Origin of the sequence: Bacillus cereus group sp. N31 (assembly GCF_016483245.1) — a bacterium.
GTDB classification, from domain to species: domain Bacteria; phylum Bacillota; class Bacilli; order Bacillales; family Bacillaceae_G; genus Bacillus_A; species Bacillus_A toyonensis.
The window spans coordinates 1-57,671 of the sequence record NZ_JAEHCH010000012.1 but is presented as its reverse complement, the minus strand read 5'-3'; the positions used below and the strand labels follow the sequence as shown (position 1 = coordinate 57,671).

Here is a 57,671-nt window from a genome sequence, read left to right as displayed (position 1 = left end):
CACAATGTTCTAATGCTTCGCCACCGTCCCTGGCTGTACCAACTACGTTAAAATCAGTATGCTGATCCAAAATTTGCTTCAAACTGTGGGTAATGATCACCTGGTCGTTAACGAGCAGCAGGCGGATTGTATCATGTGCAGCCTCTGTCTGCAATGGAATATTACATATGACGAAAGTTCCTTGTTCTGGCTCGAAATGTACGGAAACCGTGCCGTGAAATAGCTTAAGTCGTTCCTTCATCCCATTAAGTTCAAATCCAAATTGGATTTCTTCCATTCCGATGCCGTTATCTTCGATCTGTAACCTGAGCTGCTGACTCTCGAAATACAACTGAACGGATATCAAGCTCGCCGAACCGTGCCGAACCGCATTGTTCAGAGACTCTTGAAGGCAACGATATAGACAAAAGTTTATTTTTTGCATAACGGGAGTCTCGCTGCCGATCACACGGAATTTGACCATTATACCTGTTGACTTCATAAAATCTTCGGTAAATTGCCGTAGAGATTCACTTAACGAATGGTTCAATGGAGTATGAGAGGGCTGATGCAGATGTTTTCGGATATCAACCAGACTGTGTTGGGCGATTCCGACAAGCGAATCGATCCTCTCTATCTGTGAATTTGGTACGGACGATCGTAGCGATTCGACGCCGACGATGAGTGAGGTAAGCGTATGGCCAATCGTGTCATGCAGCTCATGTGACAGCCGGCTGCGCTCCTCCATCAGCGTAAGTTCCTCAATCCGCTCAATATGCTGCTCCAGCAATAGCTTTTGCTCATGAATAATTAGGGTTTGCTTATGGGACTGAATTAATATATTAAACGTGAAGCCGATGGCGAATCCAAAACCGTTGCTAACGATAAATTCATACGGGAGACGACCAGCGATCCAACCGTTCAATGTCGGCAATATGATTCCACAGAGGATACCTGTCCATACATAGGTTCTCCGATTGCTCGCCAAGCCGATATTCATCACAAGTAAAACGAAAGACCAAAGTAACTCCGGTACTGTATAGGCTAAATAAAGATGAAAAACCCCCGCTGCCATGACGTCGACTGCAAGATACCAATCTGCATTTCTACACCAGGCGATTAATGGAACGAGATAAACGACGAAAGCAAAAGAAAATAAGACCCAAAAAGACGCATCGATTAATGACGGTTTGATAAAACTAGCGCTTATGATAATGACCATCCAAAGCGTTCGTATGGCCACAAATATCCAATCATACCAGAACCATTTTTTTATTATAGAGAACACGGATTATGCACACCTACTTGTATTTTTGAAAATTAATTCTGAATAAATCAAATCTATCATGCACCATAAACTTCTGATCCGTCAAGCGAAAGAGAGGGTAAACAGTTAGAATTTACTGTAACAAGCACGTCACATGAGATATTTGACATTTTGTCATATGGTATATGTGACAAGTCCAATTCCGAGTGTCAACAAAAGTTTGGCGGTTTCATCACTATCCGATTTAACAATTTTGGGGATAAGGTGAGGATGTAAAGCAACACAACATTCCAAAATAATAGGAGCGATACGTTATGAAATTACTCAGGATTAAAAAAGGAGCTGTACTTGCATTAACAGCTATATCGGCGAGTACACTGGTATTTTCTGCTTATGGGTCTATAAACCCGTTACAGACTGAAGGTGCGGTACAAGTGAAGACAGAGAAGGAAAAGAAAAGCAAGCATCGGGATGAAGTCAAACGCGTCATTGATGAGGTGGTAACCATCAAAGGAGTCCCAAGTGTCATAGCTGGCGGGTTACAGAACGGGAAGCGTTGGTCTTACGCTACAGGTACAGCCAGTTATGAAGTACCACACCCGGTGGAGTCCAATTTTTCATTCCGTATTGGAAGTATTTCAAAGACTTTCACAGCGTCCGTTGTATTACAGTTGGCCGACGAGAAAAAATTGAATCTGGATGATTCGGTTGAAAAATGGCTGCCAGGTGTCATAAAAGGTGAAGGGTATGATGGCAACAAAATTACGATCCGTCAGTTATTGAATCATACAAGTGGGCTTGCTAGCTATACAGATTTGGATTTCCGAGATATTACTTTGCCTCAAAATCCATACCGTTACTATTCCGTCGATGAGCTTATCGACCTTGGGCTTTCAAAGCCACCTGTATTTGCACCAGGGAAGGGATGGAATTATTCCAATATGAATACTGTACTAGCTGGTCAAATTATTCAAAAGGTAACAGGAGAAACGTATGCGGAACAGATCAGGAAACGGTTTATCATACCGCTTGGAATGAAAGGGACCTTTGTGATGGGAAATAGTCACGAAATTCCGGGTAAGCATGCCACAGGATATAATATGGATAGATCGGGTCATTTGTATGATTTAACAGAAATGAATCAATCATGGGCAAATGCGGCGGGAGATATAGTCTCAACAGTTAATGATTTGACTACCTTCTTCAGTGCGTTGCTGGGCGGGAAGCTTCTAACTCAAGATATGATGGACCAGATGCACACAACAGTAGATGGACCTTTTGGTAAAGTCGGACTAGGGATTTATGAATTTAAAACAGCGGACGGGCAATCTTACTGGGGGCATGCCGGAGGTACTTTCGGATTTGAATCGAGAGCCGTCGGATCTCTAGACGGGAAGCATATTCTCGTAACATGCATCAACTCGGTAGGTCCACAAGTAGCACCAGCTCACGATAAAATAATCAATAAAGAATTTAGCCATTACACAAGTCTAAACAGACAGTGAATTATATATGTTTGACCTGCTTGGAAAGCGAAAACATACCGATCTATACATGGTTACGAGTGCCGGATCATATCTATCACTTCTCATGGGATTTATACACAAAAGGACCGTCAGGATGTTTTCCTAGCGGTTTTTCTTATGAGATGGATGTATATTGTATTCATAGAAGTTAGCATAAAGTCCTATTATCGGTAGCGAAGAAAAAGACGTCCCCTTACTCTCACAATGGATTCTCCTTTTTCTTTTTCTATGACTCTATGCATCTTTTTATACATTCCTATTCTGGAGCGCCTTTTGGCTTCCCTATAGTTCCCAATGTCTCCCTATTGTATGTTTTGTTTCAACTTTCAAACGATAAATGCTAGGAGTTACAATCTGACCACATATCAAAACCTTCATATTTGTTAACTGGAAATTTTGAATGATATCAATTTTTTATTATTAACTTAATAGAGATGTGGTGTTATTCCTATTAAATGATTTTTACAGCAGAACCGGATTTGAAATATATCTTTCTGAAAAATCAGATAAAAAATGATAAATATAAAGAACATTTAATTATAGATATAGTTTTTCAGTGAGTTAAATATAATTTTTTATTGTCAAATATTTACCTAGGAGGTGATTATATGAATTAGCGTCTCTGCGTAAGTTTTATTAAGAAATAAAATAATAGTTATTATCCTATTTGTTATAGAAAGGACGAAGAGAATGTCAATAGTTCAGCGTTATACAACGACCACAAATGGTGCGATGACGTTTACAGGTAATACACTAGGATTTGGTTCAAATAATCCTAGCTATAACGACATTGGAGCATTCATTACGTTGGATCTTACCCAACAAGTTCCAGGTTATCCAATAGGTAGTACATTGAATTGGAATTTGAATGCTTCTCAGGCAGTTCTGAAATTTCCTGTAGCTAGTGAAGTACTGTATGCAGAGTTGATTTGGGGCGGTACCTCAAAATTTAACGCAGTGGATGTTACTGGAGATATTAACGTTCCCATTTCCTTAACTAACCCACAAGGTTCAATACAAACAATATCTCCTGATGCTACAACCGCCCAAGTAGTAGTGCATGAAAATCACACATTTTATATTCGTACAGCTGATGTTACTAAACTAGTAAAGGCGAGTGGTGCAGGTTCTTATACTGTAAGTGGGGTACCTGCCATAATCCAACGACCAAGTAAAAGTAATGCAGCAGGATGGACACTTGCTGTTATATATAAAAATCCTTCTTTACCTTCACGCAATATGAATTTATATGTTGGTTTGGCATCTGTTGAAAGAGGGAATGTAGTGGATCAAAAAATCAAAGGTTTTGGAACACCTGCATCCAAACCATTTCAGGCAAGAGCTTTATTGACTGCTATCGAAGGCGACAGTTTCATTTCTAAAGATCAATTTTTATTTGGTCCATCCCCAAGTCAATTACAAGCCATTTCTGGACCGAATAACTTAGTGGATAACTTTTTCGCTTCACAGATCAATGATGATGGTGGAAATTTAGATACTAGTGGGACAGCGGGAAATAGTAATGTGTCCCCAGGGCAAAAACAGTCTACACAGCGTTATGGTTGGGATATTACAAATGTGGATATTTCAAACGCTATGGAAATCTCACAAACAGAAGCGACTGCTCGGTTCAAAACGGATATGGACGGATTCATCCTTTCTGGATTAGGGATTCAAATTGATGTGAATAGTCCGGAAATCAAGATGGACAAACAAGTGGATAAAGATATAGCAATAGTCGGAGACGAGTTAACTTACACGATTTTAGTAGAAAATAGTGGACTAGTAGAAGCACAGAACTCCATTTTTAAAGATATTCTTCCAGATGAGTTGGAATTTGTGCAGGATAGCCTAACTATCGATGGGCAGGCCAAACCCGGAGAAAACCCAACTAAAGGAGTCGATATCGGATCTGTAAGCATAGAAGGGCCAGCCGAGATCACATTTAAGGTGAAAGTAATCGCAGTCCCTCCAGGTGGAAAGGTGACTAATACGGGTAATTTGGATTACGAGTTCCAAAGTGCAGCGGGTTTGCCTCTCACACCAGGATCTAGTAGCTCAAATGAAGTGAATACTATTATTAAGCATGTACAAGTCGATCTAGTGAAAAGTGAGGATCGCTCGGTTTACGATAAAAAGGGAGATATCATCACCTACACGCTCGATATTACCAATAATGGAGATACTTCAGTAAATGCACTTTCTATTAAGGATGTCATCCCTACAGGAACTGTACTCGTTCCAGGGAGTGTACAAGTAAATGGTGCACCGGTGTTTGATGATTTAACAACAGGAATTCCTCTTAGTACATTAATTCCTGGCCAAACAGCTGTAATTATATTTCAAGTAACAGTGCAAAGTCCGTTGCCAGTGAAAGTAGATAACCGAGCAGAGGCAACTTATCAATTTCAGTTGAAACCGGGTAGCGATGTGCGTGAGGAAATAGTAACAAGTAACCTCATTACGGCCTGGTTGGAGACCGAATGTCAAAAAGCACAAAATCAAATTTTTGAATCAGTAGCACAACAAGAGCTAGGTTTGATGAAAATTCTTCAGGCAGAAAGTGTAAAGGTACAAGAAGCGGTAACCGCGTTTGAAGAAGAGAGAATCTCTGCCCAAGAACTCGCTAGGATTAATCAAAGTGTCGAAAAAGTAGTCCAAAAAGTTGCACAGTTAGAGAAATTATTAAAGGATAAATTAGAAATTGCTAAGCAAATTTGTTGTTAGTAGATTAGTGAGAAAGATGCACAAGAATTTTTAGCTTTATTTAGATTGAAAAGGGGGAATAATATGCCATTTATTCATCGTTTCACCCAAACAACCAATGGTGCGATTACATTTACAGGAAATACATTAGGTTATGCAGATGGAAGTACAGATATCGGCGCTTTTTTGACAACTGATAGCTCTAAACAAGTTTCAGGCTATCCAGCTGGAAGTACATTGAACTGGCAAGAAAATTCCTCTTTGGCGATGCTGAAAATCCCTACAGACAGTGAAGTACTGTATGCCGAGTTAATCTGGGGTGGATCGACTAAAGATCAATATACTGATGTTCGTTCAGCTATCAATAATTCAATTTTTTTTACCACCCCAGCTGCTACTGTATCCATCGCACCAGATGCCTTCACTGCACGTGAAGAGTCTGTCTTTGGCGGTCAAGTTTTCTATGTTCGCTCTGCGAATGTAACTGATTTTGTACAAAAAGGTGGAGCCGGAACTTATATAGTAGGTGGGGTTCCCGGAACGGTAAGAGATTGTACTTTCCTAGCTTCTACTAATACGGTGGGATGGACATTGGCTGTCGCTTATAAACATCCATTACTTAAAATTCGAAATATGAATATTTATGTTGGATCTCAAGTGATTTCTGCGTCTAATCCCCCAGTGGATGAGCTGATTTATAATTTTAAAACCCCAGAAGGTGGGGATATCCAGGGACGTGTCATGCTTACCGCGCTGGAAGGAAACTCTAATCTCTCTGGCGATCGCTTTGAGTTTGGTCCTAATCGTTCGTCGCTTTCGGTGATATCTGGGCCGAATAATCCTGGAAATAATTTTTTTGCATCGCAGATTAACGATAATTTAGGAAATTTAGATACTAGTGGAACTGCTGGAATGCTCAATAAGCCTCTTGGATCAGACAGATTTGGCGTACGATCTGGTTGGGATATCACAAATGTAGATATTTCTCACACGTTGCATCATAGTCAAACCGAGGCAATCGCCCGTATTGCGACAGCGCAAGATACCTATTTGGTGAGTGGATATGGGGTACAGATTGACGCTAATAGCCCAATCGTAAAAATGAATAAGTCGGCGGATAAAAAACAAGCTGTAGTAGGTGAAATAGTAACTTATACCTTGGAAGTAAAAAATGATGGCTATGTAGATGCGACTAATGTGATTTTTCAGGACTACTTAGATCCAGAGCTTGAATATATACCAGATAGTTTACGAATTAGAGGTACGGCATGGCCAGGACGAGATATTGCTAAGGGTGTAAACATTGGTACTTTGGCCGTAGGAGAAACAGTCCTCATCACGTATCAAGCAAAAATCATGAAAGAACCTGAAGATAAAGTGGTGCATAATCAAGCATCGATGACCTTTGATTTTCAGAGTAGACCAGACTTACCTATTTCGACAGCGACGAGTATTAGTAATAAACCTGGGATAGAAGTGATTGAGCCACCTACCTGTGAGGAAGGAAAAAATCAGATCATCCAAACAATTGCTGAGGCGGAACAAAGCATTGCTAGGATTATGCGGGCAGAAGCAGAAAAAATTGAAGTAGCTACTCGTGCGTTTGGGGATAAGAAAATAGAAGCCCTAGATCTCATCGCTGTCAATGAAAGTGTAGCGGATATGTTAGACAGTCTAATCATACTAGAATCGGTGCTTAAAGATAAACTCGCTGTTACCCAAGAAATTTGTGATTTTTGCTCATAACATCCATATATAATTTGATTCGATGATGGAAAGGGTGATGAAATATGTCTCAAAGTCGGGGGTATGTAAATATGAAAACTGAGGCGAATAGATTAATGGAGGATAGTCTGAAGATGGAAATAAATAAAAAAGTAAACAAAAATGAGGCAAAAGTAAAAGATATTTTGACTTATACCGTTCTTGTAACAAATATGGATCCGGTTGACGCACAAAACACTATCTTGAAAGATATCCTTCCAAAAGAGTTGAAGTTTGTTCCAGGTAGTGTCTTTGTGGATGGTGTGCCTCAACCTAGTGTGAATGTAAATAATGGGATTAAGCTAGGAATGGTAGGAACAGGAGAACTGATTGAAGTGACATTTCAAGCGAAAGTAACCAATATTCCTCCAGATGAGCTAGTGAAAAATAAAGCCACCTTAAATTATGAATTTGAAAGTGCTTCTGGATCGCCTATCAAAAAAGGAGAAGCAGCCAGTAATATAACAGAGACAAAAGTGATTGTGCGTCCTCCTACTAACTGTGAGAACAATCAAAGTACCATTGAATTTTCAATTAAACAGGAAGAGAAGGCCATTCAGGAGTTACTGGATGCAGAGGCAGAAAAAATAAAGACGGCAAATCAAGCCTTTAATAGTGGCAGGATTACAAAAAATGAACAGAATTTGATTATTCAGAGTGAAAATAGTGTTTCTCAAACATTATCTACATTGAAACAAGAACTACAGAACAAGAGAAATACGATTCAGGATTTATGTAGTGGTTGTAAGTAGAGAAGAAGAGGATGTCTTACTTTTCCTCAGATGCTCTTGAAAAATAGGGAATCTGATTCATTACTAATAAGGTATGAATTACAGAAAAGAAAGGGAGAGGCACATGTCTAATTTTCCGAAAGTGAGTATAGAAAAGGAAGTAGACAAAATTGATGCGGTGGTAGGAGATATTCTAACATATACGTTTATCATTTCCAATGATAGTCTAATTGATGTTACTAATTGTCATTTTAAGGATTTTCTATCAGAAGAGGTGCAGTTTGTCCCAAATAGTGTGGAAATTGACGGTGAATCAAAACCTGGTGAAGATCCAACGAAAACGATTGTACTTGATAGACTATCCATTGAAGGGCCTATCATCATTACTTTTAAAGTTGAAGTGATTAAACCGCATTCTAGTGGAGTGATTAGGAATAAAGCTTACATGGGATCTCAGTATTCAGGTGGTTATGTAGACGCGGTCAGTAACGAAGTACAAACCAATGTGCCAGCAGGACGAACAACCTGTGAATGGTCACGTGACTTAATCATTCATTCCATCGCACAAGAGGAAAAAGGCCTAGCCACGATTCTTTACATGGAAGGCGAAAAGATTCAAGCAGCAATTAATTCATTCCGAGGTGGCCGGATTAAAGTGACGGATTTGCTAGCAATTAACGAGAGTGCAAAGAAAGCAGTTCAGCAAATTGCTAATCTGGAAAAAGAGTTGAAGAAAAAGTTAGATCAAGTTAAAGACCTATGTTGTGGTTGTAAGTAGGGATAGAAATAGATAAATAGAGAAAGGGTGAGAATCATGGCGTTTATTCAGCGATATTCAACCACGACTAATGGAGCGGTTACTTTTACTGGCAACACACTGGGTCTAAGTAATACCAATATCAGTTATACAGATATTGGTGCATTTATCACATTAGATTTGTCTAAGCAGGTACCAGGATATCCTGCAGGTACCACACTGGATTGGAAAGAAAATGCTTCTGCTGCACAGCTTCGCTTACCAACGGGAAGCATAGTATTATATGCAGAGCTAATTTGGGGTGGATCAACAAAAACGAGTACCGAGGATGTGACGAATGAAATAGATGGGGCCATAACGTTAATTTCGCCAAAAGGGAGCACCCTCATTACGCCAGATCCGACTACGAGTCAGCAAGTAGCTCAGGCGAACCAAATATTTTATGTTCGCTCTGCCAATGTTACTAGTTTTATAGATGCAGGTGGGGCTGGTAAGTATACTGTCAGTGGTGTACCAGCGACAGTACAAAGATATAAAGGGAACAACGTGGGTGGATGGACTTTATCTGTGGTTTATAAAGATCCTACACTGCCTCTTCGAAATATGAACATTCATGTCGGAACTGCATCGATTGAGAAAACGGGATCAGTAAGCCAGAAAATTTCTGGCTTCTCTACGCCTGAACTTGGTGATGTCAAAGCAAGATTGTTGCTAACAGCAATGGAAGGAGATTCAAAGATTCCGGGGGATCAGTTACTTTTTGGAAAAGATGCCTCTTCTTTAAAGCCCATCTCAGGTCCCAACAATCCGATTGACAACTTCTTTGCTTCACAAATTAATGATGATGCAGGGAATCTGGATACGAGTGGCACCTATGGGAATGTAAATGTCAAACCAGGAAGTGCCGAACCAGCCGTTCGTTATAATTGGGATATTACCAATGTGGACGCTTCTACAGCTATGGAGAATTCACAATCGGAGGCATTGGTTCAACTGACTTCCAAATCAGATGGTTATATCGTGACAGGTCTGGGTGTCCAAATTGATGTGAATAGTCCAGAAATCAAAATTAACAAAGAAGTAGATAAAGAAGCAGCTATCGTGGGTGAAATTCTTACTTACACTCTATTGATTGAAAATAGTGGAATGACTGAAGCACAAAAAACTATTTTAAAAGATATTCTTCCACCAGAATTAAAGTTCGTTGAAAACAGCTTACAGGTTGATGGCGTGTCTATACCTGGTGGGGATCCGACAAAAGGAGTTGACATTGGTTCCATATCTATCGAAGGACCGACGGAAGTTATCTTTCAAGCTTTAGTATTAAAAGTGCCACCAGACAATCAAGCCGTGAATAAAGCTACTGTCGTGTATGATTTCCAAAGTGCACCAGGTTTACCGGTCTCGACAGGTACAGCAAATAGTAATGATGCCGTTACGGTCATTCGAAAAGTAGAGGTAGAGGTAGTTAAACAGCAAGACATGTCGGTTTATGTCAAGGCAGGTAACATTATAACTTATACCATTGAAGTTGCTAATGCAGGTGATACACCACTGACCGATGTCGTAATTGAGGATCAAGTTCCAAATGGAACAAAGTTGGTTCCAGGTAGTTTACAGATGGATGGGCGCCCACTCTCAGGCAATATAGAAAGTGGTGTGAATATTGGTACGGTAGGGCCTGGGACGACGACAAGAATCACCTTCCAAGTATTGATTGGTGACCCAGTGCCTAAGAAAGTGACAAACAAAGCAAAAGTTAATTATAAATATAAGCTTATTCCTGATGGACAAATTTATCGTAAAGAAGAAATGACGAATGAAGTCACAGCTATTTACGAAAGTAATTGTAAAGAAGCACAGAAGAAAATCGTGACTGGTATTGGAGAAGCTGAGTTAGTGGCTGCAGGAGTAATCGTAGCAGAAAAATTAAAAATACAAGATGCAATTCGGGCCTTTAATGAAGGGAAGCAGACTGCAGAAGAATTATTCGATGTGAATGAACAGTTGACCCAAAAACTAACAAAAATCATTTTAGACGAAAAACTGCAACAAGACACATTGCAAAAAGCCAAAATACTTTGTTGCTATGGTATTGTAGGAATTGACTACAGCGGTGTCTATATCATCAAAAATAGAGGAAGTCAAAAAGTATTAGATACATCTAGTGCCTCGAAGGATAATGGTGCAAACGTGCAACAATGGGATTATAACGGCGAGGATCACCAAAAATGGGAACTAGAGAAACTGGCAGATGGGTATTATAAAATCAAAGCAGTTCATAGTGGAAAGCTGCTTACTGTGTCTGCAGCTTCAAACAGTGATGGTGCGAATATAGAGCAATGGGAAGACATTGGTGGAGACAATCAAAAATGGAAAATCGAAAAAAATTCGGATGGAACGTTTAGATTGATTGCTAAGCATAGCGGCCAATTACTCGATCTGAAGAGTAGTATGCAAAACAATGGTGCTAATATTCAACAATGGCCAGATAATGGTACAGATGCCCAACGTTGGGAATTGACAAAATTAAAATAATACTTTTTATAAATTAAAGTATGTATTTCACTATAGTGGCACAAAGTAGAAGTATTTACTTTTAATAAAAACGATAGAATTAACTTTAAAAAGAAAAGACATGAGTCATTGAGAAGTATAGACTCATGTCTTTTTGTGGTATGGTATAAAAAATTATTTAGTAGAGCCATAGAGCCAAAACAATCTGTTCAATTGTTACTTTGAAATAACGTTAGGATGCTTGTAAACATTTTGTTCTCTTTTGTGGAAAAGGGACAGCAGGCTGACGGGATTGCTCTCACCCAAAAACAGTGGGAAACGTTTAGGGCATTTTCTAGTTGAAATTACAAGAGAATTTATTGGAATTTATAAGGGTTGGAAATAAAAGTAAGCCTATGACCTATTTTTACACGTATCTCGGCTGTACCCCCATATATATCTAATAAATTGAAATAAGGTGAATTATTATGAAATTTAAAGACTTCAGCTCAGAATTTTGGTTTTGGTTATATGCCCTGTGTTTCATTGGAAACTTTGTCAATTTTTCTCGAATATTAATATTTGAACATGACTTTTCATGGAAGTCAATACTGTTTGGATCTGCTGGACTTGTGGCTTTTCTTGCCGCTCGGAGTGAAATGAAAAAAGCAAAAAACTCATAAAATCTTTTAATAGAAAAGCACTAAAGTTAACCATAAGAATGAAACGATAAAAAACACCTCTCTAAATCGTAAGTATCAGTTATGATTTCAATGGAGGTGTTTTTCGTATAGGAAAAACAACGCAATTCTTTTTGTAAAAATATACAAAAAGATGCGTTTTTGTTTGAACCTATCAATTCAGGTTGAGTTTTATTTTAGAAAATATTGAAGAACCTTTATAAATTTATACACAAACAAATAGGCGATTAGGTGGTTTTAATTATGTAAAAAAAACATAATTACAAAAGATAATATTGAAGACATGTAATACAAATTTATCAAAGCGTTAAAATTAGAATTCATCTTCCATAATTAAATTTCCAGCATCATTATCTTTCGTTAATCGTTGTTTCAAATAATTTTCTTTTGTAGTTCTATCATTTTTATGGCCTACTGCAGCTGCTATTATATGGGGTGCCAGTCCCTTGTAATCATATAAATACTGTACATAAAAATGTCTAAAGAAATGGGGAGTAATTCGTATGTTCTTCGTAAAGGGTAATTTGGTATCCCTTATAATCTTAGAAATATATTGTGATAAGTAATTTTCTCTATAAGTATTATGGGTTTTCGTTTGGAAAATTGCCCCGCCATTTTTATTACCTATATCTATAGGTAATCTCCTACGGATTCGAAACGCAACAATACGACTAAAAATCTCCTTATTAATAGAAACAATACGTTCATTATCTCCCTTTGTATCAACCGTTAAATAATACCGACCTCTTATAGCGTCATACTCAAAATCTTCCCACTTTGCATGGGCCACTTCTGCAACACGCAAACCAGTAGTAGCAAGGACCGACAATAATGCATAATTAATTTCATTATCCTTGTAGTAATTTAGCAGCTGCTTCACTTCTTCATAGGATAACTCACGCTTAGGTTTATGTTGTTTGTTCACCGTCGTACTTAAGATTTCTACATGAAGTGGCTCCTGGATAAATTGAATTTCATATAGCCATTTCAAATAGGAACGGATCACACCAAGTTTTCTACTAATTGTAGATGCTTTGTATTTTTCTTTTGATTGATAAGAGATTGCCTCCTGGGATAGCCATTTTTGATAATTACGGATATGCCGTTTTCTTAAATTCCTCCAGACTTGTCCAACTTCAAAATCTGTTACATCTTTCTGCAAAAAATCTGTACTTTGTTTGACAAAGAAGTAAAACTGACTTAGATCACGTGCATATAGAGTTCTAGAAGCATCTTTGATACGTTTCTCTTGATCAAAATGCGTTTGCCGGTTCAAGTAGTAATATAATATCTCTTCATCAGAAAATCCCTCATATGTGTATGTATCTTTTCTTTCATTATTTTCTTTTTTAAATTCAGCTTCATTTATATAATCACGATTCCATAATGCAATTATGTTTGTAAATTTTTGTTTTTGTTTTTCTATGTTTTCTAAAGAAGTTTCATTATGAATTGTATTCAATTCAATTAACATTATCCTTCAACTCCTTATTAATTCTTTTTATATTTATTATTATAACTTAAATTAATTCAAAATTAGTTACATAGTAAAATTAAATTTTATAAAAATGAAAAGTTATAACAACCATAGAAAAACTCACATTTTCTATGGTTATATTAATCTAACTTATATAACTGTTTTTGTTATTATTTTTAAATAAATATAAAAATTAATTTAATTAGTAAATATAAATCGTTTTTATTAAATTATGTAAAAAGATTAAACTTTAAATATGTTATAATGAATTAAAGTTATATATTCTTTAAAATTAAAATTAGACTTAAATATTTTTTAAAATACATATAAATGAAATATAAGAGGAGAGGAAATATGAATGAGAATCAGCAAATGATTATGAATACAAACGAAGTGAGGGAATATTTAGAAGTTAGTAATTTCGTTGTTAATAATTTAATCAAACAGGAAGAATTAGTACCAATCAATAAGGATACATGGCGTTTAGATGGAAGTTTCCTTTTCAAAAGAGAAGATGTGGAAACAATTAAAAAGGGAAGAGAAACCGAAGGTATTACCCTTTACCAAGCTAGTAAAAAATATGGTATAAGCACATATCAATTAGAAAAATGGTTAGGGGATGGGGAATTAGCCGCTACTACACGGGAACATCGTAACCGCGAAACTAAATTCATTAGAGAAGAAGAGTTACTTCAAGTTATAAAACAATTTGATCAAGAAAACACGCTATATACATACTCACAAAAGTATAATACAGTCCTTTTCCATAAATATATTCAAAGTAATACGATAGCAAGGGTCATCTCTATTCCTAAGCGTGGTGATATTATGTTGATTGATGAATTTGGAAGTGAGTTCACCTTAAATGAAGCTATTAAATCGGGATTCGTACCAGCATACGATCTACCTGATAAACCACGTAGTCATCATCAAAGGTTTGTTAAATTCCGTTTACCTAAGTCCGATCAATTACGCAGCAACTCTTTCCAATTGATTGACTTAATCCTTCAGTACGTATCACCAAGAAACCTAAAGGTTTCAGAAGAGGAGGATTTTTGGTATTTCGATATACGCCAATCTCTTATTGAATTACCTATGGGTATGCAAATGGAATGGATAGAATACTTAACACCATATATAATAGAAGGAAAATTAATAAAGCGTGTAAATAATAGTATATATTTAGATAGTAGTAGCGTGACAAAACCAGTTACACTTTCTAGCAAAGAATATCAAGCAATTAATAAAATAGTAGAAGAGACCAACACTACCATTGAAGAATTCATTGCATCTGCTATTAACCAAAAAATAAAAGACTATCAGACTTCACAAAACTAAATCATAAAATAATTTAGTTTTAGTTAAAAAAGACATAAATTATCTATCTACGTTAATTTATGTCTTTTTTGTTTTTACTATCATTTATACAACTAAGAGGGGTATCGCCACACATCCATCAAGCTAGGAAAAGCAAATATACTGGCTATGTCTTAGAAACAACCATGTAATCGATATTAATGTGTATAGTTGAATGTATCTGAAACTAAAAGATATTCATAATGACGAAAGGGAAGTGAATGATGCATTTATAAAGAGGCAAAAACAAACACTTCAAAACTTCGCACGAAATACCGTTTTTACGAACAATAATAAGATTAAATACAACTCTAATACAGTATTTAGAGGGTTTTAGCTCAATTGCATTAATCTTAGCGTATTGATATGTATCTATATAATTCATACTTTATATAGAAATTATTAAATACTGAGTTACTCGTTAATAATGTTTATAGTATATTACATTTTAATTTATAAAATCTTTTCTTATGTTGATCTAATAAACTCCTCATAATCATGATTAAAATAATCAATTCATATTTGATAACGACTTTTAAACAGTTTCCACATATTGATTTTTGTATGAAGAATCCTTTATTTTATCTACATTCACATGTGATTTTCCTACTAATTTTATAATGTAATTTTAACTTATCATTTAGTTATCTATCATTTTCAATAGAATGATTACACAATCCTTATTCAATTTCGGGTATATTCTAGTAACCATAATTTAATTATGTAAATAAGTATGTGTAAAAATTGAATTTAATGCGAACTTGTGTTCGTGTTTATTTTCTGTTATAGTGTATATGAGGTGATTTTTATGGAATACAGCAAGCAACGTCAAAAATCCGTACATCGTAAGAAATTATACGAGAATTTAAATGAAATGCCCTTTTACATAGAAGAATTTGTGGAGTACAAAGAATTGCATGATGCCTCTCCCTCCACCCTACTGAATTATGTATATGATTTTAAAGTCTTCTTTAACTGGCTATTATCTGAACAAATTATTGAATTAAAGCCGATTAAAGACATATCCTTCTTTGATTTGGAGAATTTAAAGAAAAAAGATGTTGAGAACTTTATGAGGTTTCTAAAACTACAACAAAATATGCAAAATTCCTCTGTTAACAGAAAAATTTCGGCCTTAAAATCTTTATTTAAGTACCTTACCTCCCTATCAGAGAATGAAGATGGAGAATGTTATTTTTACAGAAATGTAATGGCTAAAATAGAAATACATAAAGATAAAGAAACATTAAATGCTCGTGCAAAACGTATGAGATCTAAAATATTCCATAATGATGACGATCAAGAATTTTTGAATTACGTTAAATATGAACATGAAAAATCTTTAACAAAACATCAGTTGTTCTATTTCCTAAGAGATAAAGATCGTGATGTAGCTATCCTCTCCCTCTTTCTTGGTAGTGGTATTCGAGTAAGCGAATTAGCCGATCTTCGTATAGAAGATATAAACTTAAAAGAAAGACTAATTGATGTAATCCGAAAAGGAAACAAAGAAGATTCTGTATGGATTACCCCAATTGCATTGAATGATCTTGAAAAGTATATGGAAATCAGAGATAACAAATATGCTCCAGGAAAAGAATTAAAAAATGTGTTTTTATCAAAGTATAAACATACTGCACAGCCACTTTCCGTTAGGGCTATCCAAGATATAGTAGAAAAATATACTAAGGCCTATGGCAAAAAAATGTCTCCTCATAAATTAAGACACACATTGGCAAATAAATTATATATGGAAGAAAAAGACTCGTTACAAGTAATGCAGCAACTCGGGCATACGAGCCAAGATACAGCTTTGCTATATACACAACTTGGGGAAACAACTATTAAAGATAGTTTAGGCAGAATAGGGAAAAGTAAATAATAAAAAGTTCAGCGATTTTACATTGCTGAACTTTTTATTATTTTAATAGCTATACTTACTAATTAGTAACTTAAATTTTGTAATAACGATGTATATAAACACTTCTTATTTCATTATAACATTTAATTTTATTATGTAAAAAATACACATATAGAATTCCCCTTTGAATTGTATATGTATTATGAAATTATAATGTGCTTTAAAAATAAACCACTCTTGGGATAATTACAAGTATTAATGCTTTTAATTATTTAATGGATTTAAAATAGATAGATAATCATAATTAGTTATATGGCCATTTAATCTCATAACAGTCAATGCTTTAGTTTCAATTGAAGGTGCAAAAATAGCTTTCATGTCTATCTCTACTTCGTTTTTTAAATTATTATCTTTTTTTAATTCACTAAATACTGATAAACATATATCTTTTACAATACACCATAAATTAGATTCGTTTATCTTATAATGTCTAGATAAATGCAATGTTAGCTCACCAATGTGGCTTTGAAATGCTGTATGAATTACTTTCTTTTGTACCTCTATAGGACTTTCAACAATTGTCACGGAATTTTTATAATAATCCCCTGTAAATCCCTGCTTTTCTAATCTATTTTTATCAATACGCACTCCGCCTAAGTCTCGCATAATAACCTTGATAGGCTCATCCCTATTAAATACAATAATAGAATTTTGTAAGTGTGCTTCTAACCCTATCCCGTAACGAGTCATTAGAGGTAAAACTCCATTTAAAAGTACTGTTACATACTTTGTAAAAAACTTTATAATACCTTCTTTAGAATTATTAAATTTGTGCGTAGAAATATAATTTTCAATAATTTCACATACTAGCGGTTTTTCAGAAATAGGTGACTGATTATATAAAGCTGCAGCAATTATAGCAACCTCATTTTCTTTTAATAACTTGTTTGGATTTTCTCTAATTAATACAGATAAATTTTTATTTTTCTCGAAATTATCTGTATCAGGTTTATTTAAAACACCATATCTAATACCTATAATCTCTTTTGCAACTTCAAATTTATCATTAAAATTCTGCTCTATTCCTAGTATTTTCTTTAAAATTCTAGATATTTCGGGACCGTTTTTAATAGAGTTTGGTGAAATAGTTCTTATAGCGCTGGTCATTTGAACATTTACAGGTAACTTTAAGTGGTAATGATTTTGTATTAATACAGGTGATACAGTACGGAATGAAAGCGTTGGTCTTGTATCAAGTATAAAATCATCAATATGAATAATAAAACCATTGCTGAACTCTTCTGAGTACATTTCTGGTATAGTATGTTCTTTTTGCCATGGATGAACAGGTATTAAAACAAATTCTTCTATTTTCACTTTATTCTTTTGACAACTATTATAAAAAGCTGTTTGTAACCCTGGATACTCATTAAACCAGATTTCATTAACATCTCGCATCTCGATGCTTGAGTTAATTAAGGTAACTTCCTTATGTAATGCCACAAAGCTAATTTCTACTTTATTTTTAAATTCAGGTGAATAGCGCAGTACTTCTTCAATGCTTAATTCTCCTTTTGACTTTGTACATGGGTGTTGTTGATGTCCTGTTACACACATTTCCTCAAAAAACACTGATTTATCAAACAAGGAATTTTCCCGAGCTAGCTCCTTGAGTAAAGTAATCGTATCACAACCATTTTTTAAGTTTGACAATTTTTTAAATCGTTGTTGACTTATCTTTTGATATGTCAATGCTAATGCCATATTAGCCACACTGCTTCCAATTTCTTTTCTAAAGATATCTTTATTCGAATAACTAATCCCTTGCTTTTCAGCCATATTAATTAATATATCTAATAGCTCTATTGGATGTATTAGATCAAACTTATTTCCTTCATTATCGTAATAAATTACATTATCTGCTAATTCATAACGATTAAAACTATATTTCTGGTTAATCATGATTAATATTCTTTGATTAAAACAACAAAAACTAATAGTATTTGAGTCTATAAAATTGATATCACAATCTATTTTGTTTAAAAGTTCTTCTCTTAATAATGCATTAACTAGTCTTTCCATGATAGAAAAACGAGCATGCCTAATTACATTCAAATACTCACTTGCTAACTTAGGATGTTTTCGAGTTAAAAACTCATGTATTTTCAACTCATCTTGCTCTAGTTCTAATTGTAATGGTGCTAACAAATTCTATTTCCCCCCTAATATATCAAACCTTACAAGGCAAGTATCTTTAAATTATATAAATATAAATCCTAAAATTTTAAACTAATTTTTTAAAATTCGTAAGCTATTTCATCAACTTTAATCATAATAAACAGAAAATCATACCACTTTTTAACAAACATTATGAAAAATAATTATCATCAATTTACCTATTTTCTTTCATAAATATGAAAGTAGTATTCATAAGGATTTTTTTCATCGGTTACACCTTTATGAACTGAAGTTTCATTCCACAAAGAATAATCAACTTCTGGAAAATATGTATCACCTTTAAAAGCGTAATGTATTTTTGTTATATACATTTTAGTAATGTATGGCATAAACAATTTATAAATTTGTTCCCCGCCAAAAATAAAAATCTCTTCATTTTTTTCACATAAATCAAATACTTCCTTGATTGAATGTGCAATTTCACAACCATTAATTGAATATTCTTTATTATTAGTTAAAATGATATTTCTTCTTCCTGGTAACGCTCTCCCTATAGATTCGTAGTTTTTCCTTCCCATAATAATAGTCTTACCCATTGTAGTTTCTTTAACATATTTCCACTCACTTGGTAATCTCCAAGGAATATCATTGTTCTGACCAATTACTCTATGCTTATCCATAGCTACAATTAAAGAAATCTTCAAAATCTGCACCTCCATCAATACTTTCTAATTTAAACATCTAAAAATCCAAATTGGTTACTTATAAATAAATTTAACTAATTACTTTTTTAAAAATTAATAAATGCAGTAACAAATTCATTTTTTATTTATTGGAAATTGTGTTCTGCTCTTTTTTTTACTTTTTTCTCCGGTAATTCGTTAATTAATTCTAATATATGAAACTTTTCGTTAGAAATTACTAATGTTTCCTCGATTTCAGATAATGGAACTAATACAAAGGAACGCTCAAACATTCTAGGGTGTGGGATTGTCAATCGGTCTGTTTCAAACTTTTCGTAATTATATGTTAATATATCTATATCTAAGGTTCTAGGCCCCCATCTTATTTCTCTTTTTCTCTTAAGCTCTATTTCAATTTTTTGAGTAAGATTCAAAAGATCTAAAGGGGATAACATTGTTTCAATTTTAATAACCATATTTAAAAATGTACTTTGGTTGATATAACCAATTGGTTCTGTTTCATATATAGAAGATTCAGTTAAAATACGAATATTTGGGTTCTTCCCTAGCTTTTCTATCCCTTTTTTTAAATAAAACTCTCGATCTCCAATATTAGAACCAAGTGAAATAAATGCGCTACTTCTCATCATCAATTCCTACTTCCACTTGATTTTTTGCGTTTTTCATTTTGTTTATCTTACTTTTTCCTCTATAAATATTGTAAATCCTTATTTTTAGCCACTATACATTTCATTATTAGAAGTAATTTCATTACATTATTATTCATAATAAATTTTTCAAATTTATATTAGATTAAAACAAGAGCTATTCACATTCTAATTTTCCAATAATTTTTTAAATATTAGTACTAATGTTTTTGTATCGATTTAAAAAATTAGACAATATTCGTTTCCCATTATGTGTCATTATTGATTCTGGGTGAAATTGTACACCTTCAATTGGAAATTCCTTATGACGGATTGCCATAATTTCATTATCACTCGTCCATGCAGTTACTTCCAAACAAGATGGTAAGTTTTCATTTTTTACTATAAGTGAATGATATCTTGTTGCAACAAATGGAATTGGCATATCTTTAAAAATCCCCCTACCATCATGAAAAATTTCGGATGTTTTTCCATGCATTAACTGTTTCGAACGGACGATCTTACCGCCAAATACTTGGGCAATTGATTGATGCCCTAAACAAACACCAAAAATAGGGATTTTTCCTGCAAAATAACTAATTACCTCCATACTAATTCCTGCTTCATTTGGGGTACACGGACCGGGTGAAATCATTATATAAGAAGGCATCATCTTTTCTATATCTTCCACAGTTAATTCATCGTTTCTTTTTACAATAATTTCTTCACCCAGCTCGCCTATATACTGTACTAGGTTATATGTAAAAGAATCATAGTTGTTTAACATTAAAATCACTTTATTTCACTCCTTTCAACGATTATATTTCTCACTAGTTTCTTTGGCCTGCCATACAGCAGCTGATTTTTTCAATGATTCCTTATATTCATTTTCAGCCTTTGAATCAATTACTACCCCAGCACCAGCTTGCACATAACCATAACCATTTTTTACAAATAACGTTCGAATAACAATATTGAATTCTAAATCTTCATTAAATCCAATCCATCCAATCGATCCTGTATATATCCCTCTTTTAGTTGGTTCAAGTTCTTCAATAATTTCCATTGTACGAATTTTGGGCGCACCAGTAATTGTTCCTCCGGGAAACACCCCTTCAAAAATGTCACTAAAGCCCTTATCATTTTTCAATATTCCTGTTACATTTGAAACAATATGCATTACATGTGAATATTTTTCTATAACCATAAATTCATCTACTTCAACTGTTCCATATTCACAAACTCTACCTAAATCATTTCTTTCCAAATCAACAAGCATGACGTGCTCAGCACGCTCTTTTTTATTATTAATTAATTCATATGCAAGCTTTATATCCTCTTTTTCGTTTTTTCCTCTTGATCTAGTTCCAGCGATTGGTCGTGTACTTAATTGCTTTTCTTTTTTCTTAATAAGTAATTCTGGAGAACCACTTACAATTTGAAATTCTGGAGTATGAATATACGCCATATATGGAGAAGGGTTTATCTCTCTTAATGCCATATAAATATTAAATGGATGAGTCTCAACTGGTTTTGCATGCCGCACTGACAAATTTACTTGAAAGACATCACCTGCAGAGATATAACTTTTCACTTTTTGTACTGCTTTTTCAAATGATTCTTTTCCAAAAACAATTGGTTCTTCTTCACAAGTTTTTTGTTCATAATTATAAACTGGATTAATCTCCTCTTGTATTAGCCAGCTATTTTTCCATTCCTCGAGACGTCTTTCTCCTTCTAATTTTTCCATTTCATTAGTATAATGAGTGATTAGCCATAGTAATTTTTTTTCATGATCATAAACGGCAACATCATTAAAAATAAGAAAATATAAATCTGGAACGTTTAAATCATCTGTTGCTTCAGAAGGTATATCTTCAAAATAATGAATACTATCATAACTTATAAAACCGATAGCACCTCCTTGAAAGTCTGGGAGTTCTAAATTAACTTTAGATTTCCATTGTTTCATCCATTTTTCTACAATCAAAAACGGATTTCCGATTTCTTCTGTAACTTGGCCATTTATTTTAATAGTAGTACATCCATTTTTTGCATTTATTTCACCTATTGGATCTATAGCTGCAATACTATAACGTCCACCCCGTCTACTTTCAAGTAGAACATGTTGTGTCTTATCATAGGATAGCTGTTTATATTTATTAAAAAAGCTTAATTCATTATAAGAAATGGAAATAGCTAAAGGTATTCTGTTTTTTTTCATCTCTTGAATCTCCTTTTTAAATAGCAGTTATTTTCTGATTAACTTATTACCCACTACTTGTTTTGGATTTTACTTATAGATTTAATAATATTTGTTCAAATTCCAGCCAATTTTTTACTCTGGGTACATTTATGTTTTTATTGTAAGGATAATCCATTGCAATTGCTAATCTATTGGTTGCTTTAAATGCTTTTAAGTTATGAGGAGCATCATCAAATAACAAATCACCACATATCATCTCTTTCCTATGAGAAAAGATTAAATTCTTTATACCTATAAAAGGGAGATAGGTCTTAATCCACTTTTCCTTTTCAGTATAAGCATATGTTCTGCTACTCGATACAATTAAAATTTCATATTTTTGATGTAAACGTTTTAGAACTTCAACTGCATTTGGGAGTGGCTTTAATGATAAAAATAATCCAGGCTGATCAAGATAATCATATATTTTTTCTCCACACTCAGGTTTTACATATTTTTCAGAACACCAACATTTTAAATTTTCCACACTTAGGCTATCATTATAATCATTGTTATATCGTTTATGCCATTCTGCCATAAGATCACATATTACTGAGTCCATATCAATTAGTAAGGTCTTCATTATTCACTCACCGCTCTATTACTTTATATAAATAAAAAATTCTCTACACATTTCGAATATTAATTATGTTGAAATGTAATACAAGTTATTCACTTAGTTAAAAATCAAAATTTGCGCTTTATATACATCTATTTCAGTCCATGACTTTAATCTCTTATTCTTCGTAGTTTAAGAGTATATACTGTGAATGTTATAAAAATCCACTCAATTAAGCTTATATCTAGAAAAAACAGCTGCAAAAATATTAAAATTTATTTAATAGATTTTAGTTATTAAGTCCTTAATATAATTAGCATTCTTTTTCTCCGCCTCAATAATTGTACTCAATTTTTTTATATTAGCTTCAATATTAAAGTTGCCTTTCATGCTAGATTTCATAATACTATTCCGAAATGAGTAAAACATATTATTAGTTTCTTCTACATTCAAAATAAATTCTTTGTCTAATTTCCCATATAATATGGAGTCATTATCTAGGTTTAAATACAATATAAACTCTAAAAAGTGTTCTCTATTATATATCACTTTTTGTAATAACTCCCACCACAATTCTATATAATTAATACAATCATTATCCATAGCCTTTATATCTTCTAAAAATTTCTCGTATCCAAAAATTCCAGATGAAAAAACTAAGTTTTTCTCACCAATTATTTTTTGATAACAGGATTCAAGTTTATATTTTAGCATTTCCATATTATAGTCAAATTTTGGGGTGGATAATTTAAAACACTGCTGCCCTCCTAACTTAAAAGCTATTTCTAACTCATCGAATGAATACCAATCAGCATAGCCTTTAGGACGCAAATCATATACAAAAACCTCTTTTTTTAAAATATTAATATTAGTTACTGCAATAAAATGAACATGATGTACTTTTTGATAGAAAGGACTCCAAGGGACATTAAAAACATCAATTAATAGGAACAAGGGCATTTTTTTACGTACTATTGTTTCTGTGATTTTTTCTGCTAAATCCACATTTTCATACTCATTCATATTTACTTTATATAAATCCTTTAAATTTTTTTCCACTAATGATTCCAAATATTTTTCATCAATTCTAAAATCCTCATGAGAATAGTAGTAAAACCCTAGATCAGAGAATAGCCAATAATGCGGATATCCATGAGAATTTATAAAAGAACAAATCAAAGAATCAATGCAATTTATAATATACTTTTTTGAAGAATAGATAATTGGTTTTTTCAATACTATTATCTCTTCCATATCCCTCACCTCTTATCCATAAAATATTGCAATTAACAATCCTCAAATAAATATTTTAAGTAAGCACCAAATACATCCCTTGATTGTCCATGATATGGGATATAATGATCAATTAAATCTGGTAAAACGTTTACTTCTAGTATTCCTGCATCTTGTTCATAAATTGGGATTCCAATGTTTTTACATCTAATATCAATTCCAGCTACATCTATACCTAATGTTTTTGCAGCATTTATAGCAAGTTCTTTATTAAAAATACAAATTTCATCCGTACGATCAAAGCTTTTACCCCCAATAAGAACATTACCATTTAAAAACAACCATACTTTCTCATTTTCCCCCAAGATATCGCTAATTTTTTTCCCTTGTTTTTCTAAATTAAACATTAGTAAATCAGATTCAGCATCTATTTTTTTCAATGGTCTCAAATCTTCTTTTTTCTGGCGTCTAAGGGGATCATCATTTAATTGGTTAATTAGTTGTTTTATAGTTGAATTACCATCACCTATGACCATTGGTGGTCGATATTCCTGCACAGCAACTACTTCTCCATCAATAACTAGTACACGGTAGTCAAAACCCTCTACATATTTCTGAATCATTATTTTATCACTATAAAGTTTAGCTACATCAATAGCCTGCTTTAATTCTATTTCAGTTTCAATTCCAATTGTTATACCTAAACTACGATTCGTATCCCAAGGTTTTACAACTACCATTTTATTTTCATTTAAAAATGCAAGAGCTCGATCATCAATTTCTGTTAATACTATATATTTTGGAATAGGTAAACCCGCTCTATCTAATAAAATATTTGATACATCCTTATTCTTAGATATTAAACCTGCCATAAATGGTAATTTATGTGATCTTGTCTTATTAATAATAATTGATTTTCCTTTATAAGATAATTCTAGAAAATCCTCGCATCCTGGACTTAATATATTGCAATCCATCCCCATCTCCTGAGCCCTTTGCATTATTAATTTATTGTGTAAATTCTGGGTAGTCATATAAACCCTCCTATAATTCTAAAAATATGTATTCCTTATGTAGGACTAATTCTGTAATAAATTTTTTCTGACATTTTTTATTTCCAGTTAGATCTTGTAGCCTAGAATTAACTTGTTATTTACATAACGTTATCCCAAAAACATGCATATATGGATTATCCGGGAGCTGAATACTTTCTAATAAGTATGCTGAATTTAAATATATGGTCTGAATCCATATCCCAGATAAATACTCATTTTTTATACCTTTATTTCTATGAAAAGGTATAGTTATTCCAATTGATTCATTAAAAAATAGCTGTCCATATCTAGCTAGCGCTGTCCAACCTGACAAACCAAACTGAATCTTTTCACCCATTTTTTTATCCTTATATTTAACAAGCAAGTTATGAGAATAATTACCTCTCGTTGAAAATCCTAATATATTTAATTCTCTATACTTTTCTTTGCTTTCTATAATAATCATTTGTTCTTCACAAGCTATATGATCATAAGATTTGCTATCCGTTTTTGGAAACTTAAAAGGAATTCCGTTTAATATAACTTTTTGATCATTAGGAAGCAATTCACCTGGAAGACTAAATCCAGTGTGCTCTAACGAGGCATTTATATTGAGAGTTTCCCAAGCAACCCCTTTATTATTGAAATATTCATTTAAATCAACCAATAATGCTTTGTGTTCCATACAGACGTTCCTCCAATAATTATTCTAGAATATAGCTAATAGATAACTTATATAATAATTTTTATAACTAAATCTCCTATGCTATAAAGCCTTTAGAATTTAGGATATAGTTCGTTAAAATCTACCTTTTCAATTGAGTTCAATATTTCTTGATTACTCACTTGATTTAAGGCAACTGAACATAAGTGGTTAGGAGGCAACCTATATGTGAAATAAGCACAATCTGATTTAATTCCAACTCCCCAATCATATGCAACGTTAAAAGATCGGGGAGACATATAAAATCCTAAACCATTAGCTTTCATGAAAGCTTCTTTTCGAGTCCAAATTAAATAAAACGCTATTTTCCGATCAACTAAATGCTCATGTGAATTTATAAACTCTATTTCTTTTGGAAGATATACTTTAGACATTATTTCTAATGGAGCATCTTCCAAAATCTCTACATCAATTCCTGTATAACGATGAGATGAAACTACACATGTAACAATTTTATTAGCATGAGATATATTAAAATACACTGATAGTTCACATGCATTTTCTACGAATAATTTTCCATATTTATCTTCTAATAAAATAACGTCCATTGGAGAAACTTTTAATCTTGTACTTAATATCTTTTTTACTAAAATACGCCCGGTTAAAAATTCAAGCTTCTTATCTATAAATTTATAACTATAGTATTTCTCTAATTCTTTAGAATCTAATAGATACAATTCCTTTTCTATTATCTTCTCGTTTACTAGGTCCGGAATTGTGACCCAATATACTTTGAAGTTTTTCAATATTCCCACCACAAATTTATTAAATTATACTCAAAAAAAATATTATTTATATAATTAATTATAATTTATCAACTAGTTTTTAATAAATTATATATTACATAAACCATTTCTCCCTGTTTCATCTTTGTATAAGTTTGGTGATGCTGAAATTCATTTAGTTCCTTTAATTTTAGTTCATCCATTAAATTATTTTTTAACTCTTCACTTAACGACAATAGAACTTGAGGAGTAATATTCTGTTTTCGATTAATTGAAAAACCAACGTCCCTTAACATTTTTTCACGTTGAAAGATTTCTTGGTTCGAAATAATATCTGCATATAAAAAGATTCCTTCAGCATTCAAGATTCGATACACATTTTTGTAAAATTTTTCTATATTAGGGTAATGTAATGCAGATTCAATATTTAAAACTACGTCTACAGAATCATCTCTGAAAGGAATATCTTCTGCATCTCCTACTACAAACGATATATTTTTTTTATCATATCGTGTCTTACAAAATTTGATGTTATCATAACTTAAATCTAATCCATTTAATTCAGTAGAGTTAAAGTAATTACTTAAAGTATCAAGATTTCCACCTCTGCCACAACCAATTTCTAAAATACTTTTATTATCCAAGTTATTTTCACCAATTACCTCTACTAATAATCGAATATATTTTTTATTTATCAATAATTTTTCGGTTTTTATTCTGGTATTTTGGGTAGCCTCTTCATTTATATAGCCGTAATTTATAAAAACAGAAAATCTATTTTTATAATCATCATGATTATAATCAGATAAATCCCTATACATATCTTTTATTTGTTTTTTATTTGTTACGAAAAAGTTTTTTTTAAATACAGAGTGATCTTCTGTTAATAAAATAGGAATCTCCTCTAAAATTTCATATTCATACATACAGTTTTTACATAAAATTTCCGTATAATTAAAATTTAAATTTCCAAAACAATTCGGACATACTAACTTATTGTGAAAAATATTTTTATTCATTAAATTCATCCTATTTATTAGTTGCTATGAATTAAAATTGAGTTTATTAAAAAGGTTATGCTTTTTTACTAGCTAATAAATACTTTCCTTCCAGTAAAGTATTTATTTTATTTATTGTATCGAAATTTTCTAAATTTAAGTCCTCCTCTGCAATTTCAATATCAAATTCTTCTTCAAGTTTAATAATTAACTGTATAGTCGTTATTGACTTTACCAAAAGTGAAGTCAAATTTTCATTTTCTCCATATTTTTCTATTACATTTATATCTAATCTTAAAGTTTGTGCAAGCACCTTTATAATTTTTTCTTTTAACACTACAACCATCCTTTCTCTTTATAAAATTCTTTTAAATACTTTTTTATCTAAAGTATTTTTAATTCTATTTTCCTCATGTAAAACGGGATAATCGATAAATGAATTTTTATTCGCTTAAAGATATGGTATTGATATACCCTTTAAAACCTTATTGAATATATATCTTTCTTTTTTTACCAAATCATTCGCTCTCTGTAGAGCTAGTGAAAATCTACTACTATTAGATTGATAACTAGCCAATAGTAGTAGATTAGAAACTCTATACCAGTCTTCTTTTAATAAAATTAGGTCTGGTATATACGGTGTTAATAATCCCTTTACTTTTGCATTTATATCTACTAAGTACTCTATCATCTGGCATGAAGCCTTAAACTTTAAATCGTAACTTAAAATTTGAGATTTTTGCTCCCATACGTTTACTTCTGAAATTTCCATTAACTCACTTTGATTTTTAATATATTCCCCAAGAGCCCTATTTCCATAAAATGTATTCGCTTCTTTATCTTGTTGATTAAGATATATAGCTAATCTTTCTGCTATTAATTCTACTATCTTATTACATGAGATATTAGTTTCTAAATTTTTTAATACCCATAGACATTGTAGTCCCCTAAGAATATTACTAAGTGAATATTCACCTATAAAAGTCTCAGTTTTATAGGGATCAATTCTTATATGCGAGTCTAATACATAGCATTTATCCTTTATTTGATCTATCCCATATAAAATGATTGCATGAACATCATTATTACTTTCAGAAAAAATTGGATGATATTGCAAATAGTTTGATTCTACAAAACAAATAAGGGGATTCCCTTTTTTGATGTACTCTTCTATAATTTCTACTATATTTTTTTCATGTCCAGAGATATATTTCAAATGGTCGTTTAATAGAATCAAATTTTCTGGGTCTTCAAAATCATACCCGAAAAAATTTGTATTTTCGCAATATTTAATATTAGAACCATTCAATAGAAGATAAATTTCTGATTCAGTTATTGTCACTGAATTAGTATTATAATAGGTCATTATATCTTTTGCGGCTGCAAAATAACATGTAATCCCATATTTAGAATTTTGATTCATACCATAATTTAAAATAAAATCGTGTATTATAGACCGCATTAGACATCACCTCTCAAGATATTCATATTAGAATTCTTGAATTATATTAGCTAACTCTTTTAAAGTAGCATTATAAAATACATTAAATTCTATCTTATTTTGGAATTTCTTTTCTATTTCAGCTATACACTTAACACTTAATATTGAATTCCCACCTAATTCTAAAAATTTATCTTCTAATTTTATTCCATTTTGGGGTATCTGTAGTATTTCACACCAGAGTTCAGCTATTTTATTCTCCATTATTGTCATTTTTTGTTTTTCATTTATATCTTGATTATTTTTTATTATCTTTTCCAAAATATTTTGATGATCAACTTTGCCGCTTTGAAGCTTAGGAAATTCTTTTACAAAAATAAATTTATTTGGAATCATATACGTTGGTATTTTAGCTTCTAAACGTTTTCTCCAATTAGTGTTTTTTAATTGCTCCGGTAGGTCCGTTTCTATCACTGCAACTAACATAGTCTCACTAAAATTATTTTCAGTTACTTTTACTACAGCATCTTGTACAAAATCATAAGATAATAATATTGCCTCAATCTCTAAAAGACTGACCCTATTACCCGACACCTTTACTATTTGATCATCTCTACCTAAATACTCCAAATTACTTTTTGAATTTATTCTTCCTACATCGCCTGTTTTATACATAATAGCTGTTGAGGAGAGGGATATTGTATCCTTAACAAAACGTTCTGTAGTTAACATAACGTCATTTAAATAACCCGTAGCAAGATAACTACCACCTATATATATATTTCCTACATCACCATTTTTAACTGGTTGCAAATTATCATCTAAAATATATATACATCTATTAATCACTGGCTTACCTGATGTAACATAGGATTCCTGAGAATTTGTATCACAAAAATGCATAGTACATATTCCTGCCTCTGTTTGTCCATAAATATTTATTAATTGAGCATCTAGTATTTCTCTAAATTTGTCTCTTAATGATTTTGGAAGTTTTTCTCCAAGGGAATGTACAAACTTTAAGCATTTACACTTCATAACATCTTCATCGTTTAATAATGTTCTGAGCATAGTAGGAACAATAAAAATCACTGTAATGTTCTCTTCGTAAATTATTTGTATTAATTTTTTTATATTTTTACTATTTTCATCTGGTAATATGATTATTTTTGTACCTGCAAACCATGGATAAAATAATTCTCCTGTAATTCTAGTAGATCCTACTGGACTAGTCATTAAGAAAGTATCATTTGCATCTAATGCAGGCTGTGCAACTTCTGGGTGAGTATCATTTATAATAGCCCCATGTGTAATGATTACTCCCTTTGGTTTACCAGAAGAACCAGATGTGAAGAATATAAATGCAGGATCATGAATATCTATCTCTATATTTAAATTACTCTTTAATTCGCCATAAGGAAAAGCATAATCTAAATTACATATAATTTTATTCCCCTCGAAAAAACTTACCATTGAAATCCAAGGATTATCACTAATAATAGCTTTTAGATCTGCTTCTAAAATGAAGTTTTTCACTCTCTCTTTAGGTAATTCAGAATCTATTAGTACACATGTACAACCTACCTTTAATACAGCTAAGATAGAAATACCTAGTTCAACGGATCTATCTAATAATATTCCAATTTTATCTTCAGGTTTAATACCTTTTTTCTTTATAAAATGTGCTAATTGATTTGCTAGAATATTAATTGTCTCGTAATTATAACTTTTATTCTTAGATTTTATCGCAATGGAATTAGGGTATTTTTCTACAGTTTGCTCAAACACCTTATCAATGGTCATGTCATTTGTAAATTTCATACTATTAGTAGTAAGTATTGAATCCATACGAGTATATCTCCATCCTTAATTAAACTTTTTTAAATTCTCAATAATTAATAATAATATTTATTTATAATGTATCAGTCACTTATAAATAATGAATTTTAAGCTAACCCATTATAACTAATATTATATATTTTATAATCAACACGATTTGATTCTGACTTTCTAAATTTTTCTTCTTCCGCTATACTAATAAAAAATCTTGCAATTCCTTGTGCTAAGGGGATTGCTTTACTTGTTAATTTGATTTCTTTCTCATTTAATTCTATGAGATTTTTCTGCTCCAGAAGTTTGAACTCTATTTCAAATGCTTCAACAGGATGAATACCAAAATGACTAATAAAATTCTCTATATCAATAACTCGATGTAATAATGAAATGATAATTTCTCCCCTCATAAGTTCCTCTTTTTTTGTAATCGGACCCTTGCAGATTCCTAATTTTTTATTATTCACCATTTCAATGTATTGCGGAATATTATTTATATTTTGGATTACACCAGTTCCTTCAATGAATCCAATTCCCCCTACCCCAACAGGCAACCAAATTCCATGCTGAACAGTACACGTTTGATTCCAAAAATTTGGAATTCCCATTTTTTTATCAGTAAAGCTTTTATGAGAATACATATCACAATTTGACCAAATGGAATCTGAAACCATTGAATAACCGTTTTTCATCAAAAGATTATTTATTGCTGTAAAACACTCTAATCTAAAATCCAAGCTTTTTATATTTCCATTAGCTAATATTTCCTTTTCAATAGGAGTCAGCTTATATGGTAAACCAAGAGGATATATCGCTAAACTGTCAGGTGCAAAATCTAATGCTTTTTTTATTGAATCTAAAACTATATCAAATTCATCTTTAGGATGACTATAAATAAAATCTAAATTAAAATATGGGATTCCTATTTCTCTTAATAGATCTACTGCTTTTTTTACAACTTTATAATAATCCATTCCTCTTCTAACTCTTCCCATTGCAACTACCGTTTCCTCATGAAAAGATTCCACACCCATACTTACTCTACTAACATTATGCTTCTTAAGCACTTCTATTTTCTTTCTAGTTACGACTTCTGGACGTGATTCTATAGATATATATGTTTCATTATTAATTACTCTTTGTGAGTACATAGTAGTAAATAATTCATCTAGTTCAGAGCTTGTCATTGTAAGTGGTGTTCCTCCACCCATATACACCCATTCTACAGATTGCCCTTTTAACAATGATGCATACATTCGTATTTCATTAAGAATAGCCTGAAAATATTGTTTCCGTAATGCAACTGATTCCCCATCATTTTTTGTATTACACATACAAAAATCACATTTTTCTATTCCATATGGCAAATAACAAAATGGCCAATGAATATACATTCCAACAGGGGTAATGTGAACCAATTTTTTATCTAGCATATTAATTGGATCATAGTCTAAACTTGAATTACTAAATGGATACATTGTAATATGTCCAACTACACCATATTTTGCTCCATGTAAGTATGCCTCCAAAGACTCATTTGCCTCATATTCATTTTTATATCTGCTTTTAACTATTGAATTCAACACTATTCACTCCATTTTTATTAATATATTTTTCTATAATAAAATGTTCATTTTCAAAAATAATTTCATTGAATATGAAATCTTCCTTATAATCAGGAAAATAGCAATCTCCATCAAAGGATTGCTTAATTGTCGTTAGGTATAACTCACTACAATTAGTTAGAGTTTGTCGATAAATTTCTTCACCACCACATATCCAAACTTCTTTACTTGTATTAATTGAATCTAGTTTATTAATACTATTAATAAACTGTACGTTAGAATCGTGTTCACTATTTTTCTCACTTTTACTTAATACCAAATATTTCGACTCTGGATTTCTAAATGTAATTGATTCAAATGTTTTACGCCCTAAAACTAGCAATTGCTTTGATGTTTTTGTTCGAAACCATTCTTTTTCCTCAGGTATATCCCAAGGCAAAGTATTATTAATACCAATAACTCGATTTTCTCCCATTGCTACAATAGCTTTCCAATTACGCAAAATATTACCTCCTTTTAATATGTGGTTTTTGGGATTTGTTATCTTTTAGTTTTTGAAGAATAGTTGAAACATGTTTAATGTCTTCTTCATTATTTAGCTGTGAAAGAATAATAGTTTTTACTCCTATATCCCAGTACTCTTTCAAGTAATTTGAAACTTCTTTATAACTTCCTACAAGAAGTGGACAGTCGCCATATTCATTTGAAATAGGATAATAAACTTGATCTTTTCCATAAGAATTATACATTTGATATTTTAATATCTCCCTATAACGAAAATTTAAGTCTTTATTCTTTTTGGCATCCAATTTCGCATCTGTACCATCCGGCCTTGTCACAATTCCGAGCCTGATTCCAAACTCATTAGGTATAAATTTTGAACATTTCATCACCTCCCTCCTAAAATCTGTAACTGGTAGTGGATTGGTTAAAAATATATCGCCATATTTAGCTGCTGCTTGTAAGCCTACTTCTGACATGTTATTTTCTGATATAAATATGTGTGGAATAAGGTTTGTCTTTAATTCTGAATAAATGTTAATTTTTCTATAATTATAAAAATCACCTCTAAATGTTATAGGGTCATTCGAAGAAAGAAAGGCTTTTAATAAATAACTATACTCACATATTCTTTTATATCTTTCTTCACGACTTAATTCGTTCCCTGATTTTTCTAAATCTTTATGTAAACCACCAGATATCATATTTATGTTTACTTTTCTATTATGTAATTGAGTAATTGTGTATATCATTTTAGCTGCTGTAATTGGTTCCATAGTATATGGCTGTAATGCAATAATTGGCGTATGTTTATTACTCAAGTGTAATATTTTATCTGCTAATATCCATGGATCCAACGCATCATGTTTGTAATAAACTAATGATCCATTTAACTCAAAAAAATCAATTAGTTTTACCTTATTAATTATATGGTCCAATTTTATTTTTTTATTTATATTAGCTGGCATATCTAAATAAGCTTCAAAGTTGTATGTCATTTCAGACACCCACTTCCATGTTTTTTCTTTATCAGATCTTTGTAAAAAGAATTTTTATCCATTAGTTCTTCATGAGTACCTGATTCTACAATTTTACCTTTATCCATAACAAATATAATGTCTGAGTTTAAAACTGTCGCTAAACGATGGGCAATTATGATAGTTGTTTTGTTTTTCCTTAATTCATCAATGTACTTCTGTACTTTTCTTTCTGTTTCTAAATCAAGGGCAGAAGTTGCCTCATCTAGGATAAGAATTTCTCTATCTAATAATATCGCTCTTGCTAATGCTAATCTTTGCTTTTGACCACCTGAAAGTGTAATTCCTCTATCCCCTATATAAGTTTGATAACCTTTAGGAAGTCTTTCAACAAACTCTTCAACCTCCAGCTCTTTCAAAATATTATGTACTAAATCACCTCTAACTTGTTTTCCTAATGTTAAATTACTAATTACAGTATCAGAAAAAAAGTATGGCTCTTGAAATACTACTCCAATTCTACTCACCCATTCTTCCCTACTAATATGTTCTAATGGAAGGTTATTTACATATATTTTCCCAATACTCGGTTCTCTTATTTTCATTAACAGATTCACCAAAGTGGATTTTCCACTTCCGCTCATCCCCACAAATGCTATTTTCTTACCAATTGGTAGGTCAATGGATATATCTTTTAAAATTAATTTTTCCTGATCCGAATAATCCAAGGAAACATTTGAAAAACACAAACTATCTATATTGTGAGGTATAGATAAACTTCCTTCACATAATTTACTACCTTCGAGTACTTCTCTAATTCGTTCAATATTGGCATAACTTTTATTCAATCCGACAATAAACGTATAGACCCGAATAATAGCATCCATCATATCAGTTGAGAAATGAATTATTACTACAAAAGTCCCTAAAGATAACTCACCTAAAATTACTAAATAAGCTCCATACCCTAATATCACTAAATTAATACTCCATCTTAATGGTTCAGTTATTAAGATTTGTTTATTTTCAAGAAAGTTTCCCTTCATTAATTTAGAAAAGTATGAATTAAAAATATGAGTATATCTGCGCATCTCCCAATCTTGACGATTATAGCTAATTATTTCTCTTGTTAATGAAATGCATTCTTCCACATGAACTAATAAATTCGATTTCATTTCTTGTGTCTCTTTAGCTGTTTTCTTAATTTTCGGACCAAAGTAGTTCCCTATGAATATGTATAGAATACTTACTATAATAATGAATAGTAATATTAATGGGCTAGCACTCCACAAAAAAATCCCAAAGATAATAACTGCTAATATTTCCTGTATACCCTGAGGGATTTCTTTAGAAATTACAACAGCTATCTGTTGCACATCTTCAGTTAGATTTTGCACAAGTTGTCCAGTTCGTTTTTTTTGTAAGAAATCATACGAAATTTTACCCAAACATTCAAAAATTTCAGAAACTAAATTCCGTTGTATTAATAATTCATTCTTTTTCCGGTGATATGCGTTGAATAAAAATAACAAGTTAAATAAAAGTATCAATATTATATATATACCGATATATATGTATAAATTATTATATTTATTATTTGCAAACATATTATCAATTATAAATTTTTGAATCCAGATATACCCTAGTCCAACAACAAGTTCGATTGATATAAGTATTACACTTGCCCAGAAAGTCCACTTGATACTAACTATCCATTTAAATAGCCAATTTTTATTAGTCAAATTTTCTCTCCTTCCCTTGAGCAATTCTATAGAATAAGCCCTGTTGTTGGATTAAACAATCATACGTTCCTGATTCAACGATTTTTCCTTGATCCATTACAAAAATATAATCGAAGTGTTGAATAGTGCTTAAGCGATGTGCTACTGCAATAATTGTTTTATTTGATGTTAAAACATCTAAGGCTTTTTGTACCTTATACTCTGAAATATTGTCTAACGCTGATGTTGCCTCATCTAAAAGAATGATGGATGGATTTTTTAATATCATGCGTGCTAACGATATTCTTTGTTTTTGCCCGGCAGATAACCCGTCCCCTCTTTCACCAATAACCGTGTCATAACCATCTGGTAAAGAAATTATATAATCATGTATATACGCTGCCTTAGCAGCTTCGAATATTTCCTCATCAGTTGCTTGAAGATTCCCGAATCTGATATTTTCTTTTAAAGAACCTCCAAATAACAGATTTTCTTGAAACACAAAACCTATTTCTTGTCTTAATTGCTCTAGAGGTATATTTTTTATTGGAATACCACCTATTGATATCTCTCCTATATCCGGGTCGTAAAAGCGACAAATAAGCTTCAATAAAGTAGACTTTCCGCCACCACTTGTACCTACTATTCCTACCTTCTGACCTGATTTAATATTCAAGTTGAATTTTGAGAGTATTTTCAAATGTTCTGTGTATCCAAAGCTAATATTATGAAAGACAATATCCCCTTTAATTCCCTCCTTTCTAACATTGGTATTCATTTCTATTATTCTAGGGGATTGCATCATAAACTCATAAATATTTTCAGCATGTGAGATTATCACCTTTTGATAAGTTGTCATATTGACTAAGTTCACTATTCCTTTAATGATTATTGTATAAAGAAACAGAAGTCCAACAAAAGAACCCAGGCTAAGTTCTCCCCTTTTTATAAGTATAGAACCATATATAAATAAAACAATTACACCTAAATTACTTGATATTCTTCGAAACACTCCTTTTAAAACAGCATAAAAATACTGCTTTAAAAAAACTTTATGAAAAATACTTTGTCGTTCAACAACACGTTCCATATCCCATTTTTCTGCAGAATTTGATCTAACCTCTATTAAACCTGAAATACTCTCATATATTTTTTTCGAATATTCCATTCTAGATATTCTAGCTTTCTTGCTTAAGACTAAATTTTTTTTATCTAAACTTGGCCCTACTAAATAATATAAGGAGAAACAAGGAATTATTATTAATCCTAAAATTGGATGTATCATTATAATAATTAAGATTGAAATACAAACCATAATAATCTCTTTAATTATGTTTGGAAAATCTGAATATATTTGCCTAACCGCAGAAATTTCAGAATTAAAAAAATTCAAAGTCTCCCCAACGGGATGAGATTCAAAATACGAAACGCCTAGTACCCTAAGCTTACAAAACATATTACTTTGCAAGTCACGAAAAGTTTTTTCTTGAATAATTTTCTGTAATAAATTCCTAATAAGAATGCTAGCAAACATTAAAATGACTAAAATAGTTATCAATATAATTAGCGTTTGTAATTCCTTAACATTCTTATTCACTATAGATGTATCAATTATTTTTTGTATAAAAATTGGAATCGATAATTCTACACCTGCTATAAATATACTGCAAAAAATCAATGTTATTAGCTGTAAGAAATAAGGTTTAACAAATGATAAAAGCCAAATATATATTTTAATAGAATTATTATTCAATATTTTTTTAATCATGATGTATGGATTATGATTCCCTCCTAACGTTTTTTGCGAATAAAATTAATTACAAAAATATTCAGTTTCATAAACTTGACGAAGACTTATAAACAACTTCATTTCCAAAAATCTAACTAATACACGATGAGTTTATAAACCTCAAGTATTGACCAAAAGCCCCTATTCTAACTAAAGTTATTTTTAAGTACAATATACCTCTGATCTGCTAAGTAACAACTTTAAATCTAATTTATTTTATATTAAGCTAAAATAATTTTAAGGCATATTCATTAACTCCCTCTTACAATTTTACTTCCATTTATATCAATGTATGCGTTTTAAATGTCAAAAGAAAAATCTATATTTTTCGTTCCATCGTAATATTTCCCTTTTAGTGAAGTGAAACATAAAATCGAGTATTCTGGGTCATCTATCCCCATTGGATAATACTCTTCAAAACTACTTCTCCATAGCTTAGCCTTTAATTCTCTATCCTTTATAATCTCCATATTCCCTATGAGCATTAATCCTACATATTTTTCACTCTCTAAGAAATACAAGCACGCCTTAGGATTATCTTTATATTGCTGTATCCTTTTGGATGATGTATTTGTGTTAAACCAAAATTTCTTTATTCCTTGTGACTCGAGTTTAAGTACCGCTTTTATATTTGGAAATTTCCCTTCGTCTACACTTCCTAGCATTGTAACTGTAGAGCGGTTAGCCATTTCTAAACTTTCCGAAAATACATAATTTAAATCCATATTTATCACCCTAAATTAACAAATTTTATCGTTTTTGTTTAATAATACACTTAAAATTAGATTCTTACCCGAAAGATTAAAATAATTAAAATACACCCAATTAAAATAAGATTTTAATTAGTCTCAAAATTACATTTTACATTTTATAACTTTTTTTGAGGATTGTAAACATCTTATATTAAGATAAATATAAAAAAAATAATCGAAAAAACAAAATATTAAGAATAAAAATAAAAAACTTGATATGATAACCTCTATGAAAAGGTTTCATAGAAAAGAATTGATATAACAAACATTCATCTATTATATCTGTATATAATAATAACTTTAATAAAATAACAATTGGTATTTATAAGTCCTTTGACTTTCTTCAAAATTTCTTCCCCGAATAAACTCAATTAAAAACCTTTTAATTATATATGGAATTTTATTATCATTGAAATAAAAAATAAAAATATGCATAATTGCATAAACTCTAGAACTTCATCAGGAATTTTGTAGAGCAGTCATATAGGTAATCAAATTATTAGATTGGAAAATGACCGATACATTTTGATTACTATATTGATTCAAACCAATTTGCAAATATCCTTACCTTTATACAGTACGCAACCATGTTTAGATGTATCTAGCCCACAACTTAAACTAAGTGTTGTGATTTTAACAGATCCAGATTCCCCTAAAATTATATAGAAATTTCTTGTTTGAAAATGAAAATTTCATATTATCCAGTATTCTTAATTTTTTCCGCTACTTTCATAAGAATAATTTAAGTTTTTAAATTATAAAATTGTCACCATGTCCAGTCTCTTTATTCATCTTTTAAAAGGATTCTCCTTGGATTTGTGCTGGAATTAATAGTCACCAGTATAGCAATCATCATTCCGATTAACACCATTTTTTATACTTATATCAACCTTATCACTAGGTTCTTCTTGGTAATTTTGAGTTTTACCATTCACGTCAACCATAACTGCATTGTTTTGGGATCCTTGTTTTTCTTCACTGGCTTGGCAATTTCTCTAGAAAGTAAATTATCTCCTATAAACTAAGAGACTCTAGAGCCTGTAGCGGTTAATAATTCCAATGCTAATACTGCAATGCAAACCACCTCTACTACTAAGTCTGCTATGAGTTTCCATTTCTTTTTTCCCATTGATAAAAAGATGCCCATGTCCTTAAGATCCCCTTAATCGATAACATAATGATTAATCCTAGGGTAATAGCGCTCGTAATCAATACAATATAGATAATTATTTGAGACGTAGAAGCAATATTTTTAATTGGACCATTCATTTGTTTATATGACTCGCCCTGTGCATCTAGCTTAAATACTTCGAAATCTAGACCTGATTTATTTTCTTCTTTAAATGCATCCATGAATAATGGGTCTTTTAAAGAATATACAGCTTGAAGTGAATTAACATCGGAATTCCCATTAATTCTGAAAAAGTAATTATAACTTTTAACATACTTTTATTTTGCTAACTTATCGACTATTTGGTCAGAAACGTCAATAATCATAACATTCAAATAATTTTTTGTCCGATTAAATGTGCAGGTCTGTTTTCATGATGTAATTCATGCGCATATAGTAAGTGAAATATAAAAAAACACCTAAAGGTGTCTGTATTTTTAAGCATTACGTATTTAGATTATTAGTTTTAGTTAGTTTTTCACCATTTGTATTATTGGTTAGGGGAACTTTTTTATTAATTATGGTTTTGTGGAAAGGAAAAGTGGTAAATACTGCTCAATCATGGATCTTTGGGGTCCAGCCAACTGAATTTCTTAAATTAGGAACAATACTTGTAACAGCGCGTTTTTTTGCGTTACGACAAGAATAAGCTAAAACTAGCTGGAATGGTAGCGGAAAACTTTTATTTTTTTAGCTACCATTTTTTTCTATCTTTAAACAACCCAATTTAGGATCAGCACTCTTAATATTAGGTATAGATTTATATTTATTGAAACTGAATTATCATCTTCGGGTGAACAGTTAGCTAAGTATTATTTATGAGCATTTGAATTCCCCACGTTGACTATTAGACTTATTAAAGAAAAGAGTCCAATAGTATAGCAATATAAGTAGAAAAGGATTAAACTTTTTATAAAATGATTTAATATAAATCCCCCCAATATATTATCTATGTTGGGGAATTTATATTATTTACATTCATTCTTCGTTATATAGGGACTCACCACATCACTATCAACTAGGGATACATTAAGGAAAACTTCAGAAGAAAAGTAAGCCCACTCCTTATCTATTTGTGTATAAGGAGTAGACTTCCTTTGATTACTGATAATAATAAGGTAGGTTAATTTTACATGTATATGAGATTTATCATTATCATTAATTTTTATTGATGGTATTTATATATATATTTACTCATAAGAATAGAACTAGCTTAGTATTTAGTGGGGGGATTAAGAATGAATAGGGATGAAACCTCATTACATCCTGATACGGGTGTTACGTCTGTTACGTCTGTAATGTTTGTTGACCACATGTTTCCTACCATGAACCATCGACAGTAAATTTATCTGTTGAAAGGATATGCCCACATATGGGAACCCTATTTTTTAAAACTAATTTTTTTGTTTGCATATTATTTAATAATAAGTGCTACGATTCCTAAAATAACAAGCAGAAGCCCACCTAAAAATTGTCCTAATCCAGAAGCCTCTCCAAGAATCAACAAATTGAAAAGGTTCTTTCTTGTTTGGGTTTTTCCTACGAATGCATCATCTTTTTTCATTCTATAAACTCCCCATAAGATTAATACCATTCCAAATACGATACCGAATAATTTTAAGGCCATTATATTTACCTCCATTTATTATACAAATAATAATTTTTTCATAATTATATTTATTATTTGTATTTTGCTATATTGTTTGAATGTTCCTTGGAAATTTATTTGTATGCTACTATTAGTCATCTTCTTCAAATATAAAAACTTCTTCAATTGATAGGTTGAAAACAGCAGATATTCTATATGCTAGTAAAACGGATGGATTATACTTTTGCTTTTCTAACGAAATAATCGTTCTTGAAGATACAAATACTTTATCAGCTAATTCTTGTTGTGTTATTCCATGTTTTAAACGTAGCTCTTTTACTATATTTTTCATAGAAATCTCCTAATTAAAAATAACAACTATAATATTTTTTAGCTAACATTTTAGTAATTAGGCAACATATTATAATGAGAAATAGCCCAGCATTTATTGGAATTATAATCCATTTCGAAAGAAACATCATGAGAATTATCATGATCATTAGAATACTCATGGTAAATTGTGAAGCTTTTCCTTCTATTAAATCATCCCTCTCATCATATTCTTTTGATAGCTCTCTTTCTAATTGTTTGCGATTAGTATTAGACTTAGATTGAGAAATTAAAGCGAAAATTAACAAGATTACTCCTGTAAGTATCTTTAAATTACCTAAATAAAATCCCTCAGCAAAATTCGCTTCAGTGTGATCAAAAATTATTTCAATAAAACCTATTGCAATAATTGCAAACGAACATAAATAAAGCTCTTTATATCTATTTTTCAAACAAATCACTCCTAATATAACCTAATATGAAGTTTACTTCACGTGAAGTAAACTTCATATTATACTACCTTTTAGAGGATGTCTAGCATTAATTTGTTCTAATGCACAAACTTCAAAACATATACAGGTACTTCAGCTAACCAACTTTATAAAGGAATGCAGTACACATCAGCATACAAGCATTCCCTTGTTATTTTTAATGTTATTGCTTTACATTTTATGTCCCCACTGGTCAAAGTGATAATCTTTACCGCCGATTTTAAACCAACCGTCTGAATAAAGTGAACCATCTTCTCTAGCACAATACCAAAGGTATCCGTATGCAAGAGGCCAAGGTCTATATCCACCACCAACTTGGAACCATCCTGTTTTAGCTGCGCCATTTTCATCGAAGTAATAATATTTATTATCGATAGTTTGCCAGCCCGTTTGTGCTACGCCGTTATTGTCAAAGTGGTATAGCTTACCATCTATTTTTTCGAACCCTGCTTTGTTAACTGAGCCGTCTTCATGGAAATAATATCTTTTTCCATCGATGTTTTTATAATTATTGAACGTATCATTGAGACCATTTGTGAAATAGTATCTTTTTCCGTCTATCATTTTCCAACCAGTATAGGAAACGCCATCTTCTAAACTATAATATGCTATTGTATTCGCATTTTTGTTGATTCCTGTTTTCAAAATCGAACCATCTTGATTAAATGCTAATATTTTGTTGTCAAGCTTAACATTAACAGCGTTGTTTATAGCTTCCCCATTTAGATTAGAAACTCTCTCCAGCACACCTTTGTCGGAAAAGTGAAGGATGACATCTTGATCTTCTAAACGTAGTTCTTTTTTATTTGGCACGAAGTTTTGGAAATAATAAATTTTCCCATCTATATCTTTCAAGCCTTCTTTAACAAACGCTCCAGAGGCATCAGAATAGTATAGGTCTCTCCATGCTGATCGTTGCAGAACACCGGAGTCATTGAAGTTATAGTACTTCCCATCAATTAGTGAGTCACTTCCTCCTCCAGTAACCATGTAGCCATAAGGGGATGAGAAATAATAAGTCTTCTCCTTAATTTCTTGCCAGCCTGTCAAAATGACTCCTTCAGCATCTGCAAAGGAATAACCAGTACCTCGATTTATCCAACTGTTCTTTATCACGTTTCCAGAGGAATCTTTTGCACTATATTTAGTAGGGTCCTTTTCATTAGATATAATCTCTATTTTGTCATAATTTTGTTTCTCATTTTCTTTACCCGGATACCACTCTATTAACCAATTGTTAATTTCATTGTTGCTTTTATCAGAGAAACGAATTTCAGATTTGAAACTCCAATCAGTACCAAATTGAGAAGTATATTGATTACCTGCCAGACTTACCCCATTTTTGTTATTCAAACGGAATTGAAATTTACCATCGTTAGAATTTCCTATCTGAACAAGTTCAAACACTTCATCATCGCCAAGCGAATCGGAATATTGAAGTCCGTTTCCTTCTTTTCCTGAAAGATATTTTGAACCTGTCTTTACGATTACTTTATTCGTTCCTTTTTTATAAGGGATAATTTGATAACCTTTACCGTCATTTAGTGTAATGAATGGCAGTGCCATAGATGTCTCTAGGACGTTAGTACGCTCCGCCAATACATCAGATAATCGATCATAAAAATCTGCACGAGCTTTAGGGTCAATATTAACATAGTTGTCAAGGACATCTTTAGATACTGGCTTTGAAGTTAATGTTATCAATCGTTTTTGTTCATCTGATAATTTATTTGCTATCTGATCAAATAGGTAATCTGAATTTCTAGCAATCACCGTCCAATCGCCAAAGGAGTCACCGGAATATTTTTTGTAAAGTGGACCAAGAAATCTTGGGTTTTTACCAGATGCTTTTTCTACAAATGCATGTTGGCCTTGATTTATCACAACTCCGGTCTTTCCTTCGTCTAATTGTGCTTGTGTAATGTAAAGAAGATCGTGTTCTGAAACATTTGCTGCATTAGGGTTTAAATCTATAATTGCACCTGCTTCAGTAATTTTAAGCTGCTGTCCAGATTTTAGTTGATGAATTTCAATTTTTCCATTTGGATAGCGTACTTTAACTTGTTTAAGAAAATTCAAATCACCTTGTGTATGATACATAGAAATATTAAATTCCCCAGATTTAAAACTAGGAGCTTGGTAAGTTTCGTTTTCTGCATATACATCAATGTGAGTACCTGGGTCTCGATCCCCTGGGCTTATTCCAAGTGCTTCATAAGTGTTTGCTACAGCACCTAATACAGTAATACCTATATCTACTACTGCACCTATCCCTGCGCTAGCCTTATTTTCTCCAATAGGAGCTACAGAAAAAAGAATACCTAATGCCGCTGTCGCAGGGATTACCTTTCTTCCAATACCAGTTGTTTTAAATTTTTTTTTCATTTTGTTCTCCTCACTTTGTGAAACTTTTCACTTTAAAATTGATATTTAGAAGTCCATCTTACATTCAATATCTTTCAAAAGTCTTTCATAAATGTTACAAAAGTCTTTCGTTGAGTTTGATTTGTAATAAGGAAGATATTAAATATTAATGTAAGGAGATTAAAATACATGTTAAGAAAATATGTGTCAACAAGTGTTAAAATGGTTATAGCTTGTTGAAAATAGAAGACATGTACATATTGTTTGAATATAGGAGAAGCAAAATATAATGTTGCTTGAGCTGTATTTTTAATCAATTAGAAGAAATCCTTGAATGTTCTTATGAGGACCAATTGCATAGAGTAAGTGATTTGCAACCTCTTATTTCAGTTTTCGTATTATAGAATACAGGGAACTGGTACAAAAAACACGAGAAACAGCCCTAATAATTGCGAATGATATGCAAGCATTAAATAAAAGGAATTGAAACGATTCATGCTCTATATACACAAAGGCGAAGTCTTCAAATAAACTCCGCCTTTTTGATGTATCATGAATTACAGCAATTACTGGTAGATGCATAATATTCCATTATCCATGTACCGCTTTGTTTATCTTCCTGAGAAACTTTGCAAAAGAACCTATATGATTATACTAAATACACTTCATGGTGATAGGGTGTACTTAATAAGATGAGTAAGAGCTTTCATTTTCGAAAGTAGATATAGGAAGATTTATATGAACTGTCGTTTCTTTACCTACTTCACTTTCAATAAGTATCTTTCCTTGGTGTTTTTCAATAATTTTATAACAGATCATTAATCCTAAACCGACACCATCTTCTTTGATACTATAAAATGGTTCCCCTAGATAAGATAAACGTTCTTTTTCAATTCCACACCCGTAATCAGTGAATCGAATGTTTGCCTGGTTTTTATCGGGTATATATTCGATTTGAATCAAAACTTCTCCTCCCATTGGTGATGCTTCAATCGCATTTTTTAAAATATTTATAAACGCTTGCTTTAATTGATTTCCTTCACAAAGGACGAATGAAGTATCAGATGTAAACTCAGTTGTAATTTGTATGTTGTTCATCATCGCTTGAGGCTGAAGTATCATTACAATTTGCTTCATTAATAGATTCAGGTCATTTGTTTTAATTTCTAATGCTTGGGGCTTTGCTAACACCATAAATTCATTCGTAATACTATCTATTCGCTCTATCTCTGATAAAATGATATCAATATAATACTCAGTGCTCTTATTTTCTGTTGATTTTAGTAATTGCATGAATCCTTTCATTGCTGTTAAAGGATTTCTAATTTCATGAGCGATTGCAGTTGATAATTGACCTACTACAGCAAGTTTCTCTGATTTTCGTAATAATTCTTCTGTCTTTAATCGTTCAGTGATATCTCGAGAGATACTTAAGAAAACTTTTTTGCCATTCAGGCTGAAAATACGGATGCTAAATTCTATTGTTTTTGTTTCTCCTGTTGGAAAAGTATATTCATCTTGCAAAGTAAAAAAAGACTGTCCTTCTTTAATTTTTGCTAATATTTTTTTGATCATTGGAGAATCTTGAGAAACAATATTGAGAAATGGTATGGCGAGGAGCTCTTCTCTACTATATCCAAATCTTTTACAGCCAACAGGATTTACTTCAATGAATTGAGTTGGAACTTGATCCTCATTTAGCTCCACTACATATACTGCATCAGTTGCCTGTTCGATGAGTGCACGGTATTTCATCTCACTGTCTTTTAATTGTTGATGTAATTTCTGCAGTTCTCTTTCTGCTCGCTTTCTTTCAGAAATATCTCTACAAATTGCCGATAAAGCAATTACACGTCCCCTTAAATCTAAAATGGGTGAAACTGTCAAGCTAACATCAATTAAAGTTTTATCTTTTCTTTGTCTAACTGTTTCTAACCTATTAATAAAAGGTTCTTTTAAATTGGTATTTTTAATGTTTTTTATACTTTCTAAAGTTTGATTCATTAAAAAACCAGGTACGCAAGGTAATTTTTTCCCAAAAGATTCTTTTTCTGACCAACCAAATATTTTCTCATACGCTCTATTCGCTTGTATCATATGTCCGTCTAAATCAAATATAGTGATAGCATCTACGTTATGATTAATAAATGATTCCAGTCGTTCTTTCGTTACCTTTAGCTCATTTTCCGCATTTTTTCTCTTCGTTATATCAACAGTAGAACCAACCACCTCAATCACTTTTCCCTCTCTTTTAACAGGCCTAAGAGAGACAAGTACAATAGTCTCTTCATTTGGCCATGGTATTTCAAAAGTGACTTCTTCACCACTCCATGCCTGTTGATAGTATTTTAGCAGTCGAGGAACTAAATGAAATGGAATAATGGAAGAATCTATACTAGGTAAACTTTTACCCACCACTTGTTCAGAGTAAAAACCATGTTGATAAAATAATTGTCCATCACACATAGTATGAATAAAATACCCATTTACCTTTTTAAATTTAAAAATACCTCCTTGCAGTTCATGTACGGTATCCTTTAATTCTCGCTTTGATTCTAATAACGTTTCATTCGCTTTAGCTAAATTTTCTGTTAAGCTATATAATTTTTGATAGGATTCCATAAGAAAAATACCAATCAGGAGTCCGCAAGATATAAATAATGTACCTTGGATGTAAAGAAGTATAAGCGGTATAGAAGGAAAAAAGAATCCAAATACCCAATGAATTATAGCTAGATAAACAGCTAGATAAAGAAAAGCGCTTTTAAAGGGATGAATATTTTTTAGATATGTTTTAAATATAGTATATATAGCAGCTATTCCTATAGCAGCTATCAAAGCTGGACCCCAATCACCACCAAGGTAGAAAATACGTATAAATAAAATAAACATTAACGTAATCCAGCCGGCTGTACGACCAAAATAAATAAATGAAATGATAAGAGGAACGACTCGCAGGTCATAAAACAATCCCATGTGCTCAAAATTAAAGAACATCAAAATAGCAGCTATGATACCTGCATATATACCTCCAAATAACGGGATTGATTTAGAATTCATTTTTATTACAAACACTTGGATAAAAATGAATAAACTTACTAGAAAAGCAAAAATAGATAGATTAGTGAAAAATCCTGCAAACATTATACACTCCCCCCTTCTATTGAACATATTCGACAAAAAGGAATGAATTCCTACAAATTACACCACCATTAGACTGATTATTCATAATGGTAAGATATATCGAAGGGAGGATAAGAGAAATAGGTGGAACCTAGATTTACGTTTAATGTAATTTAAAAAAGGAGGCGAGGGATTATTATTAATAAATACAGATATACCAGATAATACGCTCTCATAGGTTCTGTTGCAAAGTTTTCTAAATGAGACTACACTCTAGAAAAAAGAGTAAGGAGAATCACAAATGCGATATTTTAAAGGGAAACAGTTCAAGAAACATATTATTTTAGTAGCCGTCGGCTACTATTGTCGTTTTTCTTTAAGCTATCATGATGTCTCTGAAATTTTAAAAGAACGTGGTATTTCTGTTCATCCTACAACGATTATGCGCTGGATTCATGAGTACGGGACTTTGATCTATCAGATTTGGAAAAAGAAAAATAAGCATGCGCAACGATCTTGGAAATTGGATGAGACCTATATTAAAGTCAAAGGAGAATGGTGTTACCTTTATCGTGCGATTGATAAAGAGGGGTACACTTTGGATATTCAACTTCGTAAAAAGCGAAATCATCAGGCAGCATATGCCTTTATGAAAAGGATAGTAAAAGTGTTTGGAAAACCAACGGTTCTCACTACAGATAAAGCACCGGCGTTACTTTGCGCGTTCAATAAATTGAAAGAACAAGGCTTTTATAAGCATACAATACATTGTACACTCAAACATTTGAATAATCACATCGAACAGGATCATAGACATATAAAGCGACGGCTAGCTAAATCCGCAGGATTTCAAAGTCTTCGCCATGCTTCACGTACCTTGAAAGGAATCGAAACAATGCATGCTATATATAAACGAAAACGAAGTTTGCGACCAAACTTCGTTTTTTCAACGTACAATGAATTACAACGATTACTTGCTATTGTATAAAATTTAATTGTACATAACTTACCTTTTTGTCTGTTAAAAAACTTTGCAACAGAACCTTTTCTTTTATTAGAAGGTTAAACAATTTATATTTCTATCATTCCTCTATTATTTCATATTTATCTGAAATAATATTTTTATTCCGCCCTCTTTGTGATTTAATACCATTTTTTATATTACATTCAATATTTCATCTAGTCACCTCAAAAAAAGACCCTCAGATTCGTATGTATCAGATTTTAAGAAACAAACTAATACAAATACATGTAAAATATCTTAAAGTTCTAATTCAAGTTGTTGAGGCGCTTAAAAGAAATCTACTGTTTTAGCCGGTTTTGTTAAGCAATTTCTATATACTATATGCTAATCTCTCAATTTTTTATCTTGGATCTCTTCTAAGCCCTTTTTGTATCCCTTTTCTTTTGCTACATGATTCATTATAAATAATGTCTCCTACATTCCAAGAACCTGAAACAACTAAACTATCTTTTCTATATAACGTATATTTTGTTATTTTACACGTATTCAGTAGCAATCCGGTGCCATTTGTATAATTCGTTCTTCTGGTGGGCCTACTTTTATAATCTATTCTCCTTGTACAATCTTAGCACCTTCATATAATTTATCCGTATAATTTTTAAGGTCTTGCCAATTATCCTTCGCTGTATCCAGATCTGCTCTTATAATCTCATCAAACAGGTCTAGATTAATATCGTTAACACTGTCAATTAATGATTTATATTTTTTCCCCACTGTCCCCCACTGAGTCTTTATATCCTCAAGAGCAGTAACAGCTGTACCAACTGTTGCAGCCATATGTTCCGTTTTATTTTTGGCATCAGTCAAAATAACTACTTCTGCCTCTGCTCCAGAAATTCTGGACTTTAATTGTTCTATTTCTTGTTGTGCAGATGCGATATTCTTGTCAGTAGTAACAATCAATGGTATACCAATCGGAGGCATAAATACAGATAAAGCTATATAGCCACCACGTTTATCATAGTTTTCTTTAATTGTATTATTATAATTCTCAATTCTTTGTTGTAGAAGCGGAATACCAGCGTTCGTACTTTCTAGAATATTCTCCAATTGATTGAAATCTTCTTTGAAATTTCTTGTATTTTCTGCTATTTCACCTTGAAAATTTTTCAATTTTTCTAACAGTACATCTAATTTTTGACTATTGTACAAAATACTATTGTACAAATTTTCCAGTTCATATTTTAATTTCTCTGTATCTTTTTGCTCTATAGCAGTTAGTAAAAGCTTATAACTTGCTTGAAACGTATCATTATAACTTACAATATTCTGATGCGTGTACATAATACGAGTTTTAAAATACATGAACCAAAAGTCGGCATTCTCTATTGCATCCCGTTGATGCTTAATCATGTTTGCTTGTAAATCACCGTTTATAGAACTTATTTTACTTAAATCTGTCATCTGTTGATTACTGATTGTATTGGCATATGAATCCATTGTAAGGATATTTGCTACCATTTTTCCCATTACTTCTTTAAATTCACCAGGACCAAGGGAATAGTTCTTCAAACTTTCTTGCTGTTGGGACACAGTTTGTTCTGCTGCCAAAGTATGAAGTGGAATTACATTACTCGCTGCCATTCCCGTAATGATTGTTGACAAAATAATTTTCTTATATAAATTCTTATTCATCTTTTTCACCTACTTTTTCACATGTATCACATATTTTATTAAATTCATAAGCTTCTATTCTTTACTTCAAATGAATTACGATTATTTCAAATAAAACAACATATTAAAATAGAGATTCTCGTACTTTCTTATTCTATAATCTTTATTAAGTTTCATAACTATATAGGAAGTCTCCTGCTCATACTTGAACAGGAGACTCACATTATATGTTCTTCAAAAAGGAAACTCAGTATATTATATTTTCATTACTTCGGCAATTTCTTGAAGTAATATTATTTTTTATCTTCTACGAATGAAATCTCACTACTTTGAATTTTTTCAGCATACTTTCTAATATCCGCCCAATGCTCCTTCGCTGTATCCAGATCTGCTGTTATATCCATAGCAAGGAATTCTGAGTCAACAGCTTTAGCACTCTTAATTAATGAGTCATATTTTGTTCCCATTCCATCCCACGCAGTCTTTATATTTTCAAGAGAAACAATAGCTTTATCAATTGTATCTGTTAAATTTTTAATATCACTTTGCACTATCGTTAATCTAGCTGACTGTAGTTTCGCCATTGAAATATCTTGTGTTAGCTTTATAATTTCTTCTTGTGCCTTGATTATCTGTTGCTGCGATGAAACTACTCCGTATATCCCGCCTCCTAATATAGGTGCACCAAAGGGCGCAAAAGGTGAAAGAACTAAATATGCACCAGCAGCAGTTGCAACCGACGATGCAATATAAATTTTGTTATTCTCATCGATTAATGCTTTATTTGTTTCGATTTGTTTCTGAAACAGTGGAATTCCAGCTTCTTGACCAGTTAAAACATTTACGATTTCTTCAGCATTCCCTTTTAAATTTTGTGTATCCTTTTCTAATTTGCCGCGAAAGTTTTTTAAATCCTCCACTAATTTGGTCACTTGATCTTTATTCTGTGAAATTTCAGCATTCAACTTTGTAAGCAAAGCTGTTAGTTTGACTGGATCATTTTTATATTGTAATAAATAACGAGAATAATTTTGGAATTTTGTATCATAACTGATAATATTTTGATTCGTCGTAACTATCCCTGATTTCAAATTATTTAACCAGTATGTTGCATTTTCTCTAGTAAGATTTTGGTTGGCTTTAATGGCTGTTTTTAAATTATCGCCAACTGAAGGTAAACCATCCAAATTAATATCTGCTTGTTTAAGAATAGTTAAAGCATACAGGTCCATTACCAACATATTGGATTTAGTGTCCTTCATCGCATTATCAAGCCCTGTTGGTCCAAGGTAATAACTAGGGTATTTAAAGTCTTGATTTGCATAAATAGGTGCAGGTGCAGGTGCCTCTGCCGAGGCATATGATGGCATAATGCCACCCGCTACGATTGTTGCTATTAATGTAGATAAAGCCATTACTTTATAAGGTTTTTTCATCACATTTTTCTCCCCTTACATTATATTACTAAGAATTATTGTTCTGAATTCTACAAATCTCATCCTGTTACTTTTATTTTTGTAACACTCTCTTGATATTCCGTTGTTTGTTTTTTCAATTCATCCGTAAACTGTTTAAGCTCTTTTAATCGTGCTTGTAATGAATTTGAATCTATTTTTGCATCAGTATTAAGACTTGTCCCCGTTTCAATCATTATGATATTAAAGGTGTCCCAACTACTTACTAGATTGTCAAAACTCTGAGTTTGCTTTTTAACTGTTCTTGTAAAATTATTTAATTGCTGCTCAATAAGTGTCATTTGAGTTGCTTGCACTTCAATATTCGATAAATTTTGTACCAATTGAATTAGTTTCTGTTGCTTTTGAGCAATAGCTTTATTCAGTTCTGTTACTTTATCATTTGTGAGTTGTCCATATTGGTTATAAACCGCTTCCAAATTAGACACGTCTACAGTTTTATCCTTAACTCCGTCTTTCAAAATATTAATAACCGACTTTGTAATATTTAAAGAACCGTCTAGATTTTCTTTTGGTAGAGCTAGAAGTTTTTCAAAATCTTCTTGAATGCCTGCATTAAGTTGTCCCATTTCCGTTCTTAATTTTTCAATGTCTCCGTCGGAACCCTTATAAGATTCAAACGCTTTGCTAACTTTACTAGAAAATTTATTACTATCTTCAACCAATTCGTTTTTAGAATCGTTTAAGTCTTCTGAAGTTATTTTCATATTATACTGAATTTTTTGCACGTCACCTTGAAGTAAGTTAAAAATACGTACAAATAATGCTCTTGCTTCCGAATCTTCATTCATCTTTCCAGATAGTTCAACTAATTTATTGTAGTAATTTGTAAATCTTATTCCGAAACTCTGTATCTCTTGATTTACAACGGATAATTTGTGGTTATTTACATCCAGGCAGTCTCGAACATGGTTTCTTACAGTGCCTTGATCAGTTGTTATTCCATATATAGTACTTACATCAAGATCTGGTTGCTGTAATATGATTAGCCCATATCCTTGAATTAATGGCGTCTGTGATCCTAAGTTCGTAATCGAATTTGATAACCTATCCATAGCAGGTCCAAGTATACTACTTGGCTGTAAATAAGTTGTATTACTTTCTGCAAAAGTATTTACAGGTGAGAAGCAACTTGTAGATACTGCTGTAACTAATAACCCTGCGACTAACGCTTTTTTCATGGTGATCCCTCCCATTTATTGGTGTCTTTTGATAAAATAATTGGACTAAATTTTAATTAATTTGAAACCTAACATTGTAACTATTAATCTGTATAGATTATTTTAAAGATGAGTTTTTAGGAATATAAATATAGATTGTAAACATTTGTACATAATGCCCTACTATAAACTTATTTCCTAAGTCATTACATAAAAGGCATATACGAAGATAATCTTGATTTTATATGTCTTAAAATGTAACTAACATCTTGTGCCCTTATTAAAACATCAAATTTTCATTGCGTATATAGTAAAATTTTGTTGATTTTTGTATAATTTTGTCCTTTTTTGTTTTTTTATCTTAATTATTTAATATGTGTACAAATTAAAATACTATACTTCTAAAATTGCTACGCAACTACACTTCCATAATTAAAATAATTATAATTTAATAATACTGATAAAAAGGTACTTAATTTAATTTAACTAGGTGAATTTTCATTTTTAAAAATTATTTTAGTATAATCTTCCAATACTATTCACTTATTTCTTCCTCTATATGGATATGTAAAATTGCATATCTATATAGAGGAAAGTTAACTATTATGTACTACCGCTACATCAATATTAAGTTTCCATAACTTGTTGAAAACGTTAGAGTAACGGAACTTATCCATTACTTCTATAACAATTATGCGTTGGATTCATCAGTCTTGGACAAAAGAATCCGACATGATCTAAAACAACTAAATGCCCCCTATAGAGTCGATGAAACATATATCAAATTAAAAAACCAATGGATGTACCTGTATTTTGTTGCTGATTCAGAAGAAAATACAATTGATTTTTATCTTAGTAAATCAAGATATAAACAAACACTTTTTCGTACATTTCTAAATCTCACGTGATAACAGTCGATAAGAATCTAGCTTATCCTATAGCAATTGAACAGTTGAAAAAAGAAAAAAGCATACCTGTCAGTATGCAACTTAGATAACAAAAATAAATAAGACTATCGTTTTATTAAGTAACGCGTACGCCTTATAACGGGACTCAAATCACTTAAAGTGAGTTGCTTCTGCTCCCTCTGGTGATATTCCAAGTCCTTCATAACTTGAGTTTCCTTTTAATTTAAATATCTTCCAAAACACTTTCGTAAATGTTACAAAATCCATTCAATACATTTTAATAAGAAACTTTTCATATATTAACGTAAAAGATTTATTTAGCAGTTGTTTTAATGTCGGATTTATCAGAATTTTGTATTTTTTTGTTGTTTTATCTTGTTATTGATGTTAAACTTATACTTACAAAGAAAGAGATTAAATAGGAAACTTCGCTTTATAAATTTTCTGATTTTTCAGTCTTTGAATGTTTTACTCCACTCCGTTAGATTGGCATGTTTGTGTATTCCTTCTCTACTCTTTCTTTGTTGTACCCTTCATAAGAAAACAATTTGTTCCTATCCAAGTTGTTTTCTTTTTTTTATAGTTCGTTTATTATTTTTATTAATATAGAAAATATTTCGGACTAATCACCACTTAACATTCTAGTTCGCTGTTTGAAGTGGGAGATTGTTAGGTACTGAAACTTATTGGTTTCTAGTTCATTAGGCTATTCCCGTAGTTCCTACGGCCAGGAGACGACTGTCCCCCATCTTTTAATCAATTACTATTTCTTATCACCTATTTAAATAGATACAAAACTTATACACTTTATTTACTAACATGGGTTGTACATTACTCTCTTGTATGATGCCCTCATTATATATCCCTACCAGCATTCATTTCCTATCTATAATTAATGTTTCTTACATTTAATATTTTAGTGAAGGATCTATTGTTGGAAAAAGATAAAAAAGAACTGAATTTTTTTCAATACTCATTTCCCTTTTCCAAATAACGAGTCTAATCACCGCATAATTCATAGAATTTCCTTTCTATTTTTCAATATATTTACTAAGGGGGAATATGGCATGCTTTTTACAGGGTTCATCATTAATCTATCTATTTTTGCATTCTTAGTTAGTACATCTATTTTTATTCAAGTATTTATAAGTAAAGTAGATTCTAAATCATTTCGTTTATTTTGTGGCATTTACGCAGGTATCATAGCTGCCATTTTAATGATTTTTAATTTTAAGCACATGGGATTGTTTTACGACCTGCGAGTCGTTCCACTAATTATTTCGTTTATTTATTTTGGTCGTACAGCTGGCTGGATTACATTAATGTTTATTTTATTTATGCGTATTTTCTACCTTGGTGGTGATTGGGGACCAGCTTTAATAGCATCTTTAGGAATAGCTATTATATATACTATATTCAAAACATATCTAAAAAATATCCATCCTTTTAAAAGCGTTTTTCTTTATCTAGCTGCTTATCTAGTTATAATTCATGTTGTATTTGGATTCTTTTTTCCTTCTATACCACTTATACTTCTTAACATCCAAGGTACATTTTTTATATCATGCGGACTCTTAATTGGTATTTTTCTTATGGAGTCGTATCAAAAGTTATATGTTTTAACACAAAATTTAGCCAAAGCGAATGAAACATTACTAGAATCAAAGCGAGAATTAAAGGATACCGTACACCAATTGCAAGGAGGTATTTTTAAATTCAAAAAAGTAGGGGGGAATTTTGTCCATACTCTATGTGATGGACAATTATTTTATCAAAACGGGTTTCACTCTCAGCAAGTCGTAGGTAAATGTTTATCTAATATAGATGCTTCAATTATTCCATTTCATTTAATCCCTCGACTATTAAAGTATTACCAACAGGCATGGGATGGTGAAGAAGTAACTTTTGAACTACCATGGCCAAATGATGAGGCTACGATACTTTTCTCTCTTAGACCTGTTAAAAGAGGAGGAACAGTGGTTGAGGTAGTTGGTTCTACTGTTGATATAACGAAAAGAATAAATGCGGAAAATGAACTGAAGGTTACTAAAGAGCGACTAGAATCATTTATTAACCATAATGTAGATGCTATCACTATATTTGATTTAGATGGGCATATGTTACAAGCGAATAAAGCTTATGAGAGAATATTTGGTTGGTCAGAAAAAGAATCTGTAGGAAAAAAATTACCTTGCGTGCCTGAATTTTTAATAGATCAAACTTTAGAATATATAAACCACATTAAAAATACCAATATGAATGACCCAATTCTTACCCGTTTTGAAACTGTTAGACAAAGAAAAGATAAAACTCTAATTGATGTAAGCCTGACAATTTCGCCTATTTTAGATTTTAGAGGTAATGTAATTGCTTTATCAGGAATTTGTAGAGACATTTCTGAAAGGAAACAAGCAGAAAGAAAACTGCATCAATTACACCAGCAATTAAGTGACAGTGAAATGAAATACCGTGCACTCATCGAACAAGCAACTGATGCTGTATATGTAGTGGAACTGAATGATAATGAATTACCAACTCGCTTTATCGAAGTAAATCCTGTTGCGTGTAAAAGATTTGGATATAGTAGAGAAGAACTTCTTTCGATGTCATTCCCTAGTAACGTTCCACCAGATTCTCCAATGGTCCAAAGAATCATAGAAAAAATTAGAGAAGGGCAAACATCTTTTACATTACAAGATGAATTTGTTTTTCCTAGAGGGAAAAACCTGACAATTGAATTTTCTGTTCGTGTGTTTAACTTGAATGGCAAAAAAGTTTTCTTAAGCATCTCTCGAGACATCACTGAGCGGCTAAAAACAGAGGAATTATTACGAAAATCGGAGAAACTTGCTGTAGTAGGTCAATTATCCACTGCAATTGCTCATGAAATTAAAAATCCTTTAACAGCAATGAAAGGATTCATACAGTTATTGCAATCACTGGGAAATAAGGATATCGAGCATTACATAGCTATAGTGTTATCAGAGATTGAACGTATAGATAGTATTACTAACGAATTTATGACATTAGCAAAACCTGAGGCATTAGAAATTAAAACTAATGACCTGAATGTATTAATGAAGCAAGTTGTAATGTTACTTGAACCTCAAGCGACAATGAATTGCATACAAATTAAAACTCAGTTTACATCTGATACTTCATTCATACTTTGTGAATGTAATCAATTAAAGCAAGCTTTTATAAATATCTTAAAAAATGCAATTGAGGCAACTTCAATGGGAGGGGAAATCTTGATTCAAATCGAATGTGCACCTAATCAAAACCAAGTACACATTCGATTTACTGATTATGGGTGTGGAATTGAACAGGAACGTATACCTTACCTAGGAGAACCATTCTATAGTCTCAAAGAAAATGGTATCGGTTTAGGATTAATGATCTGTTATAAAATTATTGAGAAGCACCAAGGAAAGATATTTATTGAAAGTGAAGTAGGAAAAGGAACAACAGTCAATATAGATCTACCTATATCTACTCTCTGAGGGTGGATTAAATGAAAGTAAACACAAAAAACACAATTGATTATAAAAACTTAAGAAATCTAAAATTAAGACCCACACATTTTGATTAAACTTTTTTCAAAATGTGTGGGTCTCCTCTATTTATAAAATCTATATTTACAGCAATACTTTGATCAAGCTATAATTCAAACCAACATAACAAGTCTTTTTATCTCATTCGTTGACGAACAAATACGAATCCACCTAAAGCCAATAACAACATTCCAGCAATATATGAAATCATATCCATTGATGTTCCACCTGTTTTAGGAAGCCATACTGATGTCTTAGAATTTTCTTGAGTAGGTGGATTTTTTGAATCTATACTTGGATCTTTTGGATCCGTACTTGGATCTTTTGGATCTGTACTTGGATCTTTTGGATCTGTACTTGGATCTTTTGGATCTGTACTTGGATCTTTTGGATCTGTACTTGGATCTTTTGTATTCGTGATGTCATAACCATGTACCTCTGATTTATATCCATTCACTGGTTGTTCTTTCACTTCATACTTATATGCATTTCCTTCGGCATCATATGCAGCTAAATCTGTAAACACGTACTTCCATTCACTTGCTTTACTTACCTCTTGTGTTGCAATTACTTTGCCATTTTGTAGTAAGTCTACTTTGATTATTTCCGGACGATCTTTCGCATTTCCGTCTTTCCATGTCTT

41 protein-coding genes and 5 pseudogenes (1 of these 46 running past the window's edge) are annotated in these 57,671 nt (G+C 31.8%); 13 read left to right on the top strand and 33 right to left on the bottom strand.

Features of this window, described 5'->3' with window-relative positions:
• Positions 1-1,267, bottom strand: partial view of a helix-turn-helix transcriptional regulator gene (locus JDS81_RS16165; protein ID WP_097954565.1) — the 5' portion only. The gene continues 527 nt to the left of window position 1, outside the view; 1,267 of the gene's 1,794 nt are visible here — the first part of the coding sequence; its start codon is at positions 1,265-1,267; its stop codon lies off the left edge, out of view.
• A 293-nt stretch (positions 1,268-1,560) separates the two neighbouring features.
• On the opposite strand from JDS81_RS16165, the gene JDS81_RS16160 reads away from it, so the two are divergent.
• The 6 genes from JDS81_RS16160 to JDS81_RS16135 all read left to right on the top strand — a co-directional run bounded on the left by JDS81_RS16160 (position 1,561) and on the right by JDS81_RS16135 (position 11,268).
• Positions 1,561-2,751 carry a serine hydrolase domain-containing protein gene (locus JDS81_RS16160; RefSeq protein ID WP_097954566.1) on the top strand — a complete coding sequence of 397 codons (1,191 nt, stop codon included), beginning with the start codon at positions 1,561-1,563 and terminating at the stop codon, positions 2,749-2,751.
• A gap of 711 nt (positions 2,752-3,462) precedes the next feature.
• The gene (locus JDS81_RS16155; protein ID WP_199688561.1) at positions 3,463-5,499 is read left to right on the top strand and encodes a DUF11 domain-containing protein; all 2,037 of its coding nucleotides are present in this window, start codon (positions 3,463-3,465) and stop codon (positions 5,497-5,499) included.
• Positions 5,500-5,562: 63 nt separating this feature from the next.
• Positions 5,563-7,224: an alpha-helical endospore appendage domain-containing protein gene (locus JDS81_RS16150; protein ID WP_097954568.1), complete on the top strand. Its 1,662-nt coding sequence runs from the start codon at positions 5,563-5,565 to the stop codon at positions 7,222-7,224.
• A 44-nt stretch (positions 7,225-7,268) separates the two neighbouring features.
• Positions 7,269-7,994: a DUF11 domain-containing protein gene (locus tag JDS81_RS16145; RefSeq protein WP_097954569.1), complete on the top strand. Its 726-nt coding sequence runs from the start codon at positions 7,269-7,271 to the stop codon at positions 7,992-7,994.
• 103 nt (positions 7,995-8,097) lie between these two features.
• On the top strand, positions 8,098-8,751 hold the full coding sequence (locus tag JDS81_RS16140) for a DUF11 domain-containing protein (protein WP_097954570.1): 654 nt from the start codon (positions 8,098-8,100) through the stop codon (positions 8,749-8,751).
• Positions 8,752-8,787: 36 nt separating this feature from the next.
• Positions 8,788-11,268, top strand: a complete 2,481-nt coding sequence (locus JDS81_RS16135; RefSeq protein WP_199688559.1) for an RICIN domain-containing protein — start codon at positions 8,788-8,790, stop codon at positions 11,266-11,268.
• Between the two features lie 972 nt (positions 11,269-12,240).
• Here JDS81_RS16135 and JDS81_RS16130 read toward each other — a convergent pair.
• Positions 12,241-13,401: a tyrosine-type recombinase/integrase gene (locus JDS81_RS16130; RefSeq protein ID WP_097954573.1), complete on the bottom strand. Its 1,161-nt coding sequence runs from the start codon at positions 13,399-13,401 to the stop codon at positions 12,241-12,243.
• A gap of 357 nt (positions 13,402-13,758) precedes the next feature.
• On the opposite strand from JDS81_RS16130, the gene JDS81_RS16125 reads away from it, so the two are divergent.
• Both JDS81_RS16125 and xerS read left to right on the top strand, forming a co-directional pair.
• Complete coding sequence (locus JDS81_RS16125; RefSeq protein WP_097954574.1) at positions 13,759-14,742, top strand: DNA-binding protein; 984 nt, start codon at positions 13,759-13,761, stop codon at positions 14,740-14,742.
• Positions 14,743-15,568: 826 nt separating this feature from the next.
• Positions 15,569-16,642: a tyrosine recombinase XerS gene (xerS, locus tag JDS81_RS16120; RefSeq protein ID WP_199688552.1), complete on the top strand. Its 1,074-nt coding sequence runs from the start codon at positions 15,569-15,571 to the stop codon at positions 16,640-16,642.
• A 243-nt stretch (positions 16,643-16,885) separates the two neighbouring features.
• Here xerS and JDS81_RS16115 read toward each other — a convergent pair whose 3' ends face one another.
• From JDS81_RS16115 to JDS81_RS30440, 22 genes and pseudogenes are all read right to left on the bottom strand, one after another.
• Positions 16,886-18,829, bottom strand: coding sequence for an IucA/IucC family protein (locus tag JDS81_RS16115; protein WP_199688544.1), 1,944 nt, complete (start codon positions 18,827-18,829; stop codon positions 16,886-16,888).
• A gap of 188 nt (positions 18,830-19,017) precedes the next feature.
• Positions 19,018-19,503, bottom strand: a complete 486-nt coding sequence (locus tag JDS81_RS16110) for a dihydrofolate reductase (protein ID WP_199688542.1) — start codon at positions 19,501-19,503, stop codon at positions 19,018-19,020.
• A 125-nt stretch (positions 19,504-19,628) separates the two neighbouring features.
• Positions 19,629-20,129 carry a 2-amino-4-hydroxy-6-hydroxymethyldihydropteridine diphosphokinase gene (folK, locus tag JDS81_RS16105; RefSeq protein ID WP_199688598.1) on the bottom strand — a complete coding sequence of 167 codons (501 nt, stop codon included), beginning with the start codon at positions 20,127-20,129 and terminating at the stop codon, positions 19,629-19,631.
• A 208-nt stretch (positions 20,130-20,337) separates the two neighbouring features.
• Positions 20,338-20,925, bottom strand: coding sequence for an aminodeoxychorismate/anthranilate synthase component II (pabA, locus tag JDS81_RS16100; RefSeq protein WP_199688541.1), 588 nt, complete (start codon positions 20,923-20,925; stop codon positions 20,338-20,340).
• A gap of 15 nt (positions 20,926-20,940) precedes the next feature.
• On the bottom strand, positions 20,941-22,353 hold the full coding sequence (locus JDS81_RS16095) for an anthranilate synthase component I family protein (protein WP_199688540.1): 1,413 nt from the start codon (positions 22,351-22,353) through the stop codon (positions 20,941-20,943).
• A gap of 73 nt (positions 22,354-22,426) precedes the next feature.
• Positions 22,427-22,957 (bottom strand): 5' nucleotidase, NT5C type, encoded by a 531-nt coding sequence (locus JDS81_RS16090; protein ID WP_199688539.1) that lies wholly within the window; start codon positions 22,955-22,957, stop codon positions 22,427-22,429.
• A gap of 255 nt (positions 22,958-23,212) precedes the next feature.
• A complete protein-coding gene (locus tag JDS81_RS16085; RefSeq protein ID WP_199688538.1) occupies positions 23,213-24,187 on the bottom strand; it encodes a hypothetical protein in 975 nt (324 codons plus the stop codon).
• Between the two features lie 32 nt (positions 24,188-24,219).
• Positions 24,220-25,200 carry an ATP-grasp domain-containing protein gene (locus JDS81_RS16080; RefSeq protein WP_199688537.1) on the bottom strand — a complete coding sequence of 327 codons (981 nt, stop codon included), beginning with the start codon at positions 25,198-25,200 and terminating at the stop codon, positions 24,220-24,222.
• Positions 25,201-25,315: 115 nt separating this feature from the next.
• On the bottom strand, positions 25,316-25,885 hold the full coding sequence (locus tag JDS81_RS16075; RefSeq protein ID WP_199688536.1) for a hypothetical protein: 570 nt from the start codon (positions 25,883-25,885) through the stop codon (positions 25,316-25,318).
• A 92-nt stretch (positions 25,886-25,977) separates the two neighbouring features.
• Positions 25,978-26,670 carry a 4'-phosphopantetheinyl transferase family protein gene (locus JDS81_RS16070; protein ID WP_199688535.1) on the bottom strand — a complete coding sequence of 231 codons (693 nt, stop codon included), beginning with the start codon at positions 26,668-26,670 and terminating at the stop codon, positions 25,978-25,980.
• A gap of 68 nt (positions 26,671-26,738) precedes the next feature.
• Positions 26,739-27,668 carry a class I SAM-dependent methyltransferase gene (locus tag JDS81_RS16065; RefSeq protein ID WP_199688534.1) on the bottom strand — a complete coding sequence of 310 codons (930 nt, stop codon included), beginning with the start codon at positions 27,666-27,668 and terminating at the stop codon, positions 26,739-26,741.
• A 55-nt stretch (positions 27,669-27,723) separates the two neighbouring features.
• Entirely contained in the window at positions 27,724-27,984 is a 261-nt protein-coding gene (locus tag JDS81_RS16060) for a phosphopantetheine-binding protein (RefSeq protein WP_199688533.1), read from the bottom strand.
• Positions 27,985-28,098: 114 nt separating this feature from the next.
• On the bottom strand, positions 28,099-29,109 hold the full coding sequence (locus JDS81_RS16055) for a hypothetical protein (protein ID WP_199688532.1): 1,011 nt from the start codon (positions 29,107-29,109) through the stop codon (positions 28,099-28,101).
• Between the two features lie 27 nt (positions 29,110-29,136).
• Positions 29,137-30,936 carry a non-ribosomal peptide synthetase gene (locus JDS81_RS16050; RefSeq protein ID WP_199688531.1) on the bottom strand — a complete coding sequence of 600 codons (1,800 nt, stop codon included), beginning with the start codon at positions 30,934-30,936 and terminating at the stop codon, positions 29,137-29,139.
• 98 nt (positions 30,937-31,034) lie between these two features.
• Complete coding sequence (locus tag JDS81_RS16045; RefSeq protein ID WP_199688530.1) at positions 31,035-32,504, bottom strand: coproporphyrinogen-III oxidase family protein; 1,470 nt, start codon at positions 32,502-32,504, stop codon at positions 31,035-31,037.
• A complete protein-coding gene (locus JDS81_RS16040) occupies positions 32,488-32,988 on the bottom strand; it encodes a dihydrofolate reductase (RefSeq protein WP_199688529.1) in 501 nt (166 codons plus the stop codon). Before JDS81_RS16040 ends, JDS81_RS16045 begins: the two co-directional genes overlap by 17 nt.
• A gap of 4 nt (positions 32,989-32,992) precedes the next feature.
• Positions 32,993-33,985 carry an LLM class flavin-dependent oxidoreductase gene (locus JDS81_RS16035; protein ID WP_199688528.1) on the bottom strand — a complete coding sequence of 331 codons (993 nt, stop codon included), beginning with the start codon at positions 33,983-33,985 and terminating at the stop codon, positions 32,993-32,995.
• Positions 33,982-35,706 carry an ABC transporter ATP-binding protein gene (locus JDS81_RS16030; protein ID WP_199688527.1) on the bottom strand — a complete coding sequence of 575 codons (1,725 nt, stop codon included), beginning with the start codon at positions 35,704-35,706 and terminating at the stop codon, positions 33,982-33,984. The genes JDS81_RS16035 and JDS81_RS16030 overlap by 4 nt, the downstream gene beginning before the upstream one ends.
• Positions 35,699-37,453 (bottom strand): ABC transporter ATP-binding protein, encoded by a 1,755-nt coding sequence (locus JDS81_RS16025; protein ID WP_199688526.1) that lies wholly within the window; start codon positions 37,451-37,453, stop codon positions 35,699-35,701. The genes JDS81_RS16030 and JDS81_RS16025 overlap by 8 nt, the downstream gene beginning before the upstream one ends.
• 320 nt (positions 37,454-37,773) lie before the next feature.
• A complete protein-coding gene (locus JDS81_RS16020) occupies positions 37,774-38,199 on the bottom strand; it encodes a pyridoxamine 5'-phosphate oxidase family protein (RefSeq protein ID WP_199688525.1) in 426 nt (141 codons plus the stop codon).
• A 492-nt stretch (positions 38,200-38,691) separates the two neighbouring features.
• Positions 38,692-38,981: pseudogene (locus tag JDS81_RS30445) on the bottom strand (ATP-binding cassette domain-containing protein); the annotation flags it as partial.
• Between the two features lie 29 nt (positions 38,982-39,010).
• A pseudogene (locus JDS81_RS30440) lies at positions 39,011-39,621 on the bottom strand (ABC transporter permease family protein); the annotation flags it as partial.
• Between the two features lie 266 nt (positions 39,622-39,887).
• Here JDS81_RS30440 and JDS81_RS16010 point away from each other — a divergent pair.
• Positions 39,888-40,154: pseudogene (locus tag JDS81_RS16010) on the top strand (FtsW/RodA/SpoVE family cell cycle protein); the annotation flags it as partial.
• A gap of 657 nt (positions 40,155-40,811) precedes the next feature.
• Here JDS81_RS16010 and JDS81_RS16005 read toward each other — a convergent pair.
• From JDS81_RS16005 to JDS81_RS15990, 4 genes are all read right to left on the bottom strand, one after another.
• Complete coding sequence (locus tag JDS81_RS16005) at positions 40,812-41,024, bottom strand: hypothetical protein (RefSeq protein WP_070174282.1); 213 nt, start codon at positions 41,022-41,024, stop codon at positions 40,812-40,814.
• Positions 41,025-41,136: 112 nt separating this feature from the next.
• Positions 41,137-41,337: a helix-turn-helix transcriptional regulator gene (locus JDS81_RS16000; protein ID WP_000790480.1), complete on the bottom strand. Its 201-nt coding sequence runs from the start codon at positions 41,335-41,337 to the stop codon at positions 41,137-41,139.
• 13 nt (positions 41,338-41,350) lie between these two features.
• Positions 41,351-41,767 (bottom strand): DUF2178 domain-containing protein, encoded by a 417-nt coding sequence (locus tag JDS81_RS15995; RefSeq protein WP_070174281.1) that lies wholly within the window; start codon positions 41,765-41,767, stop codon positions 41,351-41,353.
• Between the two features lie 210 nt (positions 41,768-41,977).
• Positions 41,978-44,191, bottom strand: coding sequence for an N-acetylmuramoyl-L-alanine amidase family protein (locus tag JDS81_RS15990; protein ID WP_199688523.1), 2,214 nt, complete (start codon positions 44,189-44,191; stop codon positions 41,978-41,980).
• A gap of 452 nt (positions 44,192-44,643) precedes the next feature.
• On the opposite strand from JDS81_RS15990, the pseudogene JDS81_RS30435 reads away from it, so the two are divergent.
• Positions 44,644-44,754 (top strand): annotated as a pseudogene (locus tag JDS81_RS30435) (IS6 family transposase); the annotation flags it as partial.
• A gap of 100 nt (positions 44,755-44,854) precedes the next feature.
• On the opposite strand, the gene JDS81_RS15985 reads toward JDS81_RS30435, so the two are convergent.
• Entirely contained in the window at positions 44,855-47,317 is a 2,463-nt protein-coding gene (locus JDS81_RS15985) for a PAS domain S-box protein (RefSeq protein WP_199688597.1), read from the bottom strand.
• A gap of 277 nt (positions 47,318-47,594) precedes the next feature.
• Between JDS81_RS15985 and JDS81_RS15980 the strand changes: the two genes are divergently transcribed.
• Positions 47,595-48,281, top strand: coding sequence for an IS6 family transposase (locus JDS81_RS15980; RefSeq protein WP_098804798.1), 687 nt, complete (start codon positions 47,595-47,597; stop codon positions 48,279-48,281).
• A 582-nt stretch (positions 48,282-48,863) separates the two neighbouring features.
• Here JDS81_RS15980 and nheC read toward each other — a convergent pair.
• From nheC to nheA, 3 genes are all read right to left on the bottom strand, one after another.
• Positions 48,864-49,952, bottom strand: coding sequence for a non-hemolytic enterotoxin subunit C (gene nheC, locus JDS81_RS15975; RefSeq protein ID WP_001039030.1), 1,089 nt, complete (start codon positions 49,950-49,952; stop codon positions 48,864-48,866).
• 272 nt (positions 49,953-50,224) lie between these two features.
• Complete coding sequence (gene nheB / locus JDS81_RS15970; protein ID WP_098145968.1) at positions 50,225-51,367, bottom strand: non-hemolytic enterotoxin subunit B; 1,143 nt, start codon at positions 51,365-51,367, stop codon at positions 50,225-50,227.
• A 59-nt stretch (positions 51,368-51,426) separates the two neighbouring features.
• Positions 51,427-52,587 (bottom strand): non-hemolytic enterotoxin subunit A, encoded by a 1,161-nt coding sequence (gene nheA, locus JDS81_RS15965; RefSeq protein ID WP_097955310.1) that lies wholly within the window; start codon positions 52,585-52,587, stop codon positions 51,427-51,429.
• A 606-nt stretch (positions 52,588-53,193) separates the two neighbouring features.
• Here nheA and JDS81_RS30430 point away from each other — a divergent pair.
• A pseudogene (locus tag JDS81_RS30430) lies at positions 53,194-53,560 on the top strand (DDE-type integrase/transposase/recombinase); the annotation flags it as partial.
• A 981-nt stretch (positions 53,561-54,541) separates the two neighbouring features.
• Positions 54,542-56,977: a PAS domain S-box protein gene (locus JDS81_RS15955; RefSeq protein ID WP_199688522.1), complete on the top strand. Its 2,436-nt coding sequence runs from the start codon at positions 54,542-54,544 to the stop codon at positions 56,975-56,977.
• Between the two features lie 187 nt (positions 56,978-57,164).
• Here JDS81_RS15955 and JDS81_RS15950 read toward each other — a convergent pair.
• Positions 57,165-57,671 (bottom strand): Cna B-type domain-containing protein (locus tag JDS81_RS15950; RefSeq protein WP_206772290.1); only part of this gene is annotated, 507 nt, incomplete at its 5' end.

Excerpts from the sequence above, each read along its gene's own strand:
- JDS81_RS16025 (WP_199688526.1), bottom strand. The coding sequence starts at position 37,453 with ATGATTAAAAAAATATTGAATAATAATTCTATTAAAATATATATTTGG.
- JDS81_RS16000 (WP_000790480.1), bottom strand. The coding sequence starts at position 41,337 with ATGAAAAATATAGTAAAAGAGCTACGTTTAAAACATGGAATAACACAA.
- JDS81_RS15980 (WP_098804798.1), top strand. The coding sequence starts at position 47,595 with ATGCGATATTTTAAAGGGAAACAGTTCAAGAAACATATTATTTTAGTA.
- JDS81_RS16130 (WP_097954573.1), bottom strand. The coding sequence starts at position 13,401 with ATGTTAATTGAATTGAATACAATTCATAATGAAACTTCTTTAGAAAAC.
- JDS81_RS16150 (WP_097954568.1), top strand. The coding sequence starts at position 5,563 with ATGCCATTTATTCATCGTTTCACCCAAACAACCAATGGTGCGATTACA.
- JDS81_RS16035 (WP_199688528.1), bottom strand. The coding sequence starts at position 33,985 with ATGACATACAACTTTGAAGCTTATTTAGATATGCCAGCTAATATAAAT.
- folK (WP_199688598.1), bottom strand. The coding sequence starts at position 20,129 with ATGAGAAGTAGCGCATTTATTTCACTTGGTTCTAATATTGGAGATCGA.
- JDS81_RS15955 (WP_199688522.1), top strand. The coding sequence starts at position 54,542 with ATGCTTTTTACAGGGTTCATCATTAATCTATCTATTTTTGCATTCTTA.
- JDS81_RS16160 (WP_097954566.1), top strand. The coding sequence starts at position 1,561 with ATGAAATTACTCAGGATTAAAAAAGGAGCTGTACTTGCATTAACAGCT.
- JDS81_RS16140 (WP_097954570.1), top strand. The coding sequence starts at position 8,098 with ATGTCTAATTTTCCGAAAGTGAGTATAGAAAAGGAAGTAGACAAAATT.
- xerS (WP_199688552.1), top strand. The coding sequence starts at position 15,569 with ATGGAATACAGCAAGCAACGTCAAAAATCCGTACATCGTAAGAAATTA.
- JDS81_RS16090 (WP_199688539.1), bottom strand. The coding sequence starts at position 22,957 with ATGAAGACCTTACTAATTGATATGGACTCAGTAATATGTGATCTTATG.
- JDS81_RS16145 (WP_097954569.1), top strand. The coding sequence starts at position 7,269 with ATGTCTCAAAGTCGGGGGTATGTAAATATGAAAACTGAGGCGAATAGA.
- JDS81_RS16095 (WP_199688540.1), bottom strand. The coding sequence starts at position 22,353 with ATGAAAAAAAACAGAATACCTTTAGCTATTTCCATTTCTTATAATGAA.
- JDS81_RS16050 (WP_199688531.1), bottom strand. The coding sequence starts at position 30,936 with ATGGATTCAATACTTACTACTAATAGTATGAAATTTACAAATGACATG.
- nheC (WP_001039030.1), bottom strand. The coding sequence starts at position 49,952 with ATGAATAAGAATTTATATAAGAAAATTATTTTGTCAACAATCATTACG.
- nheA (WP_097955310.1), bottom strand. The coding sequence starts at position 52,587 with ATGAAAAAAGCGTTAGTCGCAGGGTTATTAGTTACAGCAGTATCTACA.
- JDS81_RS16065 (WP_199688534.1), bottom strand. The coding sequence starts at position 27,668 with ATGAATAAAAATATTTTTCACAATAAGTTAGTATGTCCGAATTGTTTT.
- JDS81_RS16055 (WP_199688532.1), bottom strand. The coding sequence starts at position 29,109 with ATGCGGTCTATAATACACGATTTTATTTTAAATTATGGTATGAATCAA.
- JDS81_RS16155 (WP_199688561.1), top strand. The coding sequence starts at position 3,463 with ATGTCAATAGTTCAGCGTTATACAACGACCACAAATGGTGCGATGACG.
- JDS81_RS16005 (WP_070174282.1), bottom strand. The coding sequence starts at position 41,024 with ATGGCCTTAAAATTATTCGGTATCGTATTTGGAATGGTATTAATCTTA.
- JDS81_RS16075 (WP_199688536.1), bottom strand. The coding sequence starts at position 25,885 with ATGGAACACAAAGCATTATTGGTTGATTTAAATGAATATTTCAATAAT.
- JDS81_RS16085 (WP_199688538.1), bottom strand. The coding sequence starts at position 24,187 with ATGGAAGAGATAATAGTATTGAAAAAACCAATTATCTATTCTTCAAAA.
- nheB (WP_098145968.1), bottom strand. The coding sequence starts at position 51,367 with ATGAAAAAACCTTATAAAGTAATGGCTTTATCTACATTAATAGCAACA.
- JDS81_RS15990 (WP_199688523.1), bottom strand. The coding sequence starts at position 44,191 with ATGAAAAAAAAATTTAAAACAACTGGTATTGGAAGAAAGGTAATCCCT.
- JDS81_RS16020 (WP_199688525.1), bottom strand. The coding sequence starts at position 38,199 with ATGGATTTAAATTATGTATTTTCGGAAAGTTTAGAAATGGCTAACCGC.
- JDS81_RS16080 (WP_199688537.1), bottom strand. The coding sequence starts at position 25,200 with ATGACTACCCAGAATTTACACAATAAATTAATAATGCAAAGGGCTCAG.
- JDS81_RS16125 (WP_097954574.1), top strand. The coding sequence starts at position 13,759 with ATGAATGAGAATCAGCAAATGATTATGAATACAAACGAAGTGAGGGAA.
- JDS81_RS16135 (WP_199688559.1), top strand. The coding sequence starts at position 8,788 with ATGGCGTTTATTCAGCGATATTCAACCACGACTAATGGAGCGGTTACT.